This window comes from Pedobacter petrophilus (assembly GCF_009674725.1).
Classification (GTDB): Bacteria; Bacteroidota; Bacteroidia; order Sphingobacteriales; family Sphingobacteriaceae; genus Pedobacter; species Pedobacter petrophilus.
The window spans coordinates 57,672-115,342 of record NZ_WKKH01000005.1; the positions used below are offsets into that span (position 1 = coordinate 57,672).

General features: G+C 37.9%; 55 protein-coding genes (2 of these 55 cut by a window edge). 23 read left to right on the plus strand and 32 right to left on the minus strand.

Annotation, left to right across the window (positions count from 1 at the left end; genetic code table 11):
- On the plus strand, positions 1-305 hold the 3' portion of the coding sequence (locus tag GJU39_RS04500) for a DNA-3-methyladenine glycosylase I (protein WP_154279505.1). It extends 280 nt beyond the left edge of the window; 305 of the gene's 585 nt are visible here — the last part of the coding sequence; the start codon falls outside the window, past its left edge; its stop codon occupies positions 303-305.
- Between the two features lie 145 nt (positions 306-450).
- Here GJU39_RS04500 and GJU39_RS04505 read toward each other — a convergent pair whose 3' ends face one another.
- Positions 451-1,128 carry a hypothetical protein gene (locus GJU39_RS04505; RefSeq protein ID WP_154279506.1) on the minus strand — a complete coding sequence of 226 codons (678 nt, stop codon included), beginning with the start codon at positions 1,126-1,128 and terminating at the stop codon, positions 451-453.
- Positions 1,129-1,178: 50 nt separating this feature from the next.
- Between GJU39_RS04505 and GJU39_RS04510 the strand changes: the two genes are divergently transcribed.
- The 3 genes from GJU39_RS04510 to GJU39_RS04520 all read left to right on the plus strand — a co-directional run bounded on the left by GJU39_RS04510 (position 1,179) and on the right by GJU39_RS04520 (position 4,784).
- Positions 1,179-1,391 carry a hypothetical protein gene (locus GJU39_RS04510; protein WP_154279507.1) on the plus strand — a complete coding sequence of 71 codons (213 nt, stop codon included), beginning with the start codon at positions 1,179-1,181 and terminating at the stop codon, positions 1,389-1,391.
- Positions 1,392-1,486: 95 nt separating this feature from the next.
- Entirely contained in the window at positions 1,487-4,297 is a 2,811-nt protein-coding gene (polA, locus tag GJU39_RS04515; protein ID WP_154279508.1) for a DNA polymerase I, read from the plus strand.
- A gap of 148 nt (positions 4,298-4,445) precedes the next feature.
- A complete protein-coding gene (locus GJU39_RS04520; protein ID WP_154279509.1) occupies positions 4,446-4,784 on the plus strand; it encodes a hypothetical protein in 339 nt (112 codons plus the stop codon).
- A gap of 54 nt (positions 4,785-4,838) precedes the next feature.
- Here the strand turns inward: GJU39_RS04520 and GJU39_RS04525 are convergent, their stop codons facing one another.
- The 8 genes from GJU39_RS04525 to pdhA all read right to left on the minus strand — a co-directional run bounded on the left by GJU39_RS04525 (position 4,839) and on the right by pdhA (position 13,713).
- Entirely contained in the window at positions 4,839-5,516 is a 678-nt protein-coding gene (locus GJU39_RS04525; protein WP_154279510.1) for a metal-dependent hydrolase, read from the minus strand.
- A gap of 86 nt (positions 5,517-5,602) precedes the next feature.
- The gene (locus GJU39_RS04530; protein ID WP_154279511.1) at positions 5,603-5,908 is read right to left on the minus strand and encodes a YbaB/EbfC family nucleoid-associated protein; all 306 of its coding nucleotides are present in this window, start codon (positions 5,906-5,908) and stop codon (positions 5,603-5,605) included.
- A gap of 113 nt (positions 5,909-6,021) precedes the next feature.
- The gene (locus GJU39_RS04535; RefSeq protein WP_154279512.1) at positions 6,022-7,005 is read right to left on the minus strand and encodes a hypothetical protein; all 984 of its coding nucleotides are present in this window, start codon (positions 7,003-7,005) and stop codon (positions 6,022-6,024) included.
- Between the two features lie 2 nt (positions 7,006-7,007).
- Positions 7,008-8,237, minus strand: a complete 1,230-nt coding sequence (locus GJU39_RS04540; protein ID WP_154279513.1) for a serine hydrolase domain-containing protein — start codon at positions 8,235-8,237, stop codon at positions 7,008-7,010.
- 68 nt (positions 8,238-8,305) lie between these two features.
- Positions 8,306-8,857 (minus strand): cupin domain-containing protein, encoded by a 552-nt coding sequence (locus tag GJU39_RS04545; RefSeq protein ID WP_154279514.1) that lies wholly within the window; start codon positions 8,855-8,857, stop codon positions 8,306-8,308.
- A gap of 221 nt (positions 8,858-9,078) precedes the next feature.
- The gene (locus GJU39_RS04550; protein ID WP_154279515.1) at positions 9,079-10,860 is read right to left on the minus strand and encodes a DUF885 domain-containing protein; all 1,782 of its coding nucleotides are present in this window, start codon (positions 10,858-10,860) and stop codon (positions 9,079-9,081) included.
- 142 nt (positions 10,861-11,002) lie between these two features.
- Positions 11,003-12,685, minus strand: coding sequence for a pyruvate dehydrogenase complex dihydrolipoamide acetyltransferase (locus tag GJU39_RS04555; RefSeq protein ID WP_154279516.1), 1,683 nt, complete (start codon positions 12,683-12,685; stop codon positions 11,003-11,005).
- A gap of 32 nt (positions 12,686-12,717) precedes the next feature.
- Positions 12,718-13,713 (minus strand): pyruvate dehydrogenase (acetyl-transferring) E1 component subunit alpha, encoded by a 996-nt coding sequence (pdhA, locus tag GJU39_RS04560; RefSeq protein ID WP_154279517.1) that lies wholly within the window; start codon positions 13,711-13,713, stop codon positions 12,718-12,720.
- 784 nt (positions 13,714-14,497) lie between these two features.
- On the opposite strand from pdhA, the gene GJU39_RS04565 reads away from it, so the two are divergent.
- From GJU39_RS04565 to GJU39_RS04575, 3 genes are all read left to right on the plus strand, one after another.
- Positions 14,498-15,055 (plus strand): C40 family peptidase, encoded by a 558-nt coding sequence (locus GJU39_RS04565; RefSeq protein WP_132531955.1) that lies wholly within the window; start codon positions 14,498-14,500, stop codon positions 15,053-15,055.
- Between the two features lie 98 nt (positions 15,056-15,153).
- The gene (locus tag GJU39_RS04570) at positions 15,154-16,251 is read left to right on the plus strand and encodes a CapA family protein (RefSeq protein WP_154279518.1); all 1,098 of its coding nucleotides are present in this window, start codon (positions 15,154-15,156) and stop codon (positions 16,249-16,251) included.
- A gap of 64 nt (positions 16,252-16,315) precedes the next feature.
- Positions 16,316-16,498, plus strand: a complete 183-nt coding sequence (locus GJU39_RS04575; RefSeq protein ID WP_154279519.1) for a hypothetical protein — start codon at positions 16,316-16,318, stop codon at positions 16,496-16,498.
- 107 nt (positions 16,499-16,605) lie between these two features.
- On the opposite strand, the gene GJU39_RS04580 is transcribed toward GJU39_RS04575, so the two are convergent.
- Both GJU39_RS04580 and GJU39_RS04585 read right to left on the minus strand, forming a co-directional pair.
- Positions 16,606-16,791 (minus strand): hypothetical protein, encoded by a 186-nt coding sequence (locus GJU39_RS04580; RefSeq protein ID WP_154279520.1) that lies wholly within the window; start codon positions 16,789-16,791, stop codon positions 16,606-16,608.
- 106 nt (positions 16,792-16,897) lie between these two features.
- Entirely contained in the window at positions 16,898-18,940 is a 2,043-nt protein-coding gene (locus tag GJU39_RS04585; protein ID WP_154279521.1) for a M13 family metallopeptidase, read from the minus strand.
- 90 nt (positions 18,941-19,030) lie between these two features.
- Between GJU39_RS04585 and GJU39_RS04590 the strand changes: the two genes are divergently transcribed.
- Positions 19,031-19,963, plus strand: a complete 933-nt coding sequence (locus GJU39_RS04590) for an SPFH domain-containing protein (RefSeq protein WP_154279522.1) — start codon at positions 19,031-19,033, stop codon at positions 19,961-19,963.
- Between the two features lie 115 nt (positions 19,964-20,078).
- On the opposite strand, the gene GJU39_RS04595 is transcribed toward GJU39_RS04590, so the two are convergent.
- The 4 genes from GJU39_RS04595 to GJU39_RS04610 form a co-directional block, all read right to left on the minus strand.
- Positions 20,079-22,244 carry a carboxy terminal-processing peptidase gene (locus GJU39_RS04595; RefSeq protein ID WP_245227689.1) on the minus strand — a complete coding sequence of 722 codons (2,166 nt, stop codon included), beginning with the start codon at positions 22,242-22,244 and terminating at the stop codon, positions 20,079-20,081.
- A gap of 282 nt (positions 22,245-22,526) precedes the next feature.
- Positions 22,527-23,216, minus strand: a complete 690-nt coding sequence (locus tag GJU39_RS04600; protein ID WP_154279524.1) for a tetratricopeptide repeat protein — start codon at positions 23,214-23,216, stop codon at positions 22,527-22,529.
- A gap of 29 nt (positions 23,217-23,245) precedes the next feature.
- Positions 23,246-24,088 carry an isoaspartyl peptidase/L-asparaginase gene (locus tag GJU39_RS04605; RefSeq protein ID WP_154279525.1) on the minus strand — a complete coding sequence of 281 codons (843 nt, stop codon included), beginning with the start codon at positions 24,086-24,088 and terminating at the stop codon, positions 23,246-23,248.
- 171 nt (positions 24,089-24,259) lie between these two features.
- Complete coding sequence (locus GJU39_RS04610; RefSeq protein ID WP_154279526.1) at positions 24,260-25,135, minus strand: cyanophycinase; 876 nt, start codon at positions 25,133-25,135, stop codon at positions 24,260-24,262.
- Positions 25,136-25,431: 296 nt separating this feature from the next.
- Between GJU39_RS04610 and cphA the strand changes: the two genes are divergently transcribed.
- Entirely contained in the window at positions 25,432-28,047 is a 2,616-nt protein-coding gene (gene cphA / locus GJU39_RS04615; protein ID WP_154279527.1) for a cyanophycin synthetase, read from the plus strand.
- 53 nt (positions 28,048-28,100) lie between these two features.
- Here cphA and GJU39_RS04620 read toward each other — a convergent pair whose 3' ends face one another.
- Positions 28,101-28,556 carry a ferritin-like domain-containing protein gene (locus GJU39_RS04620; RefSeq protein WP_154279528.1) on the minus strand — a complete coding sequence of 152 codons (456 nt, stop codon included), beginning with the start codon at positions 28,554-28,556 and terminating at the stop codon, positions 28,101-28,103.
- A gap of 549 nt (positions 28,557-29,105) precedes the next feature.
- Between GJU39_RS04620 and GJU39_RS04625 the strand changes: the two genes are divergently transcribed.
- Complete coding sequence (locus GJU39_RS04625) at positions 29,106-29,789, plus strand: hypothetical protein (RefSeq protein ID WP_154279529.1); 684 nt, start codon at positions 29,106-29,108, stop codon at positions 29,787-29,789.
- A gap of 185 nt (positions 29,790-29,974) precedes the next feature.
- Here GJU39_RS04625 and GJU39_RS04630 read toward each other — a convergent pair whose 3' ends face one another.
- From GJU39_RS04630 to fumC, 7 genes are all read right to left on the minus strand, one after another.
- Complete coding sequence (locus tag GJU39_RS04630; protein WP_154279530.1) at positions 29,975-30,736, minus strand: ThuA domain-containing protein; 762 nt, start codon at positions 30,734-30,736, stop codon at positions 29,975-29,977.
- A 49-nt stretch (positions 30,737-30,785) separates the two neighbouring features.
- Complete coding sequence (locus GJU39_RS04635) at positions 30,786-31,220, minus strand: low molecular weight protein-tyrosine-phosphatase (RefSeq protein WP_154279531.1); 435 nt, start codon at positions 31,218-31,220, stop codon at positions 30,786-30,788.
- A gap of 2 nt (positions 31,221-31,222) precedes the next feature.
- Positions 31,223-31,642, minus strand: coding sequence for a hypothetical protein (locus GJU39_RS04640; protein ID WP_154279532.1), 420 nt, complete (start codon positions 31,640-31,642; stop codon positions 31,223-31,225).
- 108 nt (positions 31,643-31,750) lie between these two features.
- Positions 31,751-32,557 (minus strand): S1/P1 nuclease, encoded by an 807-nt coding sequence (locus GJU39_RS04645; protein WP_154279533.1) that lies wholly within the window; start codon positions 32,555-32,557, stop codon positions 31,751-31,753.
- 1 nt (position 32,558) lies between these two features.
- Positions 32,559-33,074, minus strand: a complete 516-nt coding sequence (locus GJU39_RS04650; RefSeq protein WP_154279534.1) for a fumarate hydratase — start codon at positions 33,072-33,074, stop codon at positions 32,559-32,561.
- Positions 33,075-33,123: 49 nt separating this feature from the next.
- Positions 33,124-33,462, minus strand: a complete 339-nt coding sequence (locus GJU39_RS04655; RefSeq protein WP_154279535.1) for a hypothetical protein — start codon at positions 33,460-33,462, stop codon at positions 33,124-33,126.
- Between the two features lie 176 nt (positions 33,463-33,638).
- The gene (fumC, locus tag GJU39_RS04660; RefSeq protein WP_154279536.1) at positions 33,639-35,036 is read right to left on the minus strand and encodes a class II fumarate hydratase; all 1,398 of its coding nucleotides are present in this window, start codon (positions 35,034-35,036) and stop codon (positions 33,639-33,641) included.
- 585 nt (positions 35,037-35,621) lie between these two features.
- On the opposite strand from fumC, the gene GJU39_RS04665 reads away from it, so the two are divergent.
- The 3 genes from GJU39_RS04665 (at position 35,622) to hisS (ending at position 39,645) form a co-directional block, all read left to right on the plus strand.
- Positions 35,622-37,244, plus strand: a complete 1,623-nt coding sequence (locus GJU39_RS04665; RefSeq protein ID WP_154279537.1) for a sensor histidine kinase — start codon at positions 35,622-35,624, stop codon at positions 37,242-37,244.
- Position 37,245: 1 nt separating this feature from the next.
- A complete protein-coding gene (locus GJU39_RS04670) occupies positions 37,246-37,989 on the plus strand; it encodes a LytR/AlgR family response regulator transcription factor (RefSeq protein ID WP_154279538.1) in 744 nt (247 codons plus the stop codon).
- Between the two features lie 264 nt (positions 37,990-38,253).
- Complete coding sequence (gene hisS, locus GJU39_RS04675; RefSeq protein WP_154279539.1) at positions 38,254-39,645, plus strand: histidine--tRNA ligase; 1,392 nt, start codon at positions 38,254-38,256, stop codon at positions 39,643-39,645.
- A gap of 220 nt (positions 39,646-39,865) precedes the next feature.
- On the opposite strand, the gene GJU39_RS04680 is transcribed toward hisS, so the two are convergent.
- Entirely contained in the window at positions 39,866-40,597 is a 732-nt protein-coding gene (locus tag GJU39_RS04680; protein WP_154279540.1) for a class I SAM-dependent methyltransferase, read from the minus strand.
- Positions 40,598-40,745: 148 nt separating this feature from the next.
- Between GJU39_RS04680 and GJU39_RS04685 the strand changes: the two genes are divergently transcribed.
- Positions 40,746-42,053, plus strand: coding sequence for an MFS transporter (locus GJU39_RS04685; protein ID WP_209437587.1), 1,308 nt, complete (start codon positions 40,746-40,748; stop codon positions 42,051-42,053).
- A 46-nt stretch (positions 42,054-42,099) separates the two neighbouring features.
- Here the strand turns inward: GJU39_RS04685 and GJU39_RS04690 are convergent, their stop codons facing one another.
- Positions 42,100-42,480: a VOC family protein gene (locus tag GJU39_RS04690; protein WP_154279541.1), complete on the minus strand. Its 381-nt coding sequence runs from the start codon at positions 42,478-42,480 to the stop codon at positions 42,100-42,102.
- Positions 42,481-42,615: 135 nt separating this feature from the next.
- Between GJU39_RS04690 and GJU39_RS04695 the strand changes: the two genes are divergently transcribed.
- The 4 genes from GJU39_RS04695 to GJU39_RS04710 all read left to right on the plus strand — a co-directional run bounded on the left by GJU39_RS04695 (position 42,616) and on the right by GJU39_RS04710 (position 46,980).
- The gene (locus GJU39_RS04695; protein WP_154279542.1) at positions 42,616-43,896 is read left to right on the plus strand and encodes a replication-associated recombination protein A; all 1,281 of its coding nucleotides are present in this window, start codon (positions 42,616-42,618) and stop codon (positions 43,894-43,896) included.
- A gap of 64 nt (positions 43,897-43,960) precedes the next feature.
- Entirely contained in the window at positions 43,961-45,433 is a 1,473-nt protein-coding gene (locus tag GJU39_RS04700; RefSeq protein WP_154279543.1) for a DUF5687 family protein, read from the plus strand.
- Between the two features lie 2 nt (positions 45,434-45,435).
- Entirely contained in the window at positions 45,436-46,128 is a 693-nt protein-coding gene (locus tag GJU39_RS04705; protein WP_154279544.1) for an ABC transporter ATP-binding protein, read from the plus strand.
- 174 nt (positions 46,129-46,302) lie between these two features.
- Positions 46,303-46,980 carry an OmpA family protein gene (locus GJU39_RS04710; protein ID WP_154279545.1) on the plus strand — a complete coding sequence of 226 codons (678 nt, stop codon included), beginning with the start codon at positions 46,303-46,305 and terminating at the stop codon, positions 46,978-46,980.
- Between the two features lie 99 nt (positions 46,981-47,079).
- Here the strand turns inward: GJU39_RS04710 and GJU39_RS04715 are convergent, their stop codons facing one another.
- Together GJU39_RS04715 and GJU39_RS04720 are read right to left on the minus strand one after the other, a co-directional pair.
- Positions 47,080-47,328, minus strand: a complete 249-nt coding sequence (locus GJU39_RS04715) for a DUF6814 family protein (protein ID WP_154279546.1) — start codon at positions 47,326-47,328, stop codon at positions 47,080-47,082.
- A gap of 2 nt (positions 47,329-47,330) precedes the next feature.
- On the minus strand, positions 47,331-48,851 hold the full coding sequence (locus tag GJU39_RS04720) for an MFS transporter (protein ID WP_154279547.1): 1,521 nt from the start codon (positions 48,849-48,851) through the stop codon (positions 47,331-47,333).
- Positions 48,852-48,959: 108 nt separating this feature from the next.
- Here GJU39_RS04720 and GJU39_RS04725 point away from each other — a divergent pair, with 108 nt between their 5' ends.
- Positions 48,960-49,868 (plus strand): bestrophin family protein, encoded by a 909-nt coding sequence (locus GJU39_RS04725; protein ID WP_456238477.1) that lies wholly within the window; start codon positions 48,960-48,962, stop codon positions 49,866-49,868.
- A 170-nt stretch (positions 49,869-50,038) separates the two neighbouring features.
- Here the strand turns inward: GJU39_RS04725 and GJU39_RS04730 are convergent, their stop codons facing one another.
- The 5 genes from GJU39_RS04730 to GJU39_RS04750 all read right to left on the minus strand — a co-directional run bounded on the left by GJU39_RS04730 (position 50,039) and on the right by GJU39_RS04750 (position 54,262).
- Positions 50,039-50,815, minus strand: a complete 777-nt coding sequence (locus GJU39_RS04730) for a TerC family protein (RefSeq protein WP_154279549.1) — start codon at positions 50,813-50,815, stop codon at positions 50,039-50,041.
- A 70-nt stretch (positions 50,816-50,885) separates the two neighbouring features.
- The gene (locus GJU39_RS04735) at positions 50,886-51,449 is read right to left on the minus strand and encodes a TlpA family protein disulfide reductase (RefSeq protein WP_154279550.1); all 564 of its coding nucleotides are present in this window, start codon (positions 51,447-51,449) and stop codon (positions 50,886-50,888) included.
- 307 nt (positions 51,450-51,756) lie between these two features.
- Positions 51,757-53,043, minus strand: a complete 1,287-nt coding sequence (locus tag GJU39_RS04740) for a DUF4097 family beta strand repeat-containing protein (protein ID WP_245227690.1) — start codon at positions 53,041-53,043, stop codon at positions 51,757-51,759.
- Between the two features lie 141 nt (positions 53,044-53,184).
- Positions 53,185-53,712 carry a hypothetical protein gene (locus GJU39_RS04745; protein ID WP_245227691.1) on the minus strand — a complete coding sequence of 176 codons (528 nt, stop codon included), beginning with the start codon at positions 53,710-53,712 and terminating at the stop codon, positions 53,185-53,187.
- Positions 53,705-54,262 (minus strand): RNA polymerase sigma factor, encoded by a 558-nt coding sequence (locus tag GJU39_RS04750; protein ID WP_154279551.1) that lies wholly within the window; start codon positions 54,260-54,262, stop codon positions 53,705-53,707. The genes GJU39_RS04745 and GJU39_RS04750 overlap by 8 nt, the downstream gene beginning before the upstream one ends.
- 200 nt (positions 54,263-54,462) lie before the next feature.
- Between GJU39_RS04750 and GJU39_RS04755 the strand changes: the two genes are divergently transcribed.
- The 4 genes from GJU39_RS04755 to aspS all read left to right on the plus strand — a co-directional run.
- The gene (locus GJU39_RS04755) at positions 54,463-54,864 is read left to right on the plus strand and encodes a hypothetical protein (RefSeq protein WP_154279552.1); all 402 of its coding nucleotides are present in this window, start codon (positions 54,463-54,465) and stop codon (positions 54,862-54,864) included.
- Positions 54,865-54,946: 82 nt separating this feature from the next.
- Positions 54,947-55,171: a DUF2798 domain-containing protein gene (locus GJU39_RS04760; RefSeq protein WP_154279553.1), complete on the plus strand. Its 225-nt coding sequence runs from the start codon at positions 54,947-54,949 to the stop codon at positions 55,169-55,171.
- Between the two features lie 19 nt (positions 55,172-55,190).
- Positions 55,191-55,760, plus strand: a complete 570-nt coding sequence (locus tag GJU39_RS04765; protein ID WP_154279554.1) for a Crp/Fnr family transcriptional regulator — start codon at positions 55,191-55,193, stop codon at positions 55,758-55,760.
- Between the two features lie 191 nt (positions 55,761-55,951).
- Positions 55,952-57,671: the 5' portion of an aspartate--tRNA ligase gene (gene aspS, locus GJU39_RS04770; RefSeq protein ID WP_154279555.1), read on the plus strand. It continues 26 nt past the right edge of the window; 1,720 of the gene's 1,746 nt are visible here — the first part of the coding sequence; the start codon lies at positions 55,952-55,954; its stop codon lies off the right edge, out of view.

Genomic DNA, 57,671 nt, shown 5'->3' on the forward strand with positions numbered 1-57,671 from the left:
CTGGCATTATCCGCAACAAATTAAAAGTAAACGGTGCAATTGCCAATGCTAAACACTTCATCGGGATTCAGAATGAATTTGGAAGCTTTTCAAAATACCTATGGCAATTTATGCCAGGTAAAGAACCCCTTCAAAACCAGATAAACAGAATGAGCGACATTCCTGCAAGAACTGAAATATCTGATGCAATCAGTAAAGACATGAAAAAACGTGGCTTTAAATTTTTCGGTACCACCATTTGCTATGCATTTATGCAGGCCACCGGAATGGTAAATGATCATTTACTGAACTGCTGCGCAAGATAAATAACCCGAAGTAAAATACATTTGATAGATTTTCAAGATCGGGTAATTTCAATGAAAGCTTTTAAAAGCCGACATAGGCACCAAACTGTTAAAACCCCTGAACACCGGATGTTAGACCCTAATCAATACAATGTCGGTTCTGTAATCAACGTTTCATATTATACTCCTGCACCCAACTTACTACGTCTCTGCTATTCAAATCTGTAGCCGTTTCTATCTTCGCTTTCAATCCTGGCTGATCACCTAATTTTTGCAGAAGCACCGTTTTTACACCGGCTTTTTTATCCTCATCGGTGATTGCTTTCATGGGCACTTCCTGTAATGGTCCTGTTCCAGGCTTTTCGATAAAGTAACGAACTGCAGCTGCTCCTGATCGTTCTGGCGCAGCATTTCGGCCGCCACCAATGCTGATTCCGCCGCCTACACCCATTCCGCCAAAGCCGCCTGTTCCGGTGCCAATGCCTACAGAGGGGCGAAACCGAACCTTCTTCTCTTTTACGGCAGGCATTAATGTTCCACCGCCAAACGAATATAAATTTACCGTACCAATCTCCATTACTTTCACAAACCGGTATTCAAAATTCTTTCCGTTGGCAAACCCTTTACTCAAAAAACTATTTCCATTCCAGAAGAAATTTTTAACCTCCTTTGCCGGAAGAATCACATCCTGCTGATCATTGGCGCTAATGAAAACAGAGAAATAATCAGTTCCTTTTATGGTTCCACGAATTACATCATCATTGTTTTTAACGATAAAATCCTGGGCAGAACCAGTCATCGAAATGGCGAAAAATAGTAGAGTAAATAAGCTAAAAATCTTCATAAGTGAGTATGCTATTGATATAACGAAGCTTAAGTAAAAATAATATTGATATGATTGAAACGCTCACCACATATTGGCAATTCCTAAAAAAACCTAAATACTTAAGGTTCAGCAAAGATAAGAAAATGCTGATAAAGGAGACTCAGGCATTTAGAGGTTTATCAAGGGGCTACATCCGGGTAAAACATGGATTAGTCTATTCCATTTTATTACCCGCTTCTTTTAACCTCATCGCCATTTTACTCGATTTTCTTTTCAGTTAATTGAAAGTATATCTTTTCTAAACCTTTAACTTTGGTTACTTTTATCAACAGATTAAACCTTCATATCGGTGTAATCATTAAATCGGTGAAATCACATGAATAATAAAAAACTCTTTCTTTTAGACGGGATGGCGCTAATGTATCGGGCACATTTTGCACTCAGTAAAAATCCCCGTTTTACATCAACAGGCATAAATACATCGGCAGTAATGGGATTTACCAATACCTTGCTTGATGTATTAAAAAAAGAAAGACCTACCCATATAGCAGTCGTTTTCGATACGGAAGCACCAACAGAAAGACACACATCTTTTGAAGCTTATAAAGCACATCGCCAGGCAATGCCTGAAGATCTGGCCGCAGCCATGCCTTACGTAATAAAATTAATCACAGGCTTCAACATTCCGGTGATTACTTCTGATGGTTATGAAGCTGATGACATTATTGGTACGCTGGCAAAAAAGGCGGAACAAAAGGGTTTTCAGGTTTTCTGTATGACGCCTGATAAGGATTTTGCCCAACTGGTATCGGAGAATATTTTCGTTTACAAACCCGCACGCATGGGTAACGACATGGAAATTCTTGGTGTGAAAGAGGTTTTAGCCAAATGGGAAATTGAAAATGTACTGCAGGTAATCGATATTTTAGGTTTATGGGGTGATGCAGTTGATAACATTCCTGGGATTCCGGGAATTGGCGAGAAAACGGCAAAAGCACTCATTAAAACCTATGGTTCGATGGAAAATATCATTGCCCATTCTCACGAGCTAAAAGGCAAACAACGCGAAAACGTAGAAAACTTTGCCGAGCAGGGATTAATTTCCAAAAAACTTGCCACCATTATTCTGGATGTTCCGGTGGAATTAGACGAAGCAAGCCTCGAACTTTGCGATCCTAGTCGCGATTTACTGGAACCTCTTTTTACGGAACTGGAGTTCAGAACGTTAGGCCGCCGTGTATTTGGTGATGAATTTTCGGTAACCACCGCCAGGTTTGGCGAAGGTACGCAAACCGATCTTTTTGGCAATCAAACCGGAGAAGCTGTTCAATATACCAATACCATTGAAGAAGAACCTGCGGAAAAAATACCGGCAAAAACGATAGAAAATACGGAACATGATTATCAATTGGTTGATACCGCAGAAAAACGTGCAGACTTAATTAAAACACTACTGGCAGAACCAAGAATTTCTTTCGATACTGAAACGACGGGAACTGATGCCAATACCGCAGATTTGGTTGGATTATCTTTCTGTATTAAACCTGGAACAGGTTATTATATCCCCGTTCCGGCAGTAAGAGCAGAAGCACAGGCCATTGTTGACGAGTTTCGGGTGGTGTTAGAAAACCCTGAAATTGAGAAAATTGGCCAGAATACTAAATATGATATTTTGGTTTTGAAATGGTATGATGTGCAGGTTCAGGGAAAAATTTTCGATACCATGCTGGCGCATTACCTGATTGATCCGGATACACGTCACGGTATGGATGTACTATCCGAAAATTACCTCAACTACTCTCCTATTTCCATTACAAAACTCATCGGGCCAAAAGGAAAAAACCAGGGCACCATGCGTGATGTTCCGGTGGAAGATGTTGTGGATTATGCGGCTGAAGATGCTGATGTAACTTTGCAACTGGCCCACATCTTTGAGCCAAAACTGACAGAACTTAACGCAGCTAAACTTGCCGAGGAAATTGAAAATCCACTGGTTTATGTTTTAGCTGATATTGAAAAAGAAGGTGTTCGCATTGATATGGACACGCTTAAAGCCTATTCTGCAGAGTTAGCAATAGAGATTAGAAAAGCAGAACAAAGTGTTTATGATAAGGCAGGCCTGACTTTCAATTTAGCTTCGCCTAAACAATTGGGTGAGGTTTTATTTGATAAGCTCCAGCTTGATCCTAAAGCTAAAAAAACAAAAACCGGACAATATCAAACCGGCGAAGATGTGTTGACAGCACTTGCCAATAAAAGTGATATTGTTAAAGATATCCTGGATTTCAGACAATTACAGAAATTAAAGTCGACCTATGTTGATGCCCTTCCTTTAATGGTTAATGCCAAAACCGGTCGTGTTCATACTTCATATAATCAGGCGGTAGCCGCAACCGGCCGTTTAAGCTCTAACAATCCTAACTTACAGAATATTCCTATTCGTACAGAAAGAGGGCGTGAAGTGCGTAAGGCATTTATTGCCAGAGATGAAAACCATATCTTATTATCAGCAGATTACTCGCAGATTGAGTTAAGAATCATCGCCGAAATCAGTAAAGAAGAGAACATGCTCGATGCTTTTAATCAAGGCATCGATATCCATACGGCAACCGCAGCAAAGGTATATGGAATAACGATTGAGGAAGTAGATAGTACGCAAAGAAGAAATGCGAAAGCCGTAAACTTCGGTATTATTTACGGGCAATCCGCTTTTGGTTTATCGCAGAACCTTAGCATTCCGCGCAAAGAGGCTGCTGATATTATTGAGCAGTATTTTACGCAATACCCTGGAATTAAGCGATACATGAGTGATACCATGAACTTTGCCAGGGAAAATGGCTTTGTAGAAACCATTATGGGCAGAAGAAGGTATTTACGGGATATTAACTCCGCTAATCAAACGGTACGCGGTTTTGCAGAACGAAATGCAATTAATGCACCCATTCAAGGTTCTGCGGCTGATATGATCAAAATTGCAATGATTAACATTCACAAAGAAATGAAAGCACAGCAATTACAGTCTACAATGACGATGCAGGTGCATGATGAGCTTGTGTTTGATGTGCTTCGATCTGAAAAAGAAGTGATGAAGGCCATCATTCAGGATAAAATGGCGAATGCAATTAAGTTAACTGTTCCTATTGTAGTAGAAATAGGCGAAGGGGATAATTGGCTTGCTGCACATTAAATAAAATAATTTCTTAACTTCATTAAAACTTCATTCCGAGTAATCACTTTTATATCAACAAATAACGAGTAATACAAAGGTTAAAAAGCATGAACCTCGGAGTATAACGAAGTAGCTTCAGACCATCAAAAATCAAATTTTAAAGAACATGAAAAAATTATTAAGTTTAATCGCGATCGCAGCATTTGGATTAACAACAGCATTTGCTCAAACACCTGCAACAACCCCTGCTAAAGCTAAAACTGTTGTAAAAAAAGAAGTAAAAACAACAACTGCTCCTGCAAAAGCAGCAGCGAAACAAGAGACTAAAAAAGTTGAAACGAAAACTACTGCAACAGCTACAAAATTAAAAGCCGATGGCACGCCAGACAAGCGTTTTACAGAAAATAAAACTAAAGCTGTAACTAAGATTGCTGGCCCTACTAAAAAAGATGGAACAGCTGATATGCGCTATAAAGCAAACAAACCCGTTGCTAAAAAGAATTAGGTTTAGTTTATCATTGAAAAAGGGTTCTGACGAAAGTTAGAACCCTTTTTTTATTTATAGTGAAATGGTTTCACCAATTGCAGGAAGTAATAACGTTTTATTTTCGCGTTTAAATTTGGCAACTGCTTCTTCTTTATCAATACTAATAGGAGGGAAAGTATCGTAATGTACGCCAATTACCTGTTCACAATTGATGTATTTAGCAGCAATAACTGCATCATCTACCCCCATTGTATAATGACCGCCAATGGGCAAAATAGCATAATCTAAATGATGCAAATCTGCCAGCAACTTCATTTCCAAGGTTAAAGCGGTATCACCTGCAAAGTAAATTTGCTTCCCTTCCAGTTCCAGTACAAAACCAGCCGGATTACCCCCATAACTTCCATCAGGATTAGAACTGCTGTGAACAGCCCATACCGTACGGAGTTTACCGAAAGGTAAAGTTTGGGTTCCGAAATTGATATCAATCACCTTTTCAACCCCTTGACTTTTGATCCAGCCGGCAACTTCAACCAAAGCAATCACCTGGGCATCAGTTTGTTTTGCCAATTCAACTAAATCGCCTACGTGGTCACTATGCCCGTGACTAACCAAAATGTAATCTGCTTCAATTTTTGTGGTATCCACATCTTTTGCGAGCGGATTTGATTTTATAAATGGATCGAAAAGAAATTTTTTGCCATCTGCTTCTATTGAAAAGCAAGATTGACCATAATAAGTGTATTTCATATTATTAGTATCAGGATTTGAAATCTGGTATCAACACTCAAATTATTTTTAATATCCTGTTGATAGCCAATTCGTTTAAAAAAGTCTTACTGACCAAACATGCCACCCAAACCGCCAAGCATATCTTGTGCTGATGCCTGCATTTCTGTAGCGCTTACCTGTTCTGCATTGGCAAGCGCTTTATTAATTGCCGTTAAAAGCAATTCTTCCAGTTCCTCTTTATCTGCATTTTTTAAAAATTCTTCATCAATGGCAACAGCAGTAATCGCCTTGTTAGCAGTAGCAGTAATCTTAATAGCGCCATTTTCTACTTCTCCAAATACGTAAATCGTATCTAAACGTTTTTTAATTTCTTCGGCTTTTTGCTGTGCTGCGAATAATTTATCGAACATAATTTTATTGTTTTTATAGTAAACGAAATTCAATTGAATTGGTTTTCAGATACCACTTTTATATAGCTGAATTTACATATGAACAAACCAAAAATAGTTACCCTTCTTTAGGCTTAAATTCGTCCGAGAATAGTATTGGCTTCGTCGAGGAATCGATCGATTTTTTTCGTGCCGATGAAACTTTTCATCGACAGGGTTTTCATTTTATTTTTGTCTGGCAAGTAGATTTCGGCGTTTACTTCGGTACCTGAGTAAATCAGATTGGTTGTTTTTCTTACAATCTGAAAGCGAATAAGGTCATCGAAAGCATATTCAGTCACTTTCCTGCCACCGAAGGTAGAATGAATCACCTTACCTTGGTTTTTATCAAATTTAAGACTTGAAAAGAAAGCATACACAAAAACCAAACCAATGATCAGTGGAAAGTAAGTAACAAGAATTCTTTTAAAAGCAGCCTCTTCCATCATAAAATCCGGATTAAGCAAAATGGCTACGGTAATGCCAATCATCACAAAGCCTACAATCAAGCCGCCAATTTTATTCTGCCGTAATACGTAAACGCCACCTTCCTCTTTAAAGAACTCAAAGTCGAAAATGGCTTGCTTTGATATAACAGGTGCATTAGCAAAAACCAGTTCATCGATCTTCGGTAGTACCTCATTTTGGTATTGAATAAAATTGGCATCTGTCGCCTTACTATAACCAGCAGATACCACCAAACCTTTTCCATGCCTGTTACTCTTTCTAAACAGCGAATAATTGAATCCGCTTCCCAGCGTTTCATAAAGCTCAACTGCTGCGATATCATCAAATGGAATAGATCCAACTGGTAGAAACCCAATCTTTTTATATAATCTTCTGTCTGTTCCGTTAAAGATTACTTTCGATTCGGCAACAAAAACCAAAAGCAACGGAATCATTAGCAACACCACATAATAAGTGATCGAAGTTGCCACAGAATAGCCACTCATCTCCGTAGCCAGAAAGTAAATAAATACCGCAACCAGAATAAAAAAGACAAGTCCTAATATCCTCAAACTACGTTTTGGATAAATGGTAACGGTACTGGGTTCAATAATCCATTTTGTTTTAGCCATATTTAATCTTCATCAGAACCAGGTAAACTTCCGTTTCCATGATAAGCACCTTTGCGAATAATCGGCATATTTAAATGCTTATATAATTCATCAAGGTGCATCAGGCTCCCATTGGTTAAGTTTCCCAGAAAAATAACAATAATATTTTTATCCAGATCACGTACGTAGATATGGCGGAAACCATGCCACCAACCAGTATGATAAACGACCTTATCCATCTTCTCCCCATCAAACATCCGCCATCCGTAACCATAGTTAAAGTGACCATTCACAGGTTTATTCCGACCGACATAAGAAGAGTCACTGCTTTGCTTCTTAAGTAAACGACCGTTTTTTAGATATTTATCAAATAACACCAAATCATGCAAAGTGCTGTAAATTCCTTTATCGCCAACAGGACCATCCAAAAAGTTCTGTGCTACAGAATATTTCCAGGTACGGTCGTGTCCTACCACATCCACCGGAATTTTTTCATATTCAGTGGTGCTGTAAACATGTGTATGTTTTAACCCGGCAGGCCTGAAAACATGCTCCATCATATACTGTGAATATCGCTGACCGGTTACTTTTTCGATAATTGCACCTAATACCATAAAGTTGGAGTTGTTGTAATGGAAACGGTTATCTGGTTTGGTATAAGGATTAGGCTTGCGCTCGGCTATCACATTCATTACCTCCTGGTTGGTTACGCCTTTTTTCATTGGGCGTTTTTCTTTTCGCCAGATATCATCAATGAAATAGACATAATTCATCATCCCGCTTCTGTGACTTAAAAGCAATTTCACCGTAATTCCATCATACGGGAAATTTGGAAAAAACTTCTTTACATCATCATTTAGTGATAATTTACCTGCTTCTACCAGTTGCATAATGGCAGTCCCTGTAAAAGTTTTGGTAATGGAAGCCAGCTCAAATTCCGAATTTATTTTCAGGCTATCGCGATGTAGGTAATCGGCCCATCCAATCGCTTTTTCATATAAGATTTTACCATCTTTCGCCACCAGCATATTCCCGTTAAAGCCATACTTTTTATGGAGGTTTTGAACAAAATCGGCAATCCATTTATCGCCTTTGGACGGATTATATGCAATCAAAGCACTATCCGCTTTATCGTCTTCTTTCACGCGGATTTTTGCATCAGCAGCCTTTTTCTCTTCCGATTTCTTGCTATTACAAGCGGTTAATAAAGTGATGGAGAGGGCTAATGCTGAACATATATATCTAAAATTCATTTATTGTAAAAAGTAGGGATTTAAAACCCGAAAATTAAAGAATTTTAGACATTTTATTAGAAAGAGTTTTAAACATTTGCGCATTTTTGATTATACCAGCATTCGAATAAATGCCCTTTGCTTCCATAAACCGGATCATTATCAGGATTTTTTACCTGGGCGATCTCTTCATCAGCCTGCGGTCGTTCATCGGCCTTGCCATATTTCATATTATATTCTGCGCCATTTGGATAAGCACCCACAACTGTAAAGTCTTCACTAGCACTCAATTTCATGTGCGCAACACCTGCCGGGATTACAACCACATCACCTTTATCAAGTTCGATGCATACGCCATGTTCTCCTCCAAACTGAACTTCCGCTCTACCACAAAAAACACCCATTACTTCGTGTGTATTGCTGTGATAATGTTGGTAATCAAAAATTCCGTCTACCCAGGCATTTGTATAACCGTTTTGAGCAAAGACTTTTTTGATCTCTTCCTCCGTTTCATCAGGGTGAATTAGAAACGCACCTTTATAAATCATTAATGGTAAATTCGGGTTATTCGGGAAATTTCCGTTTTCTTCTATTTTATGGGAAACCAAATAGGCTTCTTGTATTAGTTTTTCTTTATCCATGATAGTGGTATTTGTTTATTAACAATAGAAGATGGAAAGGGTTTAAATTTAGTCGAGATAAAACTAATGGAATAGAAATATTAAGTCTGGATCTGTTTCTATCGTCAATAACCCGTGCAATCAGTGGAACTTATTTTTAACAGACACAGCGCTTATAGTTCTGGTTAGTTTGTATCTGGCCACCGGTAAAAGGAAGTGCCGCTTTTTCAAGCGGCACAAAATTATTTCCGGCTTTCAGCCCAGGCATCCATTTTGGATTCAAAAACAGACAATGGGAAAGAACCATCCTTTAATACTGCAGTATGAAAGGCCGCTAACTTAAACTTCGTTCCTAATTGTTTCTCATATTTACTTCTTAATTCTCTGATCTTCATTGCACCCGTTTTATAGCCTAAAGCCTGTGCAGGAATCCCCATATAACGTTCAATTTCAGCGGTAGCACCTTCCGTACTGATCGCTTCATTATCAGTCATGTATTTAATGGCCTGTTCCCTGCTCATGTTTTTTGTGTGAATGGCTACATCAACCACCAAACGAATAGCCCGGTGCATTTCATCACCCAAGGCCCCCATATGCTGATAAGGATCTTGATAAAGCCCAAGTTCTTTACCTAAAGATTCGCAATAAAGTGCCCAACCTTCAACATAAGCATTATGACCACCAAAACGACGGAAATTTGGAAGTGATTTATTTTCCTGTGTTAAGGAAATCTGATAATGGTGACCAGGAATCGCTTCATGCAAGAACAAAGATTCCATACCAGAAGTGGTGTTGAATGTCTTCGCATCTAAAATTGGTACGTAAAAAATACCCGGACGCTTCCCATCGGCAGAGCCCTGATTATATTCGGCACTTGCAGATGCAGCTCTGAAAGCCTCAGTCTGGCGAATCTCGAATGGCGTTTTCGGCTCCACGTCGAACATTTTCTTCAGATTTGGTTTCATCCGCTGATGAATATTTTCGAAAGCAGCTAACACTTCCCTGGAATTTTGATAAGGCATAAATTTCTTATCTGTTTTCATGTATTCGAAAAACGCCTTCAAATCACTTTTAAAACCCACCATATTTTTGATACTATCCATCTGGCCCTTTATACGCGCTACTTCTCTCAAACCTGTTTGATAGATTTCTTCCGGTGTTTTATTGGTAGTGGTTTGTTGTTTAACCAGATACGTATACCATGCCAATCCGCCTGGCATAGCAGAATAACCCGAAGTTGTTCTTGCCTTAGGTAGATATTCATTTTGAAGAAAGTCGCCTAACTTTTTATAAGTCGGAACGATAACAGCAGTGATCGCATTGCGATATTCCTGTGTTAATTTTTGCTTATCTGAGGCCGAAAAGTTTGCTGGTAAAGCCTTTATGGGGTCATAAAAAAGACTCTTTTCGGGATTAGAAACCACCATGCTCTGCATCTGCGGAATCATTTTTACAACAAGTGCTTTCGGCAACACGATTCCTGCAGCAGCTCCTTTTCTAAAATTAGCAATCGCGGTATCAGCCCAAACCGAAAATGCTTTTACACGTTTTAACCAGTCTTCGTAATTTTTCACGGTTTTAAAAGGTTGTGCCCCGGTTCCGGATCCTAACTGGCCTATGGTTAGCGGCAAAGCAAACATCTGGTTAAAGGGAAGGTATTCAGCATGATATTTTAATCCCTCAAGGTTAATACTTAACTGGTCTTTTAAGTAATCATAAGACAGTTTATCATTCTCAGAAGCTAATTCTTCCTGATCGTACTTCCCCAAACTATCCAGATAACGCTGATTATACTCCTTAGATGCTTTAATAAAAGCCTGGGAACCATCGTTAGGTAAAAGATCGTTATATCGCTCATCACCGATATAAGTGGCACCAACAGGATTTAGTTTTAATCCATCCTGATAATATTGTTCACACATTGCTGCAAACTGTGGATTGTTGTCTGAGCTATTCTGCTTCTTGTTTTGTTTACATGAAAATAATGCAGTAGTGCAGGCTGCTAAAAGAAATATTTTCTTCATTCGGTTCCGGATTGGGTTTTATGTATTCAAAAATAACAAAATGCCATAATTTAAAGCATACAAATGCAAAAAGCCATCCTTTTTTGAGGATGGCTTTAATATTTTCACAGTTTTAAACTGCAATTTGCGAATCGCAAACTGATTATGCTAATAATCTAATCGGCTCTTCTAATAAACCTTTTAATGTTTGTAAGAATTGTGCTCCGGTTGCACCATCTACCACACGGTGATCACAACCTAAAGTTAATTTCATTACATTACCTGGAACAACAGCCCCGTTTTTAACTACAGGCACTTGCTGAATAGCACCAACTGATAAAATTGCGCCATCAGGAGAGTTGATGATTGATGTAAATTCATCAATACCAAACATACCTAAGTTAGATACGGTGAAAGTAGAACCTTCCCAGTCTGCTGGCTGTAATTTTTTAGCTTTTGCTTTACCACCAAAGTCTTTTACTTCTGCAGAAATGTGAGATAGAGATTTACCATCAGCGAAACGTACAACTGGTACCAATAAACCATCTTCAACAGCCATTGCTACACCAATGTTAGTGTGCTCATTGAACCGGATTTTATCACCACCCCATGAAGAATTAACAGCCGGATGTTTTTTCAAGGCAACAGCAACCGCTTTAATTACGATATCGTTGAACGAAACTTTAACTGGTGCTACCGCGTTAATTGCCGTACGGGCAGTCATTGCGTTGTCCATGTCAATACTAATGGTTAAATAGAAATGCGGAGCAGTAAATAAACTCTCTGCTAAACGTTTTGCAATTATTTTACGCATTTGCGAAACCGGAGCTTCCGTAAATTTAACTTCACCAACAAAAGTAGGAATCACTGGCGCAGCTGCAGCTGCTGCTTTTGGTTGTTCGCTGCTTTCCGCTTTCGGCTTTTCGCTTCCAGCCTGCGGCGCCTTAAAGTTTTCGATATCTTTTTTAACGATTCGTCCGCCTTCTGCACTCCCAGAAACCTGCGATAAATCAATTCCTTTATCTTTAGCAATTTTCTTCGCTAAAGGAGATGCTTTAACCCGGCTATCCGATGATGAACTTTCTGCTACAGGAGCATTTGAACTTGCATCAGCTGTTGCTTTAGGCGCCTCAGCACTTTCAGCTTCAGGCTTTTCGCTTTCTGCTTTAGCAGCAGGAGCAGAACCACCCGCTAAAATACCGCTTACATCAGTTCCTTCCGGACCAACAATAGCAATAATGCCGTTAACTTTTGCCGCAGAACCTTTTTCAACACCAATATGTAATAAAGTACCGGTTGCATAACCCATCACTTCCATAGTTGCCTTATCGGTTTCTACATCAGCTAAAACATCATCATCCTTAACTTTATCGCCCACTTTTTTATGCCATTCAGCAATTACGCCTTCAGTCATGGTATCACTCAACAAAGGCATGCGGATAACCGTAACACCTTTTTCTGCCAATTCTTCTTCACTTAAACCACCACCTTGAGCAGGAGCAGTTTCTTCTTTTTTATCATCAGCTTTTGGGGTAGTGTCATCAGACTTCGGCTTTTCCGACTCCTGACTTCCCGACTCTGCTTCCAAAGCTGCTTTGTAATCTTCACCTTCTTTACCGATAACAGCCATAACTGCATCAACCGGAACCGAAGCACCCTCTTCTACACCTATGTATAAAAGTGTACCATCCCAGTAAGATTCCATATCCATTGTTGCCTTGTCAGTTTCTACTTCTGCCAAAACATCGCCGCTTTTCACTTTATCACCCACTTTTTTATGCCACTTTGCCAAAACCCCTTCGGTCATGGTGTCGCTCATTTTGGGCATTTTAATTACATCAGCCATTATATCTAATTAATTGAAATCTTGTTAAAATATTAGTCCATTACGTAAGGATAGTTCTCCGTCTTGTATACATCTTTGTATAACTCGGATACTTCCGGCCATGGAGATTCTTCCGCAAATTTTACAGCCTGATCTACAGTTGCTTTAACTTTCGCTTCCACTTCTTCAATCCAGGCCTGATCCGCATACTTTTCTGTCAAGATGGTTTCTCTTGCAAGTTCAACCGGATCTTTCGCTTTATAATCTTCTAACTCTTCTTTAGTACGATATTTAGCAGGATCTGACATCGAATGACCACGGTAACGGTAAGTTCTCATTTCTAAGAAAGTTGGTCCTTCACCTTTACGGGCACGTTGAATGGCTTCATCCATTGCATTATGAACGGCAACCGGATCCATTCCATCAACTGGTGCACATGGCATATCAAAACCTAAACCTATTTTATAAATATCAGTCATGTTAGTGGTACGTTGTACTGAAGTACCCATTGCATAACCATTGTTTTCGCAAACAAAGATTACTGGCAATTTCCACAACATAGCCATGTTAAAAGTTTCGTTTAAAGCACCCTGACGCACCGCGCCATCGCCCATATAACAAATGTTAACATTATCAGTTCCCTTGTATTTTTCTGCAAAAGCAACACCAGCTCCTAATGGGATCTGACCTCCAACAATTGCATGGCCACCATAAAAGTTATGTTCTTTGCTAAACATGTGCATTGAACCACCTTTACCTTTAGAGCAACCGGTAGCTTTACCATACATCTCTGCCATGATGCTATCGGCACTTACACCTAAAGCTAAAGCATGAGCGTGATCGCGATAAGTTGTAATCATCGAATCACCTTTTTGCATTGCAGATATTGCACCTGCAACTACAGCTTCTTGTCCAATGTATAAATGACAAAAGCCACGTATTTTTTGTTGTCCGTATAACTGGCCAGTCTTCTCTTCGAACTTGCGCATTAGCAACATCGACTCAAACCACTTTAACCAGGTATCTTTATTTATTTCTACTGCACTCATTTTAGGGTATTTGTTTTTTTGCGACAGCAAATCTAATTTTTTTATTGTAATTTTTGGCACTTTCTAATGTAAAAACATCATAATATCAGCTATGAAATTACATTTACCACTTCTTTTGCAATCACCTGGTCATCATTAAGGTTATTTAGATCTCAGGCACAATTTTACCTACCGTTCACTTCACGATTTAACAAATTATTAATTCAAATAATGGGGAAATTTTATTCTGCGAAACCCTGTTTAACCGTAATTTACTAATTTATATGAAAGGCAATAGCAGTAGTACTTTAGGATAATCCAGACCCGCCATTCGCCTTATCTTTTTTGTAATACTGCTACAATTTAAAGCTGCGTTAAACAAAAAAGTATAATTGCTGTTGTCGGGCTTAGTTAATTGGGATTGCAGGCACGAGGTTAAGCTTGTTAAAACGATCGGTACCAAAAAAACCCATCCGCTCTTAGCCATCCTTACTTGAAAAATAAAGACAAGTAAAGGATAAGCACTTCAGCAAAAAAGAAATATCCTAGCGTAAGCCAATACACTAACCTGATAAACAGTTAATTATATTCTGATAATTAATAAATGAACGACTTTATTCTTTAGCACTTCGAAAGGACATAGCCCTTTATTAAAAGACCAAAACAGTTGAAATGTTAATAACTTTTACTTTTTAACAACAAACATTTGGATAACATTTGTAGAATTGATACTTTTGACAACCAACAATAAGCCCATGTGGTTTACGTTACTGTGTAAGTGAATACCCAAACATAACTGTATAACATGATTAAAAAATTTTTGTTTTCATCCCTAATCGCTATCTGCACGTTCTCAGCCGCATTTGCGCAAACAAAAACAAAAGAATCTGGTAAAGACTTAAATGACCCCGACAACTTAGCGTCTCAGTATTTTTCGCAGGTTATGGGTGTTGCAGTAGATGCAACTTCGAACTTAAAACTATACAAGTTTATCTACGAATGGATCGGAACACCTTACAGTTATGGTGGATCCAGCAAAAAAGGGATAGATTGTTCAGCTTTTACCAAAGCCATTTACGACAAAGTTTTTAACACAACCATCAGAAGAAATTCCCGCGATATCTTTAGCATGGTAGATCCATTATCTAAAGAAGATTTAAAAGAGGGTGATTTAGTTTTCTTTAAGATAAAAAGCAGAAGCATCTCTCACGTTGGGATTTACTTAGGCGATAACAGATTCGCGCATGCATCTAGTTCACGTGGAGTAGTAATCAGTAATTTAAACGAACCCTATTATAGCCGCTATTTTTATAAAGGTGGCCGTGTATTAGAATCGTTTAAAAAAGAATTTACAGTAGAATAAACGGCTTACAGTTAACCATTTTCGGTTAGTAATAAATCAAAATATACAATCCTCCTTGAGTTAATTCAGGAGGATTTTTTTATACCTTAAATTATCTAATGAACTTTCTAAAGACAATATTTTTATCCCTTTTTATATTCATCATCATACTTGGCTGCACCAATAACAATGCACAGGTAGTGGTTTCCACAGCGCAAACAGATACAATAGTTAGAAAAATAAAAGATACTATATCCATTACTGCTGTAGGCGATATCATGTTGGGCTCAGCCTTTCCATCCACATCAAATCTTCCTCCTGATGATGCCGTGAACAGCTTTCAGGCGGTAGACAGTCTGCTGAAAGGTGATATCGTTTTTGGGAACCTGGAAGGGTGTTTTCTAAACTCCGGGAATTCTACCAAATGCAATGGCATCAATCCGAACAACTGCTATGCATTCAGAATGCCTGATCGCTATGCCGGCGTATATAAAAAGGCAGGTTTTAATGTATTGAGCATTGCCAATAATCATGTTGGCGATTTTGATTCAAAAGGCCGAAAGAACACTGCCCGGATTTTAGATTCGCTCCAAATCCACTATGCCGGCCAATTAAATAAACCTTTTGAGGTTTTTGAAAAAGATAGCGTGAAATATGCTTTTTGTGCTTTTGCACCAAATGAAAACACAGTTTCCATCAATAAAACTGGAGAAGCAAAGGCCTTGGTCGCGCGCCTGAAAACAATGGCAGATATAGTTATTGTATCTTTTCATGGTGGTGGCGAAGGTGCCAGGTTTGAACACGTTCGGCGTAAAAATGAAATCTTTTATAATGAAAATCGTGGGAATGTTTATGCTTTTGCACATGCCGTAATCGACGCTGGTGCTGACGTAGTTTTAGGTCACGGTCCTCATGTTACCCGCGCAGTAGAAGTTTACAAAAACAAGTTCATCGCCTATAGCCTAGGCAATTTCTGCACTTATGGTATGTTTAGCCTGAAAGGGAATAATGGTATTGCACCATTGCTTCAGTTAAAAATAAATCCTAAAGGTGACTTTTTATTTGCCGATGTAACTTCCATCAAACAGGATAAAATAAACAGACTAACCGTAGATAAAAATTATGGCGCTTTTAAACGCATGAAAGAATTAACAGATATAGATTTCGTAGGTCACCAGCTGAATTTCGAAAACAACAAGATTACATTAAAAAATTAATCTCCTGTTACATCTCTTTTAATTTATTTCCGAATCTTTGCAACTGACCGGACCTTATAACAATATGAAAAAAGGATTAATTCTTCATTACATCATCGGAATCGCTGCAGCGGTTTTAGTATTAGCAGCTGCTTATTATATCAATCAGAATCCGAAAAATATATGGTCAGCAGGGATTATTATACTAGCTGGCTGTCTGGTTGCTTTTAGCCAGTTTCAAATCATCAGACATAAAAAGAAACAGTAAAGACAGCTGCTAACCTGATCAGGTTAGCAGCTGTTGAAGCTTCTTATTTATTAAGTTAGTGCAACGATTTCTTTCTGACAACCGATTGATAGGAATAGAGAGGGCAATTAGCTCTCATCCTTGGTGTTTTTAACCAATCCGATACCAGACACAAAAAATATTAATCCGATAATGCCATATACGAATAATCCTCTTGTGGCCGAACTGTGGTTTACAAATCCGTACCCGGCATAGATAAGCCCGATGATTCCAAGAATAGTTAAAATTGTTCCAAAAGTGCGTTTTACATTCATGATTCTAGATTAGTAGAATAAATACAAAAAATCAGAACTTTTGTTTTAAAGATCAAGAAAAAGCCACGATTGTTAACAATCGTGGCTTTTATGAAGTATTTACAGTCTACCAAACACCTAACCTGTTTTCGGGTGCCAGATACATTTTTGCTGTAGCTGGAATGTTAAAAGCTTTATAAAAGGCTTCCATATTGTATACCGAACCGTTTACCCGAAACATTTCCGGACTATGAGGATCAGTTTTTATACGAACCAACATCGATTCATCCCTGCTTTTCATCCTCCAGACTTGTGCAAAACCCAAGAAGAAACGCTGATCTGGCGTAAAACCATCAATTTTCTTGTCGCCTTTACCTTGGTCAGTCAATTTGAAGGCATCATAAGCGATGTTTAAACCACCAATATCTGCCAGGTTTTCACCTAAAGTTAATTCACCATTTACATGCTGATTATCTAACAATGTAAACTTGTTATATAAGGTTACCACTTTATCTGCTTTAGTTTCGAATTTTGCAGCATCTTCCTTAGTCCACCATTCTTTTAAATTTCCAACGGCATCATATTGTCTGCCCTGATCATCAAAACCATGAGTCATTTCATGCCCGATTACTGCACCAATTGCACCATAATTAATGGCATCATCAGCATTAAAAGCAAAGAACGGAAACTGTAAGATCCCTGCGGGGAATACAATTTCATTATACGCCGGGTTATAATAAGCATTTACAGTTGGTGGCGTCATAAACCATTCTGTTTTGTCTACATCCTTCCCTAACTTGGCCATCATCTCTTTGTAAGCGTGTTGCTTTGCTGACTGCAGATTAGCAAAATAAGTATTTTTCGAAACCTTAACATCATCATACTTTTTCCACTCGTCCGGATAACCGATTTTTTTAATGAAAGCATTAAGTTTTTCTAAAGCTTTCTTTTTTGTTTCAGCAGACATCCAGTCTACCTTTTTAATGCGTTCTTCATATACTTTCTGAAGGTTATTCACCAATTCAAGCATCCGCTTTTTAGCTTCCGGCTTGAAATATTGTTCAGCATACAACTGCCCGAGTAAATCGCCCAGGTAACGATCGGTATTGTTAACCATTGATTTCCACCGCTCCGTTTGCGCAGACTGCCCACTTAAAGTTTTACCAAAAAACTCAAATTTTGCAGTTCTGAAAGCATCACTCAGTGCATTGGCTGCATTATCTAAAGCATCAAATTTCAGCTTTTGCTTCCAGATTTCTATTGGCTGACTTTTCACCAATGCAGATAGTGCCTGATAATATTTCGGCTGCCTTACGATTAAAGTATCGGTTGATGCGCCAAGATTCTTCAACACTGTTTTTAAATCGATATTTGGAATCCGTTTTTGAAAATCAGCAACAGTTAATTTATTATAATTTTTCTGAGGATCGCGGAGCTCAACAGGTGTTGAATGAGATTTTGCCAGCTGCGTTTCCAATTTCAAAATATTGTCTGCGTATTTTGAACCATGAGCAGAATCGCCTGAAAGGCTAAACACTTTCGCAATGTATGTTAAATAAGCAGTTCTAATTTTCTTTGCCTTATCATCCTGGTCTAAATAATAGCTGCGATCTGGCAACTTCAAGCCCGTTTGTGTAAAGATCAGCGTATTTTTCGTGCTTATCTTATCATCAGGTTCGATACCAAAACCTAACAAATCTCCTTGTCCATTTTTAAAACCTTCAGATATAAAATTAATTAGGTCCTTGTCATTTTTGATGGCATCAATCTTTGCCAGAAGTGGTTTCACCGGTTCAACGCCAAGTTTTTCAATGGTTAAAGAATCCATTCCACTGGCATAGAAATCACCTACTTTTTGCTCGTTACTGCCTTTAGTACCACTACCTTTTGCAGCACTTTCCAGGATTATCCTTAAGTTCTTTAAGTTGTCATTATATAAGGTATAAAATGAACCCCATCCTGTTTCTGTTTTAGGAATCTGTGTATTCTTCATCCATTTGCCATTGGCATAAAGGAAAAAGTTATCACCCGGTTTTACTGTTGAGTCCATCCCGGCGACATCGAAAAAGACTGTTCTTTGGTCTGTTTCTCTGACTTCATTATTCTTACCATTTTTGCAGGCTACAAAGAGCAATAATGCAGCCGCAGGTATCAAAAAAGTTTTTTTCATGTATGTATAAATTCAGTTGCGAAGAATAAAGCTACAAAAACGATCATGCAGTTTATACGATTTTTTTTAACTTCATAAAAAAATCTAATTATGCAATACACTATTTACATTCTCGTTTTCCTGGCGATTATTATTTTGTTAAGCTCATTTGTTACTGTAAAACAAGGAACCATAGCAGTAGTAACTGTTTTTGGAAAATACCGCAGGCAACTCAGGCCAGGATTAAACTTTAAAATCCCTCTAATAGAGCAGATTTATTCCAGGATTTCGATTCAAAACCGCTCTGTTGAGTTATCATTTCAAGCGGTTACCCAGGATCAGGCCAATGTTTATTTTAAAGCAATGCTTTTATATTCTGTTGTCAATCAGGATGAGGAAACCATTAAAAACGTAGCGTTTAAATTTGTTGATGCAACAAATTTAATGCAAGCTTTAATCAGAACTATCGAAGGTTCTATTCGTGCGTACGTAGCTACCCAAAAGCAAGCTAATGTTTTAGCGCAACGCAACGAAATTGTATTACATGTAAAGGAACAAATTGACCAGGTTTTAGATGGCTGGGGTTATCATTTACAAGATCTTCAGTTAAACGACATTACTTTCGATGAAGAAATTATGCGCTCGATGAGCCGTGTGGTTGCATCAAATAACCTGAAAGCTGCCGCAGAAAACGAAGGTCAGGCTTTATTGATTACCAAAACTAAGGGTGCTGAAGCAGATGGTAATGCCATCAAAATTGCAGCTACTGCCGAACGTGAAGCTGCTCAGCTCCGCGGACAAGGTATTGCATTATTCAGGGAAGAAGTAGCAAAAGGCATGACAAACGCCGCGCACGAAATGCAACAGGCGAATTTAGATACCTCAGTAATTCTATTCACCATGTGGACTGAAGCCATTAAACAATTTGCTGAATATGGCGAGGGTAACATCATTTTCTTAGATGGCAGTACAGAAGGCATGAACAAAACCATGAAAGAAATGATGGCCATGCAGTTGAGTCAAAATAATGCTAAAACAACATAAAGCTTTCTTCTTATTAATTTATGCTATCCAAGATTGGTAGCAATTAACAAAAAAATCAAAGCGCATAAAAAAACCGATCAATTAATTGATCGGTTTTTTTATGCTATTAAGTGAATTAGAACTTCTGTACCGGTGAACCTAAATTCATTACATAGTTTCCGGATTGCTGCATGAAATCGCCCATTACTTTTAGCGATTCATCTTCAATAAAGTCAAAAGAATCTTGCTTAGTTACTTTCTCTCCCTTTTTAATTGCTGGCAAACCCCTCAATGCCCTTAACTCATTCTGTCTGGCAAGAGATTTTGCTTCCTGAGCATCACGCTCAGCTTTGAGTTTAACTTCATTCAATGGAACAGAAACTTCTGCATCACGTTTCTTCAAATCAGCTATATCCTGTTTCAAATATTTAAAATCTAACGAGTTTGAAATTCGTTGCTCGCTGTTCTTAATTAAACCAGCTTTAACAGGAGATAAATTGGCTACGGATGTAAAGTTAGAGCGGGGAATAACATCCCAGGGCAATGCAGATGGCTCTGTATCTTCACCAATTTTATCCATTGGATATACCGATGGAAAAACTACATCCGGCATTACACCTTTATGTTGCGTACTGCTGCCGGCCACTCTATAAAATTTAGCCATTGTCAGGTTGATTTGGCCCAGGTTAATATCGGCTACTGCTGTAGAAGTTGGCGAAGTACCCAAGGTCTTATCTCTGGTTACCAAACCAGCTATTTTTTGCAACATACCTGGATTTACCAATTTATTTAAGTCGATAGATGATTGAACAGTTCCTTTACCATAAGTTTGGCTACCCATGATAATTCCACGTCCATAATCCTGAATCGCGCCGGCAAAAATTTCGGATGCAGAAGCACTTAAACGATCAACCATTACCCCGAATGGACCATCCCAGGCTACACCTGCAGTTTCATCTTCATCTACTTCGATTTTACCCCGTAAATCTTTTACCTGTACAACTGGTCCTCTATCAATAAATAAACCAGTTAGGGAAATAGCTTCTACAAGAGAGCCGCCTCCGTTTCCACGTAAATCCATTACAATTGCATCAACCTTGTCGATAGTTTTTAAAGAATCTATCAGTTTCCTAACATCCCTTGTGGTGCTTTTGTAGTTCTTATCACCGGCATTTGCTGCTTTAAAATCAGCATAGAATGCAGGTAACGAAATTACCCCAACTTTATAGCTTTTGCCATTTGAATTAATGGTTTTTACTTTTTTCTTAGCAGACTGATCTTCAAGAATCACCTTTTCTCTCATCATTTCCACAATGACAGGTTTAGAAGACATTTCTTTTCCGACAGGAATTACTTTTAAACGAACTTTAGTTCCTTTGGCGCCTTTGATTTTAGTTACAGTTAAATCTAATCTCCAGCCAACAATATCAACAAAATCATCATTTCCCTGGGCCACTGCGATAATTCTATCACCTGCCGTTAGTTGTTTACTTTTGAAGGCTGGTCCGCCAGGAATAATTTCTGTAATCTTAACGACCTCATTTTCCAATTGTAAACGGGCACCAATCCCTTCGAATGATCTTGACATCTCTTCGTTAAACTCGGTTGCCCTGGTTGGAACAAAATAGTTTGTATGTGGATCAATCGATTCGGTAAACGCATCCATCAGAATCTGAAAAACATCCTGGTTATTGGTTTTAGCCGTTTGAGATTTTAAATTCTGATAACGCTTGGTTAAGGTTTCAACGTTTTTACTTTCTGCAGAACCCGCTAAATTCAGATTTACCAATTCGTACTTTACACGTTTTTTCCAGGTATCGTTTAAAATAGTACCAGATGCTGCCCAAGGCAATTTCTCCCGGTCATAAACGTAAGTATCGTTTTGATTGAAATCATATTTATTTTTAATCTGCGCTAAAGAATAGGTAAAATATTCATTTAACCGTTTGGCATAAACATTATAAATATAGAATGGACCACTTAAATCGCCGTTTTTGAAATCGTCATCAAGTGTAGTCCTATATTTTTCAAATTCTTTGATATCAGATGCCAGAAAATAATTTTTGCCCTGATCTAAAGCTTTGATGTATTTGTCTAAAATCAAAGATGAAATTGAATCGTTTACCTGAACTTTTTTGTAATTATAGCTTTCAATCAGGTTAACCACTTCTTTAATTACAAGTTGCTGCTGCTGATCGGGCATAACATTGGTAACACCATCAACGATTGGCTGAGGTTTTGGTGCGGCGTGACAAGCAATCACAGCGGCAGTAAAAATTATAAAAAATACTCTCTTCAACATCTGTTTAAATGATTTAAAATCCATTTCCAATTCTATATAGCCAATATGATACCATTTCAACGAAAAAACAAAAAAGAGACAGCATTATTACCGTCTCTTGTTAAAACTTATCAAATCTACTAAAAGCTTCTTATTTAACAATTCTTAAAATGCTAACGTTTGATATTATTATTTGTTTTAAGAGATTAAGCGCGAAGACTTTCTGAAAGAGCGGTGATGAATACATTTAAATGCTCAGGCGCCGCCTGTTGCAGGTGAGGATTAAGAAACCCAATATGAATATTATTTGGAACCTGTTTTAGAAGTGGTTTTGCTGGAGATGACTTCTCTGGCGTCGCGTATCTGACCTTTATATTGCGTAATCTTAACCGAATTAGCAAACCATTCTGCTGTTTTCAGGTCTCTCAGGGCCAAAGTAAAATCTTTCTTTTTAATTTTAACTTGTGCTATCCCTAAAATAGATTCGAGGTAGGAGTTATTACTTTTAAGCTGCTTCGCGAGCATACCCTGTTGCGTATAAAACCACATTGACTGGGTAGATTTATTATTTGCCAAATAAACTTTACCAAGTAAGCCGTAGGTATTCATCAGGCCACTTCTGTTGCCTAACTTAGAATAATTTTTGAGCGCAACATTTAGCAAAATTTGTTCGGCATCTGTAAAGCGACCAAGCATATAATGCATATTACTCATTTTTATAATTGCCTGACCGTATAAATTGTAATTTTTTACGGCATTATATTCAAATGCTGCCTTGCCAAATAATGTTAAGGCTTCATTAAAATCGCCTTTTTTCTCCAGGTCCTGAGCTTCTTCAAAGAAAGAATTGCCATCTACAAGGTCAAATTTAGAGATCGAAATTGTAATTGCATTTCCCCCGTTTGGTTCCTGAATGTCAGCTTTATCTATGTTTTGAGCTTGTAATTGAAATGAGGCAAAAAGGCAAATAAGAGCCAATACATTTTTGATCATGCAACAAAAATAATACTTTATATTCAACTTTAGCTAAATACCTCTAAATTAAGATCGAATGATGCCCAAACCATGTATGGATGTGAATTACAATGGTAAATTTCGCCTTGATGAGAAATCCCGATAACACCGGCAAAGCCATCGAATGCTTTCAGTTCTTCAAAAGATTTATCGCAGGCATCTTTCAAGGAAAATCCATCGGTAACTCGAGTAACAATTTTAGCAGCAAGTGCTCCGCCTACAATATCCTCACCCACACCTGTGCATGAAATTCCTGCATAGCGGTTGGCATAGTTTCCTGCTACGGTGGCAGAATCGCTTACACGGCAAGGAATTTCGAATCCTTTACCTCCTGTAGAAGTAGCCACAGCAATGTTGCCGTCAGCATCTAAAGCTACGCAACCCACTGTACCCTTATTGTTTTGTTGATTGCGCTTTTCCTCGTATTCTTTTTGTCGTTGAGCCGTGATGGGATTGAAATATTTAAAATTATTTTTCCTTGCGAATTGCTGCGCACCATCGCCACTAAGTACACGATCATCATATGGTAATAAACGCTTCGCAACTTCAATTGGATTTTTCACCTCTTCTATATTGATTACTCCGCTAAATCTTTCGGTTCTTCCATCCATTAATGAAGCACTTAACCTTACCTTTCCATCACTTTGAATTTGTGAGCCAATCCCGGCGTTAAATAACTCATTATCCTCAAGCAAAGCAACCGTATACACTACCGTTTCTACTGCTGAATGTGTTTCCAGATAGGCATAACCAAGCTTCACAATATCTGCCAATGCATCTTGTTTAGCTTTTTTAGTTTCCTGGTTGGTGGATGACTCACTGAAGAAGCCACCATGTATGATTATTTTCATTTTAGTATAAGGTGTTGAGATGGGAGTAGCAAGATATTAGTATTAAGTATCAAGATAGAAGTAGCAGGTATAAGGTAAGCGCATTAGGAGGTGGGATTAAGAGCTAAACCATCAATACCAAACCCTACCCTTTCTAAATAATCGAACCGACAATAGCCTGTTCTTCCCTCGCTACGCTATTGGAACAACTTTAGGATGATGGATTACTAAGCTATGATCGGTTAAATCATAAACGTCTCCATCGCACATTACATGTACCACCATATTTTTGATGGATACCGGTTGCCCCATTTCGACATCGGTTAAATTTGTATCAGCCATTTGCCGGCCATCTACCAGGATTACCATCCCTGACCCAATAGCTTCCATTATATGCCCGTCTGAAATAAACAAACCGGTATCTTCGCCCAAACCAATGCCCAGAATACCCGGGTTACTTGCCGCAGCATAAAGGAGCCTGCCTATCCGTCCACGCTGAACAAAATGCGTATCTACAATAACATCATCAATAAATCCCAGTCCGCCGGTAATTTTTACTTCGCCTTTAAGCAAAGCATCTTTACTGCTTCCCTGGTAAATCATATTTTTAGAACTTGCTGCAGCTCCTGCTGAGGTACCGGCAATAACCACTGGCTCTGTCTTATATTTTTCTATCAGAATCTGATGAATTTTCGTTCCTCCAAAGATAGACGAAAGCCTGAGCTGATCACCACCAGTGAAAATGATGACTTCGGCAGCTTTAATCCGCTCGTAATTTTCGTCTGAATTGGCCTCTTCCCGATTGGTAACATTTAATACACCAACATTATGAACATCTAACTGTGCGTAAGCCTTGATGTATTCTTCGCCAACTTTCTCAGGCATTAAAGAAGCCGTTGTAATGATTTCGAAACGCGATTCAACATCTTTTACAGATTCTGTAGTAATCCGTTTTAAAATTCCTCTTTCGAAAAAATTCATGTTTTCAGGCAATCCAAATTGCGTTTCAGCGAAGCTGCCTGTATTTATTGCGCCTCCAATAATGATGAGTTTGCCCTTCGGAACCATTTTGTGTGTATTAATATTCTGTCAAAAAACCCAAATATATCAGCTTATGATAAAAAACACGACTTTTTTTGTCAATAATTATGCAATTATTAACAATAGGTGAAATAATTGCGAACAATTTCCCGTAAAGTTATGCCTGTAAACGAAACAAATAGCACCAGAAATTCATTTAGCTATTTGAAGTGTTAGTTTTCAAAATAAATGCATATTTTACAATCATCAATTTTAGCGCTGCTAAGTTGATAAAAGGCCTTCTCAAAATGTTGGCTTTTTTATAAAAAACGATAACCCATTACATGAAGATATATAACATACAAGTATTAAGAGGACCAAATATATGGTCGATAAACCGTAAGAAACTCATCCAGATGAGATTGGATTTAGAGGAACTGGAGCAAAGGCCAACTAATGTTATAGAAGGTTTTAGCGAGAGGATAGAAAAACTACTTCCAAGTATGTTTACTCACCGCTGCTCTAAAGGCGTTGAGGGTGGTTTTTTTTCACGCGTGAAAGAAGGAACCTGGATGGGGCATGTAATAGAACACATTGCCCTGGAAATCCAAACCATCGCCGGGATGGAAACTGGTTTCGGCAGAACCCGCCAAACTAAAACTGAAGGTATCTACAATGTAGTATTTAGCTATCTGGAAGAAAAAGTGGGGGTATATGCTGCAGAAGCGGCTGTGAAAATTGCACAGGCACTGATTGATGGCGAAGAATATGACCTGGAACACGACATTCGCAGAATGAAGGAAATTCGCGAACTGGAAGCGCTTGGTCCGAGTACCGGATCAATTGTTCAGGAAGCGGTAAGTAGAAATATTCCCTGGATCAGGTTAAATAAAAGTTCATTAGTGCAATTAGGCTATGGCAAAAACCAGGTTCGCTTTAGGGCAACAATGACTGAAAAAACCAGTAGCATAGCCGTTGATATTGCCAGTAATAAGGAAGAGACCAAACGTTTATTAACAGAAGCCGCGATTCCTGTTGCATCTGGCGTAACGATTTCAAATCCCGAAGACCTGGAAGCATCGGTTAATAAAGTAGGCTTTCCTTTGGTATTTAAGCCACTGGATGGCAACCATGGTAAAGGTGCAACCATCAATGTTAAAACGATGGAGGTAGCTCGCGAAGCTTTCGAATACGCGAAAACTTATTCCCGCAAGGTAATTATTGAAAAGTTCATTACCGGCTTCGATTTCCGTGTTCTGGTTATTGACCATAAAGTGGTTGCTGCCGCGCAACGCGATCCTGCACACGTACTTGGAAACGGTATTCACACTATTCAGGAGTTAATTGATAAAGAAAATGAAGATCCGAGACGGGGTTACGGGCATGAAAACGTCTTAACCGAAATTGCGGTAGATCGTGATACACTTGATTTATTGGCTAAAAAAGAATATACTTTAGAAACCATTCCTCAAAAAGGTGAAATTGTTTACCTGAAATCTACAGCCAATCTCAGTACGGGCGGAACATCTATCGACGTTACGGATATTGTACATCCACAAAATATTTTTATCTGCGAACGGATTTCCAGGGTAATCGGCTTAGATATCTGCGGTATTGACATCATGGCACAAAATCTTACTCAACCGTTAACTGAAAATGGTGGTGTAGTGCTCGAAGTGAACGCAGCTCCAGGTTTTAGAATGCACCTGGCACCGAGCGAAGGTTTGCCAAGAAACGTTGCAGCCTCTGTGGTAGATATGCTTTATCCGCAAAACAGACTCTCTTCCATCCCGATTATCGCCGTAACAGGTACCAACGGAAAAACGACTACCACCCGGTTAATTGCCCATATTATCCGCAGTAATGGTAAACGTGTAGGTTATACCACCAGTGACGGGGTTTATGTTCACAACACCATGTTGATGAAAGGTGATACTACCGGACCAGTGAGTGCAGAATTTATTTTAAAAGATCCGACTGTTGAATTTGCTGTACTAGAAACCGCCCGAGGTGGTATTTTAAGAGCTGGTTTAGGCTTTAATGCCTGCGATATTGGGGTAATAACCAACATCCAGGAAGATCACTTAGGGATTTCGGACATTCATAACCTTGATGACCTAACGCGTGTAAAAGCTGTTGTGGTTGGTGCAGTTCGCCGTAAAGGATGGGCAGTTTTAAATGCTGACAATGGTTATTGTGTGAAGATTGCCAGAGATGCACGCTGTAATGTGGCTTATTTCAGTATGGATGAAAACAACCCTGTTATTAAAGAACATTGCAAAAAAGGTGGTATCGCAGCAATTTATGAAAATGGTTATATCACCATCAAAACAGGCGATTGGAAGTTGAGGGTTGATAAGGCTACCCATATTCCGTTAACGTTCGGAGGGGCCGTAAACTTTATGATCCAAAACGTTTTGGCTGCAACTTTGGCCACCTACCTATGGGGTTACAAACCAGAAGACATTCGTTTGGCTTTAGAAACTTTTATTCCATCGGCAGCTCACACACCAGGCAGGATGAATATATTCAGATTTAAGGATTTTAAAGTGCTGGTAGATTTTGCGCACAATCCTGATGGATTTAATGGCGTAAAGGCATATTTGCAAAGTGTAGAAGCTACAGAACATGTAGGTATTATTTCCGGAACTGGCGATAGACGTGATGAAGATATTATTGAAACGGCACGCATATCTGCTCAAATGTTCGATAAGATTTATATTTGCCAGGAGAAATATTTAAGAGGCAGACAACAAGATGAACTCATTAATCTCTTGGTTCAAGGCATAAAGGAGGTTGATCCGGATAAGGAAGTGATCATCAACAATAAAAGTACAGAATGTTTGCAAATTGCAATTGAGACCGCTAAAAAAGGATCTTACTTAACGATTTTAAGTAACACTATTGATAACACCATTCAGCGGGTTACCGAACACCTTGATCGGGAACTGGAAGCCTAAAACAAAAAAACTCCTGATGAATCATCAGGAGTTTTTTTATTGACTAAGCTATCTTACGCTTGAGAATCACGTAGCCTTTTGATTTCATCGTGTGAAGTTCTTAACGAAGCTTTTTGATCAGAAATTAACGTTCTGATGTGTGCTGGTAAATCTTCCACCTCTAAAGCCATTTTATAAGCATTTTGAGCTGCATCTTCACCAAACTCACAATTATTTAAAACTGTTTTTCTATCATGACCCGTAAATAATGCTTTCACATCCATCCAGGCTCTGTAAATTTTTCCCGAATTTGTAGTACCTGTATCAATATCATCGCCCAAGGCAGAAATTTCAGTTCCTAAAGCCATTTTATATTTCTGACTTTCTGAAATCATATCTAAAAATAAAGCTTTCAAATCTGCATCCTCATCTTTTAATTCAGTGCGTCCTTTTTCGTACCCTGTAATGCGATCGTTATTTATTTGAACCAGGTCGTTCAATACTTCTGTTGTTAATGTTGTAGTGCTCATGTTTAATAAGTTTTGATGTACTATTTTAACATGATCTACAGGAAATAGTTTGTCATAATTTTTAATTCTTCATTCCCAAAAGTGTTATTCATTAGAAGCCAAACTCTATGTCGATTATTTGCTTATCATTTTATCTCCGCCTATCACAATAAAAAATATTAAAACGTTATTTTAGTTGAACACAATCGAAAAGAGGCATGCAGATTTTAGATGTAATAAATTAAAGAAAGATATTCGCTAAAGAAATCAAGCTGTATGCATTTTATTTTATCACCGCAATGCATACACATCCCTTGATTTTATAATCTCAAATATCCTGATAATATACAATTATACGAGCCACATTCCGATGCAAAACGGATATTATCAGACCGAAGCAGGAAAACAAATGGGGACTGGAAGGCAAAGCAACAATGTAGAGACCATGGCTGAAAAAATCATCAAAACCACCAAATAAATAAGAACATATATGGTAGCTTTTAAAATACTATACTATATTTAGACCAGTCATTGCAAAGACAATAGGGCAATACTAACCGGTAAAAACAAATGATAAATTTAACAGAGACTTCCCGGTTTTTTTTTCTAATCCTGCTTTTGAGCGTTCAAAGTGTATTTTCTCAAAATAAAATTAAAAATACCGTAGGCGTGTACATCCATACTTTATCAATGAAAGGTAGAAATAATGATACTGTCCGGGAATATGCAAAAGACAGCCTGTTTGTATATGGAAGCAAAGTTTTGGAAGAGATAAATAAAACCAGCGAGGCATCTACCGGAAATATTATTCAAAGCAGCCAGGTGTTTTCCGGTTATCAGTTACTTGATCTTAAAACGGATAAATACGCACAGCTTGAAAAGCTGGATAGCAAAGCATCACTAAAGTTTAATCCGATAAAACTAAAGAAGCTTGGTCTGGATATCCATTACCAATATTATGAAAATGAAGCTTTTCAGGAGTCAAGTGATAATAGTGATGGATTAAAACTAAAAAAAATAGTGTACACGAAGAAAAATGGTGCCCAGGATATTCGTTTCACAGTGCTTTTTCGGCCATCATTAGTTCACAACGAGCCTTCATTGATGCCAAACCTGGAATCAAAATTTGGTGGAAGGGTATATAAAATAACAGCGGAAGATCCAAAGACGGGCGAGCGTATCATCCGGCAACTCATTTTTAAACCACTAAATCAAAATCCGGCGATTATATTCCTAAAATCGTTTGGCAAATAGACGGTAGTTTTGCACTCCTCGCATTCATCTTTGCACTCACTTTATAGGTACACATTTCCTATGGCATACCTTTGGTGCAGTAGCCAGCTTTTGCATGTTAAACTATATCTATCTTGTTAATGCGAAAAGGGATTCTTTGGGCATAAAAATCACTGCAAAATTGACCACAGCAACATTTAAGGGTTTCATAAAAGTTTCGTTTTTGCCTTCTGGTAATTTAGTTTTTTATTTTTTCCGATGGCATATGCTAATCCGCCATTTAGATGGTTTAGAAACTTTTCGTCTGTCCAACATTCTTTAGGATGCCCCATAGCGGTGTAAAATGCCCGGCCGCCATCAAAATCATGGTACCAACTGAATGGATGAAAGGTGCCGTTCGTACCGCCCTGATAAGAAGTTTCATCAATCGTGATCAACACTTTGATATCGGGATTAATGTTTTTGAAATTATAAAGTTCGTCTGTATGCATCCAGGCAGCATCTGTTAAAAACTTCGTTGCAGGGTGCTTTGTATCTTTGATTACAAATCTTGCTTCTTGTACTTTAGGGTGACTAACAAAGTAAGCACCGACTAATTTTCCATACCAAGGCCAATCGTATTCGGTATCTGTTGCGGCATGGATGCCAACGAAACCTCCGCCAGCTTGAATATATCGCTCAAATGCAGACTGCTGCGCATCATTCAACACATCACCTGTGGTGCTTAAAAAGATAACAGCAGCATATTTTTTCAGGTTAGCTTCTGTAAATAAATCTGCATTTTCGGTAGTATCTACAGTATAATGATGCAATTGCCCCAGTTGAATAATTGCTTTTTTGCCTTCTTCTATGGATGCATGGCGATAGCCTTTTGTTTTAGAGAAAACCAGAATACGGGGATTGCTTTTTGCAAATGCTACACTTTGCAGGATGATTAGCGCAATCACCATGATAAATATTTTTTTCATAGAAGAATTTGGTTAGACGTTTATATGCTTTTCTGTAATATCTATAAATTTAAGAAAGTTCTTTGATAATTTCTTTACATCGATCTTCGACTTGTTTACAAACGGGGGCAAACAGGGCATTGTCCCAGTAAGGGTCTGCCAATTCATCATCTTCTAAGAAAAGTTTAATCTTTTGCTGCTCTTCCTGCGTTTTTGCTAGGTTCTTCACGTCGCTTAAATTCTTCCGATCCATCACCAGAATCAAATCGTACTTTGAAAACATAGTAGCCGAGAATTGTTGCGCCCTTTGCATGCTGATATCATAGCCAGAATTTTGGGCTGCAGCAATACTTCTATGGTCTGGTGCCTGACCGATGTGCCAGTTTCCCGTTCCGGCGGAAGCAATTTCCCATTTTAAATTTTGCTCTTTTGCCAGATGACGCATTACGCCCTCTGCCAGCGGCGAACGACAAATATTTCCTAAACAAACCATTAAAATTCTCAAACTTATTTAGATTTATAAATATACACAAAGGTATAAGTTCTTCCGTCTTGTTCCGTAGTGGCAGTTTGTGTTAACTTTTTACCATCAAACGATAGCGGTGCGGCAGGAGAACCGGATAAAATGATTTTGTCTCCATCTCTTTTCCAGGTTTTTATACTGGCATCTGTCATCATGTCGCAAAGTGCTCCATTAGCGCCAGCCACGTAGGTGCCATTTTCAGCAAATGAAAGTGATAAATTGGCTACGCAACTTTGTGGCCCTGAGAGCTCGATATAATTATCGCTCGTCTTACCACCCATTTTCATAGCAGGCGTAACCGTTACCGACTCAATTACCCATTTTTTTGAAATAAGCGTTTTATAGTTATCCTTTGTACAGGCAATCGCTGTGCAGATTAAAAGCACAAATAGTAATTTTTTCATATCGTTATCATTTTTGGATTTATATAAGGTAAACGAAAGTAACAATGAATTCGCTACATAAAGAAAAATCCCCCAATTTGTGGAGGATTTGAATTCGATATAATTAAGTTACCCGTAAATGTCGTTAAGCATTTTTGCCAACCTAACGCCACCTTTTAATAACTGCTGGTTCAACGTTTCCGACCAATCAAAGTTGTAACGATAGCTGAGTCTGGAATCTGGCTTCGTTCCATCATAGATTTTGCTACACACGGTATAGGCATCGTAAACACAATCTTTTAAATTGGTGTTTTGCCAGTTGTATAGCTGAACTGCTGATGGATGATTAATTGTCCTGGCAAATTCGGTATAATTTAACTGTTGATATTCGATTAACTGCTCATCCCAAACGCGGTGCAAATTAGATTTTTCGTTAAACCACATCACCGAAACCCTGTTACCACCTAAATCTTCTTTGTGGGCAACATGCATCGGTTGGCATAAATCGCCCGCCATGTGAACCAGCATTCGCAAAGCCAGCTTCTTTTCTGATGCCGTGCTACTCGGGTTTTTCAAAACGGCTGTTAAATCGATGATCTTATTATAAAGATTTGGCGCTTTTTCAGTTTCTAAAATATGGTAAACACCTTGTTTATCCAGCCCACCGGGAAGATTTACAAAATGCCAGTTGTACATATAATTGTAGGTGGAATCTGATTTTATAAAATCTCCCCAATTGGCAGACATTGCCAAAGTTTCTGAACCTAAAATAGACTGAATTGCCTTACGGGTTTTTGATTTTAAATAGCTATCTGCAATTTCCCCTACCACGCGATGGCCAATCATGCCCCAGGCATTTGCTTCAATAGGTAGATAGGCCAGCAAGCCGATGGCTACAGCAGTTGATAATTTCTTTTTAATGGATTTGAATATCATTTTATAATTCTTTTTGAACGCAGGTGATTTTTTCTTTAAGTGATAGTTTAATTTCGCTTTGATCACTTAAGCTTTCGAGGATCAAAGTATCTGCCGATCTTTTTTTGATCAGAAAATTTTTATCATACCGGCCAATGTGATAGCAACCTGATATCTTTTGTTTATAGCTGGCATGTGTATAGGTAGCGCCCACAAACAGTGTATCACCACGAACGGCATAAACACCTTTTGCATACTCTTTCCAAACGCCATTGTTGAAACACGAATCCTCATAGAAGTTTACTTTGCTATGGGTTACCATATCGATATATATGGAATCGCAGGAAATCTTAAAATGGTGTTGGGTATAATTACTTAATTTATGGCTAAACGCGACTGAATCTTCATTCCATACGCCTTGCATAAATTCTTCGCCTTTTCCCTGAATATTTGGCAACCTGGAACAGGAAGAATACAGGAAAACGGCGATGAAAAATATCACATAAAGAAACTTTAATTCATTACTGTTTTTTGGCATTGTTCTTATGAAAAATGTAAAATGTGGTCTCAAAGGAATTCAGGATATTCTAAAATTTTCCATTGAGCAGCTTATTGGCATTTACCATATTATTGATTAGCATAAAGAGTCCGATAGCGAAACAAACTCCACCAGAAAAGCTAATCATTCCTAATACAGAATAATAAAAACTCACTTCTCCAACAGGCATCGCTCTGTCTTGAATTAAATATGGCATTACAAATTGATACATCACACTCAGCAATAAAGTAATTCCCGAACCTATGCACATTAGAACAGAATCAGCCCTTACTATTTTGTTGATATACAGGCAACAAGCAATGAACACCAAAAGTGGCGAAATTATTGAAACCAGGGTAAACAAGAACTGCCACATTGAACCATTCATATCTTTATGTTTATTAATTTGTTATTATTATTTGATCAGTATCAAGCAAGACTTAAAGATAATCTTTAGATCTTTGCCAATGCAGCAAGTTCAAATTAATTAAAGCAGCGTTTTTGAAACTAATCAATAAACCTGCTTTAATTCAGCTAAAAAATCTTTGTATTCAAGCCCGAAGTCTATTTTAAACTTCCAACCATATCTTCCGGACGAACCCATTCATCAAACTGTTCGTTGGTTAATAAGCCTGATTCTACAGCTGCTGCTTTCAAAGTTTTATTTTCTTTATGTGCTTTCTTTGCAATTTTAGCTGCATTCTCATAGCCCACATGTGGATTTAAAGCCGTTACCAACATTAATGAGTTTTGTAAATGTTTCTCAATTTCCGGTAAGTTAGCGGTAATTCCTTCCGCACATTTATCAGTAAATGACACACATGCATCGCCGATTAACCGTGCAGACTGCAATACATTAGCTGCAATCAAAGGTTTAAAAACATTCAATTCAAAATGGCCGGACATGCCGCCTATAGAAACCGCTACATCATTACCCATTACCTGAGCACATACCATTGTTAATGCTTCTGGCTGTGTTGGATTCACTTTACCAGGCATAATGGAAGAACCTGGTTCGTTATCAGGAATTACAATTTCACCAATTCCACAACGCGGGCCGGAACTTAACATCCGCACATCATTGGCAACTTTCATTAAAGCCACCGCTGTGCGTTTTAAAGCACCGGAAAGTTCAACCATAGCATCATGAGCAGCTAAAGCTTCAAATTTGTTTGGAGCAGTAACGAAAGGTAAACCTGTTAAATCTGCAATTTTTTTAGCCACTAAAACATCGTAGCCTTTCGGTGTATTTAAACCGGTACCAACCGCAGTACCTCCCAAAGCTAACTCAGCTACCATTACCAAAGCATTTTTAATTGCCCTGATGCTGTTATCAATTTGTTGTACATATCCGGAAAATTCCTGTCCTAATGTTAATGGTGTAGCATCCATAAAGTGGGTACGGCCGGTTTTAACAATAGAACTAAATTCTTCAACCTTTTTAGCCAAAGCATTTCTTAACTTCTCTAAACCTGGAATGGTATTTTCTACGGTTAATTTATAAGCTGCAATGTGCATCGCAGTTGGATAAGTATCATTAGAAGATTGTGATTTATTTACATCATCATTCGGATGAAGCACTTTTTTATCATCTGCCAATGCGCCACCGTTAATTACGTGGGCACGGTTTGCAATCACTTCATTACCGTTCATGTTACTTTGCGTACCAGAACCGGTTTGCCAGATTACCAATGGAAACTGATCGTCTAAATCGCCTGCAATAATCTCATCGCAAGCTTTTGAAATTAATTCTGCTTTTTCCGCAGAAAGTACGCCAAGCTCCGTATTCGCCAAAGCAGCAGCTTTTTTCAAATAGCCAAAAGCATGAATAATTTCTTTAGGCATAGAACCTTCGGGCCCGATTTTGAAATTATTGCGTGAGCGTTCGGTTTGTGCACCCCAGTATTTATCGGCTGGCACTTGCACCTCGCCCATCGTATCGTGTTCTATTCTGAAACTCATGATAATTTTGATTTTGTTGCCGCAAATTTAAGTTTTTTGCCTATAAAGCAAGGTATTATCTTCGATATTTAAAAGGTATCATTTGAGGCTTATTTGATTATATCTGGAAAAAACCAAAACACGCATCGGTTGCTTTTACAAGGTCAAATCAGACTGTTACCAGCATAACGCCCGGCTTACAAAAATGTAACTGCTCAGATGATGTTAGGTCATAGTTTAGACGCAGTTTCTTCGGCCGGAATTGTCACAGGTCCGAAGCAACCCCGACGCAAATGCATCTTAAAGCCGTATTAACGGTTCAGATAAAACAGGCAAGGAACAATCTAACGGTATCGCAAATTATTGTAGCCGTTATATCAAGAAAGGAGCCAATAGCTAAACCAAAAGATCTTGATTCACAGTAGTGTAGAGATATACGCTAACCAGGGCATGACTTTTTTTAGGTGGTATTTCTATTTTTTAACATTTTCGAAATAGATTAAATTCTGTTCAAAACCATTCAAATTCTAAGTTGATGGTTTCATTTACTATTTTGGCATTTTGTAAATGGGCTTTTAACTGGAGGTTTATGAAAAATTAAACCTTATGAAAAAGATAATCTTCATACTACTCAACCTAATTATTGCGTTTTCCAATGTGAAAGCCCAAAACGGAATCAACTTTAATAAGATGTACTCTGCTGGAGGAAAACTGCTCATGGCCGTAGATAGTTCAGCCAAAAACGTCTATTATTCGAATGTATTCCCTAACCAGCCTAATACATCTTTTAGTTATTTACCCAAAGTAAAAAATATAAGTTTTCAAATTAATTTCAGAAAGAATATTAATATTGAGCATTATCGATACACCATTTTAGTGGATGATAAACCGATAGCGGTAAACAAGTCTATCAATAAAGCGCAACTGATAGACACTCATGCAGGTGGAGATGAAGAAGTATTTAGCTCTACAACACTTGGAACCTTTGCTATAAAAGGCAAAGTAATTACAATATTAGGTTACAGCATTGAGACGCCGCTGGTTATTGATAAAGCCGTTTTTTATGGCAAGTCCCTTCCGAGCGCAAAAATCAAAGCCTTTGCAAAGCGTTTCAAAACCGACAAGGGCGTTGACTATAGCCATATAATCGATCCAAAAGAAGCAACAAAGCTCACTTTTACTGAAAAAGATGATGAACTAACAATTGTCAAAGACAGAACAGATATCGATTACATATATTATACCTCGATAAAAGATAAGCAAACAAATAAAATAATATTCGAATCAACTTCCTGGCAATACGGTGGCATTGTCGACGAAACAAATCAGCTTTCACCTTATTTAAAATTTGATAAAAACATTTTCAAAAAATCGGGAGACTATGAAATTATTATTCAGCCCATGATTAAATGGACTAATTGCCGTAATTGCGATATTTCGCCAAATGAAATAGAAAAATATACAGCCAGGTACACGCTTGCTATAACTTTAGATGAACCAAGAATGTTCTCCGGAAGAACGATGTTAATTTTTGGAATCATTACTCCATTACTACTTGCTGTTATTTTTGTTGCAACACTTATCTACATCAAAAGGAAGGACGCAAAAAAACTTGCTAAACAATATAAAGAGAAAGAAGTCGCCCAACTCCAGCTCAACTCTGTTCGCTCCCAACTAAACCCCCATTTTTTATTTAACGCGCTAGCAGGCATTCAAAACCTGATGAACAAAAACGAAATCGATAATGCCAACCGGTACCTCAACAAATTTGCTCGATTAACCCGTAATGTTTTAGATAATAAAGAACTCATCAGTTTAACAGAAGAAAAAATATTATTAGATGATTACCTTCAAATGGAACAATTGCGTTTTGGTCTTCAATATAAAATCAATTCGACCATAGATTTAGATGTTCAAAATATCGAAATACCTACCATGCTTTTGCAACCCTTTGTAGAAAATGCAGTTAAACATGGCATAGCCGAAAAAGGAAATAGCGGTAATATAGAAATCAATTTTAATAAGCGATCTACCAGTTTGATTCTCGAAATTAAGGATAATGGACAAGGTTTTGATGCCGATCAAACTTACAATGGGTTAGGTTTAACTTTGAGTAAAAACCGAATATCTTTACTAAATACGATTTATAAGGAAACACCTTTTGTTTTAGATATTCAATCTGATTTAAACGGAACAGTAGTTACAATTACTTTAAAACAATGGTTATAAAATGAGGGCAATTTTAGTAGATGATGAGCTGGCAAATTTAGAAAACCTACAGGTTTTACTGGCAAAGAACTGCCCTGAAGTTAAAGTCGTTGCTGTTTCAAATGGCATTGATGACGCTTTTGCAAAAGTAAATCTGCATCGCCCTGATTTGCTTTTTCTCGATATCCAGATGGGAAAAACAACGGGTTTCGATTTGCTAACCTTGCTTACTGAAAAATTTTTTGAAGTTATTTTTGTAACGGCGTATGATAACTACGGAATCCAGGCGGTAAAATTTGCCGCCTTGGATTACCTGCTTAAACCCGTTGACCCAGATGAATTAAAACAAGCTATTTCAAAAGCAGAAGAACGCATTAAAAGTAAAACTAACGGAGAACAATTAAACTTTTTGCTCAATCAAATAAAACTTACAGAACAGGGTGTGCCTAAAATTGCTTTGCCTCAGCTGCACGAAATTCGCTATGTTTCTATTGACGATATTGTACGCTGTGTGGCTGATAATACTTATACTTTTTTCTATTTATTGAGCGGAGAACAAATCTTAATCTCAAAACCGTTAAAAGAATATTCAGATTTATTGAAACCACATGGCTTTGTTCGAGCACATCAAAGTCATTTGGTCAACCCAAAATTTGTTAAAAGCTGGTTAAAAGAAGATGGCGGAACATTATTGATGAGTAATGGAGATAAGATTCCTGTATCAAAACCTAATAGAGAAATGGTTAAGGCGGTGTTGGGGAAGTAGTATTTTTTACTACTAAGACACTAAGTGCACAAAGGAATTTTGCACTATTTTGACCATTGAGGCACGAAGTAATCTTAAAACTATTATTATCCATCCAGCGAACGCATAAAGGATTGCTATGTGCCTCTCAATGACGACCGCCTTAGAAATATGCCTATTAATCACCATTCGACTTTAGTTAAAGGCCCAAAACAAACCATAATATTCTCCGCGAAAATCTCTATGCGCTCCCCGTTTAATAAACCTTTTTGTACTTTTGCGGCTATGTCAGTTATTAAACCCTCATTAGCAAAAGGTACCCGCGATTTCACACCTGTTGAAATGGTAAAACGCAATTTTATTTATGATACCATCAAAACGGTTTTCAAGAAATATGGTTACGCAGAAATTCAAACGCCAAGCTTTGAAAACCTTTCTACCTTAACCGGAAAATATGGTGATGAAGGCGATAAACTGATTTTTAAAATTTTAAATAGTGGAGAATACCTTAAAGATCCTAAAAAGAAATCTTTTGATTTTTCTGAAGAGGAAAACAGCAATAAACTTATCCCGTTGATTTCTGAAAAAGCCCTTCGTTACGATTTAACCGTTCCTTTCGCTCGTTACGTAGTGATGCACCAACACGAAATCACTTTGCCTTTCAAACGTTTTCAGGTGCAGCCGGTATGGCGTGCAGATAGACCACAAAAGGGAAGATACCGTGAATTCTATCAATGCGATGTAGACGTGGTGGGTTCGGAAAGCCTGCTTAACGAAGCTGAATTTATCTTGATATACAATGAGGCTTTAGGAAAATTAGGCCTGAAAGATTTTACCATCAAAATTAATAATAGAAAAATTCTATCCGGTATCGCTGAGATTATAGGTAAACCTGATTTGATAATAGACATGACCGTCGCCATCGATAAACTTGATAAGATTGGTTTGGATGGGGTGAGTAAAGAATTATTAGAACGCGGCTTTACTGAAGATGATTTAGAAAAACTTCGCCCTGTTATTTTATTAGAGGGAAGTAATGAAGAAAAACTAGCAAGCTTAAAAGAAGTTCTTGCCACCTCTGAAACCGGTTTAAAAGGTGTCGCTGAAATAGAAACGGTGTTCAGCTATGTAGAAAGCCTTATTTCTTACACTTTGCCATTAACTGCAAAACTTGAACTGGATATCACTTTAGCACGTGGTTTGAATTACTATACCGGCTGCATTTTCGAGGTAAAAACCAATGAAGTAGCTATGGGCAGCATTGGTGGTGGTGGCAGATATGATGATTTAACCGGCATGTTTGGCTTAAAAGGTTTAACCGGCGTGGGCGTTTCTTTTGGTGCAGATCGGATTTATGATGTGTTGGAAGAATTAAATCTTTTCCCTGCATCGGCAGAAGTAGGCACAAAAGTTCTAATCAGCAATTTCGATGCAGAAGCTGAGAAATATGCTTTACCGATTATACAACAATTCAGAAATGCGGGTATTTCGGCTGAATTATATCCATCTTCAGCTAAACTCAAAAAGCAAATGGCTTACGCTGATGCAAAGAAAATCCCATATGTGGTTTTAATTGGCGGCGATGAAATTGCAACGGGGGAGCTGACATTGAAAGATATGCAAAGCGGCGAGCAAAAAAAACTGACCGTTTTAGGTATCCTGGATTTATTGAAATAAGGTTTTCGATTTTAACCACAAAGCTCACTGAGGTTTCACAGAGGACACAGAGAAATACAGCATTTTTTTTACCACAAAGAACACTAAGTCTTTTATGGCCTCGGGATAACGAGAGCTGAACTTTGTGTTCTCTGTGCATTCTCTGTTTGCTCTGTGTTAAAACTAAGCATCCAACTTTGCGTTTCTTTGCGGAAAACTTAGTGTTCTTTGCGGTTAAACCCTATCGCCCAATCCTCAATAAAATCGGGAAGTGCACATCCTTAACCGCATCATTTCCCCATGCCTCTTTCAACTCGGTAAAAATATATTCCATCGGATTTCTATCATTAGCTTTTTTGTAATGCTGTAACGATGACCAGGTATTTAAATAACCGATTAGCTGATTAAAATTCCAGGTTGTCTTGATTTGAAAATGAGGCGCGCTCACTTCCTCAAAGGGAAAAGGAATAGTTTTATAGCCTTCTTCTATATATCGGCGTTCGCTATCCCAATATTTCCCCAAAATATCTTCATATAATTTATGAATTACCTGGTCTACCTTTTTATCAATCTGCATCAGGCCGTAACCCATCACGGCAATAACGCCAGCTGGTTTCAAAGTGCGTTTTACTTCTGAATAAAATGCTTCGAAATTAAACCAGTGAATGGCTTGTGCTACCGTGACCAAATCAAAACGCTGATCTGGAACATCGGCCCGGTCTGAAGATTCAACCTTGTATAAAATGTTTGGTAACTTAAGTGCCTCATTAAGTTGTTTTTCGCTAATATCGGTAGCATACACCTGTTGGAAGTGCTGAGCCAACACACGCGCCACCTGGCCATTTCCGGTTGCACAGTCCCATGCGGCATCTTTTTTATCTACCAATGCAAATAGAAAATCATATAACTCCTGAGGATAAGTTGGACGATAGATGGCATATTCTGCCGACTGAGTAGAAAAGTTATCTTTCATATTCGTTACAAATTTTAAATGAGTGGAATATTTGTTTATCAACATCTTCTTGCAAATCTGTTATGCTAAAACTATATTACAACTAATACTAAAATAAACAAAAGAGTTAGACTTGTGTTTAACCGTCAAATTAAATTCCCTTTCGATTATGAATAAAACTTCCAAAGAAATTCGGACAGCTGAAAGCGATGACATGAAATACAGGCTAAAGTCGATCTTTGGTGGCTCTGTCGGAAACCTGGTTGAATGGTACGACTGGTATACTTATTCGGCATTTGCCCTATATTTTTCTGATGCCTTTTTCCCGAATAGCAACCCAACAGCACAGCTTTTAAACACTGCCGGAATCTTTGCTGTTGGATTTTTGATGCGCCCTATTGGAGGCTGGCTTTTCGGAAGTATTGCCGATAAAATGGGGCGTAAAAAGTCAATGACTTTATCAGTTCTGATTATGGCCATTGGCTCTTTAATTATCGGCTTTACACCCGGATATAAACAAATAGGAATTGCAGCTCCTCTTCTATTGGTTTTCGCCAGATTAATTCAAGGCCTAAGCACAGGCGGAGAATATGGAACTTCTGCCACCTACCTTAGTGAAATGGCAACAAAGAAACGTCGCGGTTTTTTTTCCAGCTTTCAATATGTTACCCTAATTGGCGGACAATTATTAGCATTAGGCATTCAGTTAATTTTGCAGAACTGGCTCCTCACCGCTGAAGAATTACATCGCTGGGGATGGAGAATCCCATTTTTTATCGGTGCTATCCTTTCTTTTATTGCACTATACCTCAGAAGACATATCGATGAAACAGCAGCTTTCAAAACCAAAGACGCGGAAGAAAAGAAAAGCGGTATTGCTGTCTTAATGAAATATCCCAAAGAAGTTTTTACAGTTGTGGGGTTAACCCTTGGCGGTACAATTGCTTTCTATACTTTCAGCACCTATATGCAAAAGTTTTTAGTAAACACCGTGCATTTAAGCAAGGAAACTTCTACTACCCTTTCCTTTATTTCCTTGTTGGTTTTTGCTATTTTACAGCCTTTATTTGGGTTGTTATCTGATAAAATCGGAAGAAAACCCCTATTGATTGGTTTTGGTGTATTCGGAACGCTTTTTACCGTACCCATTTTAACAGGTATGGCTAGCGAAACCAATACCACTGTTATTTTCTTATTGATGATTGCTGCCCTCATTATAGTAAGTGGTTATACAAGTATCAATGCGGTGGTAAAAGCAGAACTATTTCCAGCCGAAATCAGAGCGCTTGGCGTTGGGTTACCTTATGCATTAACGGTAGCTATTTTTGGCGGAACCGCAGAATATCTGGCCCTTTGGTTTAAGAATATTGGTCATGAAAACTATTTCTACTGGTATGTTACGGGCTGCATTCTAATTTCATTGGTGCTATATACTACCATGAAGGATACTAAACATCATTCGAAGATAGAGGATTAAGCCAGGATTAAAAGGAGAGTGGGATTTTGATGTACCTATTTAAGCATTAGATATAATTGCTAATCTCAATTAAATTCAAATCCGGATCGCGGAGATAGACAGATAAAATTTGTCCATTTGCACCAGTCCTTTCTACAGGGCCATTTTCAATTTCAATGCCGCATTCCTTTAGCTCTTTGATCACTTCGTTGATAGATTGATCAGTTATAAAACATAAATCTGCAGAGCCTGGCGTTGGCTTAAAGGCCTTTGGTTCAATCTCGCACCCGTACTGATGCAAGTTAATTTTCTGGTTTCCAAATTTCAGGGCCTTCCGGTTATCACCAAACTCGATTACTTCCATGCCTAAGGCATTTTTATAAAACTTACATGTACCTTCCATGTTCACCACAGTGAGCACTAGATGATCTAAATTGCTAACTTTCATATTTGATTCTTTAATAAGAACTAAGCTTTTAGCGAATTGTTTTAACTGACCATGCCGGGTTTAAATTTCATTTCCCAAACAAAGTGTTGGCAATAATCTAATTACAAAATAATCAATTTTTATATATTTACCATTATGCAAAATCAAGCTCCACTAGCCGAAAGAATGCGTCCTCAAAACCTTGACGAATATGTAGGGCAGAAACATTTAGTAGGTACTGGTGCCGTTTTACGCAAGGCTATTGAGAGCAGTCAGTTGCCTTCGATGATTTTCTGGGGGCCTCCCGGGGTGGGAAAAACGACACTGGCATATATTATTTCACAGGCACTGGATCGCCCGTTTTTTAACTTAAGCGCCATTAATAGCGGTGTTAAAGATATCCGCGAAGTGATCGATAAAGCCGCCGCACTGAAAGATAGTTTTCTGGGTTTGCCTATATTATTTATTGATGAGATTCACCGCTTCAGCAAATCACAGCAAGATAGTTTGCTTGGCGCTGTAGAACGCGGTTTGGTTACCTTAATCGGTGCAACAACAGAAAATCCATCGTTTGAAGTCATTTCCGCTTTGCTTTCCCGCTGCCAGGTTTACATCTTAAAATCTTTAACAGAAGAAGAATTAACCGGCTTGTTACAAACAGCGATTAAAAAAGATGTAATTCTTGCTCAAAAGAAAATAGAGATCCAGGAGCACGAAGCACTTATCCGCCTTTCTGGTGGCGATGCCAGAAAACTGTTAAATGTACTGGAAATTGCCATAAACGGGATTGGTGGAGACAAAATTATCCTTACCAACGAAAGCGTGCTGGCGCATGCCCAGCAAAATTTAGCTTTATATGATAAGGCAGGGGAGCAACATTACGACATCATTTCTGCATTTATAAAATCAATCCGCGGCAGCGATCCAAATGCTGCTGTTTACTGGTTAGCCAGAATGATCGAAGGTGGAGAAGACCCGCTATTTATTGCCAGAAGGTTATTAATTTTATCCTCAGAAGATATTGGAAATGCTAATCCAAATGCGCTATTGCTTGCCAACAATTGTTTCACCGCAGTAAATGTAATCGGTTATCCGGAAGCCAGAATTATTTTATCTCAATGTGTAACCTATCTTGCCAGCTCACCGAAAAGCAATGCCTCATATGAAGCGATCAACCATGCCCAGGCCTTAGTGAAGCAAACCGGAAATCTGCCTGTACCCTTGCATATCCGAAATGCCCCTACCAAACTGATGAAAAATATAGGTTATGGAAAAGACTATAAATATTCGCATGGCTATGAAGGGAATTTCGAAGCGCAGGAATATTTTCCGGATGAGTTAAGCGGAACGAAATTATATGATCCCGGGAAAAATGCTGCCGAAGAAAAATTACGCGAAAAACTCAGACAAAACTGGAAAGATAAATACAACTATTAGTGTAACATTTTAAAGCGAAGCGTTACTAATATATACATTACCGATAACTAATACCTAAACTTATATGCTCAGTACTTTCTTAAGCCATCAAAAGAAATCTTTTTGGCGTTCGCGCAACCGTGGTGGCAGCATTGCCGCCCAGGTTGTATTAGGCTTGTTTATGCTTTATTTTTTAGTGATTGCCGCTGCCTTAGGTTTCGGAATGACGGTGCTTCTTCCTAAAGTTTTCCCTAAAGTGGATGTAATGACCAGTTTCAATGGCATTATTCTTTATTATTTTGCATTTGATTTCCTCATGCGCCTGCAACTTCAGGAGTTACCCACTTTGAGTATCATCCCTTACCTCCATCTAAAAGTATCCAAAAGTAAAATAGTAGATTTCTTAAATATCAAAGCACTCTTTTCTGCTTTTAACCTTTGGCCGTTTTTACTATTCCTTCCTTTTTGTTTCATTACCATCGCGAAGCAACATGGCATTTTAGTAGTTTTGGCTTATATTCTGAGCATTTTTTCCTTAATGCTGCTCAATAATTACCTTATCTTATTCATTAAAAGAAAATCAATATCAAATATCCTGTTTACACTTGGTGGTCTGGTGGTGGTTTCCGGTTTTGCTGCTTTAGAATATTTTAAGATAATATCCATTACAGCTGCATCCGATATAGTATTCAGGGCCATTACTAAACAACCCTTATTAGCCTTAATATTCCCGGCGCTTACCTATTTGGTGTATAAAATAAACTCGGTTTTTTTGCGCAAGAATCTCTATGTGGAGGAATTAAGCGCCAAGCAGGAGAAGAAAGTAAGTACTGATTATCCATTCTTTAACCGCTTTGGTAAAGTTGGTGTACTTGCCGCGCTCGAACTCAAACTCATCATCAGACATAAACGCCCACGAAATACAGTTTTGATGGGAACCATTATTCTGGCTTACGGTTTTCTTTTTTACAAACCACAGGTATTGCAAACAAACTCATTCGGAATGATGTTATTTGCCGCCGTATTTATGACTGGCATGTCGATTATTAGTTATGGACAGTTTATGTTTGCCTGGCAGAGTGCGCACTTCGACGGTTTATTGAGCAAGAAAATCGATTTCAAAGATTTTATCAAAGCAAAGTTTCTACTCTTCACCATCGCTTCTACCCTGCTTACCATTGCCGCAAGTTTTTACTGCTTCATCGATGCAAAATTGCTCTTGCTTCATTTGGTAGCCTACTTATATAACATCGGTTTTACTACTGTGATGGTATTATTTTTAGCTACTTATAATTATAAAAGAATTGATGTATCACGAAGCGCTAGTTTTAACTGGCAAGGGATGGGCGCAACACAATGGATTTCTATTTTTCCGTTTATTTTACTTCCAATACTAATCTACTGGGCGTTTAACCTGTTTCATCTTCCTTATGTAGGCTTAGCGGCCATAGGTTTATTTGGATTAGTGATGCTCCTGATGCGTGGATTCTGGGTAAATTTTATTGCAAAACGATTAGAACAACAACGTTATAAAATAGCCGAAGGCTTTAGAGAATAATTATGATTTTAGAAGTTAAAAATTTAAAGAAGGTTTATGGCGACAAAACTGTTGTAAACATAGAAAACATACAGATTGAACAAGGTGAAACAGTTGGATTAGTCGGAAATAATGGCGCCGGAAAAACTACCTTTTTCAGGATGTTACTGGATTTAATCAGACCAACGGAAGGCGAAATTATTTCTAAAAATGAAAACGTTTCGCAAGGCGATAACTGGAAAAGTTATACGGCTTCGTTTTTAGACGAAGGTTTTCTGATTGATTACCTTACTCCGGAAGAATACTTCACCTTTATAGGAAGTTTAAATAACCTGAGTATTGCTGATGTAAGTGCTTATTTAACCCAATATGGTGAGTTTTTCAATAATGAAATCCTGAATAGCGGAAAGTATATCCGTGATTTTAGTAAAGGTAACCAGGTGAAGGTAGGCATCGCTGCTGCGTTGATGCAAAAACCAGAAATCTTAATTTTAGATGAACCCTTTGCCAACCTCGATCCAACTACACAGATCAGATTAAAAAATTTATTGAAAGCGCAAACTGGCAGCATGACAACTTTTATCTCGAGTCATGATTTAAATCACGTAACCGATGTTTGCAATAGAATTATTCTGGTTGAAAAAGGCAAAGTGATTAAAGATTTTAAAACCGACGAAAATACCTTAAAAGAACTGGAAAGCTATTTCTCTGCGTAATTTTTGTACTAAGATTGATACAATATGAAAGGGCAGGATATTGATTCCGCAGCTATTAAGATACTTAATTATTCTTTTTGCCATTAATCAGTGGAAATGCAAATGAATTTTATCCAATTCGTTTTTTGGCATCGTGTTTGAATATGAACGACTAGAATTTAAATATAAATAATCATGAGTATCTCAAAAGTAAGAATAGCAACACTAAGCATAGGATTAGCAGTAGGTTCAATCGCGTTTCAAAGCTGTGATAGCTTAACTAAAACACAAAAAGGTGCAGGTATTGGTGCAGCAGCAGGTGGTGTAGTAGGTGCATTGATCGGAAAAAAAGCAGGTAATACTGCAGTTGGAGCATTAATTGGTGGTGCTATCGGTGGTACTGCAGGTGCTTTCATTGGTCGTAGAATGGATAGACAGGCTGCTGAAATTCAAAAAGCTATTCCTAACGCAGAGGTAATTCGCGAAGGAGAAGGGATCATTGTTAAATTTGATAGTGGTATTCTATTCGATTTCGATAAAACAGCATTGAAAGATGCAGCTAAAACTAATGTTCAGAGTTTAGCTTCCTCATTAAATCAATATCCTGATACTGATATCAAAATTATCGGTCACACGGATAGTAAAGGTACAGAAACTTACAACCAGGGTTTATCGGAAAGAAGAGCAGCAGCAGTTAAAGCTTATGCCGTTTCACAGGGTGTTCCATCATCCAGATTAGTAACTATGGGTAAAGGTTTTTCTGAGCCAATTGCAGATAATGAAACTGATACAGGTCGTGCAGCAAATCGTCGTGTTGAGATTGTAATCGTTGCAAACGATGCATTGAAAGACACCGCTAAAAAACAAGGATAATATAAGCAATTACCCTCTACCTATGAGGCCATCATATATCCACCCCGATACCAAAAGTATCGGGGTTTTTTATTTTATAAGCATATTTATATTAAACGATTATTCTGAAGAATGATCCGCTAATTGGTCATATTCACCTTTCCAGGCATAAAAGCCAAAAATCATTAAGCCAATACTAATTGGAAAGAATATAAACAGAATGATTGCCCACTGTAGAATGGTATTCGTTCTTTCGATTTCAGTATGTACTAATCCTACCTTATCAATGGCCTGCATAATTAAAAAAGCCATTGCCAGAGGGCCTAGCAACATCCAAACTATTCCTAAAAATTTCTTTAACGTATTCATAATTAATCGTTAATGTTTTCGTCTCTTTTATTCGATAAATATATCGTTCCGATAATTAAGCTTAAGGTTGCAATCCCTATTGGATACCACAATCCGGAAAGTGGTGTAGCGCCCGCAAAACTGGCAATTAATGTCGCTATAAACGGTACCAATCCTCCAAACACCCCGTTACCGATATGATAGGGCAATGACATGGAAGTATACCGGATCTTAGTTGGAAAAAGCTCTACCAAAAAGGCAGCAATCGGACCATACACCATGGTTACTAATAAAATCTGGAAGAAAATTAAGCCAACAAATTTCCAGAATAAAGGCGTAGGTAAAACTTTATCCTTTATAATTTCCTTCCCGGATAAAACACCAGATTTTTGTGAAACCGTGTCAACCTGAAATTTATTAAAAGAAGCCCCGCTTTTTAAAACAACATTTGTGGTAGATGTGTAAAGGCTATCCGAAGTACCAGACAAAGCTTCACGTTTTATAGCAGGCTTGGCATATACAGCCCCTGTCAAATCCATTTTTGTAGTGTCTGTATCATCTAAAAAAGCCTGGTAAATAGGTCGATAAAACACGATGCCTAAGAGCATCCCGGCTAACATGATCCATTTGCGTCCAACACGATCACTCCAGGCCCCAAAAATCACAAAAAAAGGCGTAGCGAAAGCAATTCCCCAAAGCAGAATATACCTCGAATCGTTAAAATCAAGTTTACAGGTATTCTCCAAAAAAGATTGTGCATAAAATTGTCCGGTGTACCAGATTACCCCCTGCCCCATTGTTGCCCCAAACAAAGCCAGCAATACCATTTTAAAATTAGCTTTATTATTGAAACTTTCCTTTAATGGATTTTTAGAGACATTCCCTTCTGCTTTCAATTTGGAAAACATGGGTGATTCATGCATTTTCATGCGGATGTAAATCGAAACCACTACCAAAAGAATAGATAATAGAAATGGGATTCGCCAACCCCAGTCTGCAAACGTATCTGCACCGAGAACATTCTTGGTAATTACAATTACCCCCAGCGAAAGAAATAACCCCAATGTTGCTGTCGTTTGGATCCAGCTGGTAAAAAACCCCCGCTTATTTTTTGGTGCATGCTCTGCAACATAAGTTGCTGCCCCTCCATATTCTCCACCAAGCGCTAACCCTTGTACCAGCCTTAAGATCAAAACTAAAATTGGTGCAGCATAGCCAATGCTGCTATAAGACGGGATTAATCCAATTAAAAAAGTAGAGCCACCCATTAACACCAGGGTGAGCAGAAAAGTATATTTTCGACCAATTAAGTCGCCCAACCGCCCAAAAACCAGTGCACCAAACGGACGAACAATAAAGCCCGCAGCAAAAATAGCAAGTGTATTAATTAATGCAGAGGCACCGGCATCTTCAGGGAAAAGCTGGTGACCAATAATCACGGCTAAACTGCCAAAGATGTAAAAATCGTACCATTCAATCAAGGTGCCTAATGAAGAGGCACCAATAACTTTGAAAATGTTATTTTTGGGTAGCGTTTCGCTCATGGATTCGGAATATTTGGTTTTCTAATATAAACATTTGAGTGCTAAATAAAATTAAATATTGATTTAAATTCCTACAATCAAACATTTTGGATTCTGTTTTGTACTTTCATACGGAAAACCAAACATATGCTTTTAATACAAAACATTAGATTAAGTAGAATTTTAAGAAATACCTGGCATGTTGATCTTATTATGATCGCTTCATGCACGGCAGCTTATTTTGTCCGCGAATATTTAATTGCACATCATTTCGAAATTCCATCTATTATTCCAACAGTTTTAGGTACTGCAATTGCATTTTTTATTGGCTTTAATAACAACCAGGCTTATGACAGATGGTGGGAAGCCCGGAAAATATGGGGCGCAATAGTAAACGATTCACGTTCTCTGGCAAGGGCATTAATTAACTATGTTGATGAGGATGAGGCAAGTGCCAAGCGGATTATATTCAGACATATCGCATTTCTTTATGCCTTGAAAGCGAGCCTGCGCGGGGCTGTAGATGAAATTTACATTAAATATCTACCGCCAGAAGATCTTCTGGAAATCAAAAAACACACCAATAAACATAATGCGATATTAAATATCCAGTCTAGAGAGTTGCAAAAACTTTCAAAAGAAAATAAAATTGATGGCTTTCGTTTTATTGAAATTAACGAGATGCTGGTTCGCTTTTCTGATTCGATGGGCATGAGCGAGAGGATTAAAAACACCATTTTCCCAACTACATATACCTATTTAACCAAAGTTTTTATCTGGCTTTTTGTTGTTACTTTCACATTAGTGATCAGCCAATCTGCTGGTCCGGCTTCTATCTTTTTGGGTTGGTTAATAGGTTTCGTTTTTGTTTCGACTCAAATAAATGGAATGAGTCTGGTAGATCCGTTCAAAAACAACTCTGCCGGTATTCCCCTAAATCAAATTACCAGAACAATTGAAATTAACCTGCTGCAAATGCTGGAAGAAACAGATATCCCAGAACCAGTTAAGCCCATTAATGAAGAATATGTGCTCTAATTTTTGCTGGATTTTACCAGTTTAAACTGCAGACCAGTGCGAATTAAACATAATGGCTAGATTGACTATATGTATCTTTGCCACTGCTGATCTCATAGAAATGCCGTTTAGATAAGTTAAAACAAAAAAATGCTCCCTTTAAAATTAAGGGGAGCATTTTTTGTTAAGATTTACTTCTTTGGCATGTTCCTCAACTCGATCGGTTTTTTTGTATTCTTTTTCATTTTCAAGTTTAGCATTTCTACTAATACCGAGAATGCCATCGCGAAATAAACGTATCCTTTCGGAATGTGCTGATCTAATCCTTCAGCCAATAAGGAAACCCCAATGAGCAATAGGAAAGAAAGTGCCAGCATTTTAACCGTAGGGTGATTGTTCACAAACTCGCTAATCTTACCTGCTGAAAACATCATGATAATTACGGCGATAACCACTGCTGCAATCATAATTTCGATATGCTCCGCCATTCCTACCGCGGTAATTACGGAGTCTAGTGAAAAGACAATATCCAGTATTAAAATCTGAACAATAGTTGCCCAGAACGAATGTACCTTTGTTTTACCTTCTTCATCTTCTTCACCCTCTAATTTATTATGAATTTCGTGTGTACTTTTATAGATTAGAAACAAGCCTCCAATTATTAAAATCAAATCACGCCCTGAAATTGCCAGTTTCTCATGCCATTCGCCACCTGTTATGCCAATCCAGCTTCCCATATTAAATAACGGCGAAGTAAGCGTCATGATCCAGCTAAGAGAAAGCAATAACATCACCCGGGTAATCATCGCTAAACCCAGGCCTAGCTGGCGGGCTTTTTTCTGCTGATCTTTTGGCAATTTACCGGAAAGGATGGAAATAAAAACAATGTTATCAATGCCCAAAACAATTTCCAGTAGTGTTAGGGTTAGGAGTGAAATCCAGGCTTCTGGAGTACTTAAGAAATCCATATAATAATTTTATCTGATAAGGCGAAGATAAATAAAATCGTTACCGTTTATGGAACATATTTTCTGACATTTAGTTTTGTCCGGCTACCCCAACATCTTGAATTTCGGCTACTAGTTTTGATTCAAAAACTAAAGACTTTTCGCTAAACTCATGATTAGAAAAAGAAATATTAGCCATTGCAGAAAGTATTCTACCATCTTTTCCAATCAGGATATTTGATGGAAAGCCGTGGTTGATATTGAGCATTGCAATTTCTTGCCTACTGAGTGAAACTACCTGGTAACGATAGGGCACCTGTTTTTGAAAACGTTTTGCTCTTCCCGGAAGATCATGTGTAATCCCGATGAATCGGACGCCATCTTTCCCGTATTTTTCAACAAGTTTATTTAACTCCGGCATCTCTGCTAGGCAAGGCGGGCAGTTTTCAAACCAAAAGTTAATGACAACAACCTGAGCTTTCAACTGCCTGCTTGAAAATTTTTCCCCATCTATCGTCTTCCCCTCGAAGGCTGGCAATGGTTTACCAACCAGATCTTCAAAAAAGGTTTCCTGGGTGGCCCATTTTACTGGTACATCTTGCGCATTAACACTTAAGCTGAATATGATGAATAAAATGAGGGAACTGATTTTCATATGGATTAATAAATATAAAAAAAATCAGGTTATTTATTGAAGCGATATGTCAGATTGAACTTGCTGAATGTTTTAAAAATGATTAAAACATCTTTTAACAAACTCTGTATAAATAACATATATGAAATTAGAGCCTGTTTAAATTTTATTCAATTATATTACAGACGTTACTTTTTCTGTCACACTGAGCTTGACGAAGTGCTTTTTCTACATTAAAAATAAGGTCTTCGACAGGCTCAGACTGACATACTAATTATTTTCATTTAAATTTAAACAGGCTCTTAGTCTAATAAATGTATAATCACATTTATTTAAAGGTGACCGAACCGTAGCTTGTTTTTATATTAACGTTTCCTGCGCCACCATTACCAATTTTACCAGAGTATTTCTTGTCTTCATCATCTTTACTGCTGAGTGAAGATGATACATTTGTACCAAATTTAAAACCGGCATAAGAAGTAGATACGTTAAAATTACCATTATATCGCTCTGCGAAGCCTAGTCCTACGCTTACATATTCCCCGCCAAAAGTGAAGTTTTTGCAAGCTGGTGTAATCTCACTGATATTTAAACGGTTATAATCCATCGTAATATTTGCATCACCATTTAGGGTACCCAGCGTAACATTAGAATATTCGGCATTAACAGCTATCTTACCGGAACTGGCAATATTTAAATCCCCGTAGGCCTGCCTGGCAACAAGGTTTCCTTTAACCGTGTTAATATTCACTTTCGCATATTCTGCGTTAAGCAGTAAATTTCCGCCAATTGTACCCACCGTTAATCCTTTACCATATTGTATTTTAAGATCAGCTGATCTGCGAATGGTATTGATATTGACGCCTACATATTCGGCATCCAGTTCTATAGTACCTACACTGCCAATATTTACAGGACCATTGTAACTGTGCTTCACTACACCTGCATTTAATTCCTGAATATCACATTTGCCATACTGAACGTTCACATAGTTATTACCATTGTTTAAATTTCCGGCAACTAAATTGCCGTACTGTACCTTTAACGAAGTTGGACCACTGAAATTACCTACTTCTACATTTCCATATTGTTGAGAAACTGTAAGCGAATTTACGGCAGGCATATACACTACGTAGTTAATTTTCACCTCTCTCCTCCAGGTGGTTACTCCATTTTTAACCCCATGACCATAGCGGCCGTTTCTTTCAGACATGTTTGTTCTAACAGAAATCAGATCTCCACTTTTGCTGGCATCTATGGAAACTGCATCCATCATTTTCTGTGCTTCATTATCAGAATTGCTATAAGCTTTAATGTCTATATCAATCTTCACCTCCTTCTTATCCCAGGTTTTGATCGTAACAGCACCATATTTATTATTCAGGTTTACTTTATCATTTACATCAACGCTGAAGCTTTTACTAAACGTCTTAGATTTTTCGGCAGCATTGTTATCATGTTTCAAAGAAACGGTGGTGGCTAAATTTATGTTGTCTGAAACTTTCGTATTTACCGCATAAGATTCGGCTGGCATATCCACAACTATATTCTGTTGGGCATAACTTTTTACGGCAATAAATGCCATAAAGGCCATAAATAGTTTTGTTATTTTCATTTTCTTGTTGATTAATATTTAATAGCAGAACCTGCCGACCGGCCTGCTTTAAACATAGTGAGCGTATAGTAAGTTGTATCAGATTTTTGGTATCGGGTATTTAGTAATAAGTATCAAATTTCTAGTATTTAACGACCTCTATTAAATCTGATTTACTTTTTTATAATCGTCTACCTGATTTATAATTGATAGTTGTTGCTTTAATAATTGAAGTTGAATTTCACGATTTTTTACCATTGCCTTTACTACAAACGTTTGATTAGGCGATGCGGGTAATTCGCTTTTTAAACGTTCATATTCCTCATCAAGCTTCTCTAAATCTGCAGTGAATTTTTTATATAATTCCGGGTTTGCAGAAGCAAAAATGGCCAGGCTATCTCTTTTCTCTATAATCAGGCCGGCAAACTGCACTTCCTTTTTAGCGTAAACAGCATTAACATCAGCGATTTCCATTTCGCCTTTTTGCATTCTTCCTGCGTATAACCAGCCTAAACCAAAAACAACTAAAATAGCTGCTGCCACGCTCATCCACAGATAAAGCTTTAATGGCTTTTTTTCTTTTTTATGATCTAATTCTTGTTCAATTTTTGCCCAAAGCCCCGCTGATGGTTCCATCACATCAAACGATCTTCGGTTATCTTTAACAAATGTTTCTAATCTATTATTCATCTCTCACCCCTTTCAAATCTAATATACTTTTCAATTTCTTTTTCGCCCTCATGTACTGGGTGCGGCTTGTGTTTTCACTGATTTTTAAAATATGAGATATTTCCTCATGATCATATCCCTCCAATAAGTACAAACTCAATACCACTCTGTAACCATCTGGCAATTGAGTAATTGCTTGTCTAACTTCGTCTGCTTTTAACTGGTTATCGTAATGATCAAAACTTACATCGTCGGGCACCTCCGTAATTTCATCCGTGCTAACGAATTCCATTTTACGTTTTCGCAGATAATTAATTGATTTGTTAATCACAATCTGTTTTAGCCATAGTCCGAATGTAGTTTCCTGTCTAAAATCGACAATCCTCGTAAAGGCATCCAGAAAAGATTCCTGCAAAACATCTTCAGCTTCTTCTTCGTAATTTAAGATCCGCAAGGATACATTATACATGGCCTTGGCGTACAATTTGTATAATTCAAACTGCGCCGCCCTGCTGCCTTGCATGCATGCTTTAACTAACTCCAGGTTCTTATCGATGTATACCGTTTCCAAATTTTCGAAGATTCTGATTATAAGACAGGAGGGTTTTTAAAAAGTTGCATCAATGTATAAAAAAGTTGAAATAAACTTACAGCATTATAAGCTATTTAATTACATCATCTAAATCTTTTACTGGCCTCATCTGTTATTTTGGAATAATGACCGATTGATTATTATTTTTAAAGCCTGATGGAAACCTTTAACTTCATACCATGGAAACTGATTTAATTACCGCAGAGATAGATACAATACATCAAAAAGCAAATTTAGCTTTTGAAAGAAAAGACATTGGCATTTACATGAGTCAGTTCGATAACAGTATTCAATATACGAATGCAGATGCAACAGTGTACGATCGAAAAGAGATCGTTTACCAAACTGAGAAATATTTTAAAAAGACTAAGGAAATTTCTACTACTTATTACCGCATCAAATCATCGTTTAAAAACGAAGTTTTCACAGAAAAGATTGCACGCAAATCAATTGTATTTGAAAAAGGGTTGGTATTTGCAAAAAAACAAACGGTGCAAACAGAAGAAATTTTCAATTGGAAAAGAATAGAAGGAACCTGGAAAGTTATTAATGTTCAGGTAGTATTGGAAGAAAAGTATTAGCGAATAAAACTCAATATTTATTGACCTACATCAAAGTTTAGCTTTTTTTATCCTTGCACCTTTGTTTTAAAACAAAGAAAAAATGAAGAAAGTATATTTTAAGTACCTCAATACCCTGCTGGTTGTTATACCAATGACTTTAATTATGGCTTTTGTAGGCTTGATGCGTAATTACGGTTTCGGTGAAGATTGGTTTATCAAATTTCTTAAAGCCTGGAGTATTATGGTACCTGTATCATACCTGTCAGCCTTTATCATTATTCCCAATGCCCGTAAACTAGCAGAAAAAATTGCATCAAAAGCCTAAATACGCTATTTTGCAGGCCATGCACAAACAGTTTTCAAATTATATCAAAGATCGCATTGAGATTAGTGATGAACATTTGAAAACTGTTTTTTCATTCTTCAGGCCGCTAAAGGTGAAGAAAAATGAATTTTTGGTAAGCCCCGGGGAAATCAACAGCAAAATCTATTTTGTAACCAGTGGTTGTCTGAGAATCTTTTTTCTTACGGAAAACGGAACTGAAGCGACCAGGCTTTTTGCATTTGAGAACCAGTTTGCTACGGCTTTAGTTAGTTTTGTAACCGCATCCGAATCATTTGAATTTGTTCAGGCAGTAGAAGAAACGGCAGTTCTAAGCATCAATAAAGCAGATTTCTATCATCTCCTAGAAATTATTCCACAATGGGAAAAACTTTATCGCCATTATCTTGAATATGCATATGTAACCAATACCAATCGGCTAATGTCCTTTATTACTGAAGACGCCTTGGAACGTTATCAGGAATTATTAAGCAAAAATCCAATTGTTGTAAAGCGATTGTCCAATAAAATGATTGCTTCATATTTAAATATCTCACCAGAAACCCTGAGCAGATTAAAGTCTAAGGGTTAATGCCATGTTAGGTATGACAGCGTTTTGAATGTTGGATTGTTGAATGAGAGAATGGTGTTTTGGTGCTGATATTTCCTTTCAAAAGAACATGCGCAATTTAAACTGCTTAAGGAGCAAAAAAACCTCAAATCTTCTCTTCCAAAGTTTAAAACAAATTCGGTATTTTTGCCGCTCAATTTAGATTACAATATATGTTAAGAACAGTAACTTGTGGTGCGCTAACCCTTAATAACTTAGGTGAAAGTGTAACCCTGTGTGGTTGGGTACAAAAATCAAGAGATTTAGGTGGAATGACTTTTATAGACATCCGCGACCGTTATGGTATTACACAACTGGTTTTTAACATGGATGATAACCGCGAACTTTGCGAAGCTGCACGATCATTAGGTCGCGAATTTGTGATTAAAGCAACCGGAACCGTAGTAGAACGAAGCAATAAAAACCCAAAAATGCCAACTGGCGATGTGGAGATAAAGATTGCGGCTTTAGAAATCTTAAATGCAGCGAAATTGCCTCCCTTTATGATTGAAGACGAAACGGATGGTGGTGATGAATTGCGCATGAAGTATCGTTACCTGGATTTACGCCGGAACCCTGTTCGTAATAACCTGGTTTTACGCCATAAAATAGCACAGTCCGTTCGCCGTTATTTAGATGCTTTGGATTTTATCGAAGTGGAAACTCCGGTATTAATCAAATCTACTCCGGAAGGAGCCAGGGATTTCGTGGTGCCTAGCCGCATGAACGAAGGCGAATTTTACGCCTTGCCACAGTCGCCCCAAACTTTTAAGCAATTGCTGATGGTGTCTGGCTTTGACCGTTATTTCCAAATCGTAAAGTGCTTTAGAGATGAAGATTTAAGGGCAGACCGTCAGCCTGAGTTTACTCAGATTGACTGTGAGATGTCTTTTATTGAACAGGAAGATATTTTAAATACTTTTGAAGGCTTAATTCGCACCCTATTTAAAGAAGTACGCAATTATGATCTGCCAGAAGTACCGCGCATGCAATATGCTGATGCGATGCGTTTGTACGGTTCTGATAAACCAGATACACGCTTTGAAATGAAATTCGTGGAACTTAATGACATTGCAAAAGGTAAAGGATTCCCTGTTTTTGATCAAGCAGAATTGATTGTTGGGATTAACGCAAAAGGTGCTGCCGGTTATACCCGTAAGCAACTGGATGAACTAACTGATTTTATCAAACGTCCTCAAATTGGTGCAACTGGTTTAATATATGCACGTCATAATGAAGATGGAACGATTAAATCTTCAGTTGATAAATTCTTCAATGAAGAAGATTTAAAACAATGGAGCGAAGCTTTTGAAACTGAAAAAGGTGATTTACTTTTAATTTTAGCTGGTTCTACAGATAAAGTTCGTAAACAACTGAATGAACTTCGTTTGGAAATGGGGAACCGTTTAGGCCTTCGCGATAAAAATACTTTTTCAGCACTTTGGGTATTGGATTTCCCGCTTTTAGAATGGGATGAAGAAACCGAGCGCTACCATGCTATGCACCACCCTTTTACTTCACCTAAACCAGAAGATATTGCGCTGCTGGACACCGACCCTAAAAATGTTCGTGCCAATGCATACGATATGGTGATCAATGGAACAGAAGTAGGTGGCGGGTCTATTCGTATTCACGACCGGACGCTTCAGGCGCTAATGTTTAAACATTTGGGTTTCAGCGCAGAAGAAGCACAAAAGCAATTCGGCTTCCTGATGGATGCTTTCGAATTCGGTGCACCTCCACATGGTGGTATCGCCTTTGGTTTCGATCGTTTAACTTCAATTTTTGCAGGGCTGGATTCGATTCGCGATGTAATTGCTTTCCCTAAAAATAACTCAGGCAGAGACGTGATGATCGATAGTCCAAGTACAATTGATGATAAACAGTTAAAAG

Bases quoted from the DNA above. Each gene is read 5' to 3' on its own strand.
- GJU39_RS04705 (WP_154279544.1), top strand. From the start codon at position 45,436: ATGATTTTAGAAGTTAAAAATTTAAAGAAGGTTTATGGCGACAAAACT.
- GJU39_RS04765 (WP_154279554.1), top strand. From the start codon at position 55,191: ATGCACAAACAGTTTTCAAATTATATCAAAGATCGCATTGAGATTAGT.
- GJU39_RS04720 (WP_154279547.1), bottom strand. From the start codon at position 48,851: ATGAGCGAAACGCTACCCAAAAATAACATTTTCAAAGTTATTGGTGCC.
- polA (WP_154279508.1), top strand. From the start codon at position 1,487: ATGAATAATAAAAAACTCTTTCTTTTAGACGGGATGGCGCTAATGTAT.
- GJU39_RS04760 (WP_154279553.1), top strand. From the start codon at position 54,947: ATGAAGAAAGTATATTTTAAGTACCTCAATACCCTGCTGGTTGTTATA.
- GJU39_RS04555 (WP_154279516.1), bottom strand. From the start codon at position 12,685: ATGGCTGATGTAATTAAAATGCCCAAAATGAGCGACACCATGACCGAA.
- GJU39_RS04565 (WP_132531955.1), top strand. From the start codon at position 14,498: ATGATTAAAAAATTTTTGTTTTCATCCCTAATCGCTATCTGCACGTTC.
- GJU39_RS04685 (WP_209437587.1), top strand. From the start codon at position 40,746: ATGAATAAAACTTCCAAAGAAATTCGGACAGCTGAAAGCGATGACATG.
- GJU39_RS04630 (WP_154279530.1), bottom strand. From the start codon at position 30,736: ATGAAAAAAATATTTATCATGGTGATTGCGCTAATCATCCTGCAAAGT.
- GJU39_RS04695 (WP_154279542.1), top strand. From the start codon at position 42,616: ATGCAAAATCAAGCTCCACTAGCCGAAAGAATGCGTCCTCAAAACCTT.
- GJU39_RS04540 (WP_154279513.1), bottom strand. From the start codon at position 8,237: ATGAATTTTAGATATATATGTTCAGCATTAGCCCTCTCCATCACTTTA.
- GJU39_RS04620 (WP_154279528.1), bottom strand. From the start codon at position 28,556: ATGAGCACTACAACATTAACAACAGAAGTATTGAACGACCTGGTTCAA.
- GJU39_RS04530 (WP_154279511.1), bottom strand. From the start codon at position 5,908: ATGTTCGATAAATTATTCGCAGCACAGCAAAAAGCCGAAGAAATTAAA.
- pdhA (WP_154279517.1), bottom strand. From the start codon at position 13,713: ATGAGTGCAGTAGAAATAAATAAAGATACCTGGTTAAAGTGGTTTGAG.
- GJU39_RS04745 (WP_245227691.1), bottom strand. From the start codon at position 53,712: ATGAATAATAGATTAGAAACATTTGTTAAAGATAACCGAAGATCGTTT.
- GJU39_RS04595 (WP_245227689.1), bottom strand. From the start codon at position 22,244: ATGTTGAAGAGAGTATTTTTTATAATTTTTACTGCCGCTGTGATTGCT.
- GJU39_RS04520 (WP_154279509.1), top strand. From the start codon at position 4,446: ATGAAAAAATTATTAAGTTTAATCGCGATCGCAGCATTTGGATTAACA.
- GJU39_RS04625 (WP_154279529.1), top strand. From the start codon at position 29,106: ATGATAAATTTAACAGAGACTTCCCGGTTTTTTTTTCTAATCCTGCTT.
- GJU39_RS04710 (WP_154279545.1), top strand. From the start codon at position 46,303: ATGAGTATCTCAAAAGTAAGAATAGCAACACTAAGCATAGGATTAGCA.
- GJU39_RS04580 (WP_154279520.1), bottom strand. From the start codon at position 16,791: ATGAATGTAAAACGCACTTTTGGAACAATTTTAACTATTCTTGGAATC.
- GJU39_RS04600 (WP_154279524.1), bottom strand. From the start codon at position 23,216: ATGATCAAAAATGTATTGGCTCTTATTTGCCTTTTTGCCTCATTTCAA.
- GJU39_RS04670 (WP_154279538.1), top strand. From the start codon at position 37,246: ATGAGGGCAATTTTAGTAGATGATGAGCTGGCAAATTTAGAAAACCTA.
- GJU39_RS04715 (WP_154279546.1), bottom strand. From the start codon at position 47,328: ATGAATACGTTAAAGAAATTTTTAGGAATAGTTTGGATGTTGCTAGGC.
- GJU39_RS04550 (WP_154279515.1), bottom strand. From the start codon at position 10,860: ATGAAGAAAATATTTCTTTTAGCAGCCTGCACTACTGCATTATTTTCA.
- GJU39_RS04690 (WP_154279541.1), bottom strand. From the start codon at position 42,480: ATGAAAGTTAGCAATTTAGATCATCTAGTGCTCACTGTGGTGAACATG.
- GJU39_RS04510 (WP_154279507.1), top strand. From the start codon at position 1,179: ATGATTGAAACGCTCACCACATATTGGCAATTCCTAAAAAAACCTAAA.
- GJU39_RS04605 (WP_154279525.1), bottom strand. From the start codon at position 24,088: ATGAAAATAATCATACATGGTGGCTTCTTCAGTGAGTCATCCACCAAC.
- GJU39_RS04650 (WP_154279534.1), bottom strand. From the start codon at position 33,074: ATGCCAAAAAACAGTAATGAATTAAAGTTTCTTTATGTGATATTTTTC.
- GJU39_RS04755 (WP_154279552.1), top strand. From the start codon at position 54,463: ATGGAAACTGATTTAATTACCGCAGAGATAGATACAATACATCAAAAA.
- GJU39_RS04735 (WP_154279550.1), bottom strand. From the start codon at position 51,449: ATGAAAATCAGTTCCCTCATTTTATTCATCATATTCAGCTTAAGTGTT.
- GJU39_RS04610 (WP_154279526.1), bottom strand. From the start codon at position 25,135: ATGGTTCCGAAGGGCAAACTCATCATTATTGGAGGCGCAATAAATACA.
- GJU39_RS04730 (WP_154279549.1), bottom strand. From the start codon at position 50,815: ATGGATTTCTTAAGTACTCCAGAAGCCTGGATTTCACTCCTAACCCTA.
- GJU39_RS04570 (WP_154279518.1), top strand. From the start codon at position 15,154: ATGAACTTTCTAAAGACAATATTTTTATCCCTTTTTATATTCATCATC.
- GJU39_RS04700 (WP_154279543.1), top strand. From the start codon at position 43,961: ATGCTCAGTACTTTCTTAAGCCATCAAAAGAAATCTTTTTGGCGTTCG.
- cphA (WP_154279527.1), top strand. From the start codon at position 25,432: ATGAAGATATATAACATACAAGTATTAAGAGGACCAAATATATGGTCG.
- GJU39_RS04505 (WP_154279506.1), bottom strand. From the start codon at position 1,128: ATGAAGATTTTTAGCTTATTTACTCTACTATTTTTCGCCATTTCGATG.
- GJU39_RS04680 (WP_154279540.1), bottom strand. From the start codon at position 40,597: ATGAAAGATAACTTTTCTACTCAGTCGGCAGAATATGCCATCTATCGT.
- GJU39_RS04665 (WP_154279537.1), top strand. From the start codon at position 35,622: ATGAAAAAGATAATCTTCATACTACTCAACCTAATTATTGCGTTTTCC.
- GJU39_RS04535 (WP_154279512.1), bottom strand. From the start codon at position 7,005: ATGGCTAAAACAAAATGGATTATTGAACCCAGTACCGTTACCATTTAT.
- GJU39_RS04585 (WP_154279521.1), bottom strand. From the start codon at position 18,940: ATGAAAAAAACTTTTTTGATACCTGCGGCTGCATTATTGCTCTTTGTA.
- fumC (WP_154279536.1), bottom strand. From the start codon at position 35,036: ATGAGTTTCAGAATAGAACACGATACGATGGGCGAGGTGCAAGTGCCA.
- GJU39_RS04525 (WP_154279510.1), bottom strand. From the start codon at position 5,516: ATGAAATACACTTATTATGGTCAATCTTGCTTTTCAATAGAAGCAGAT.
- hisS (WP_154279539.1), top strand. From the start codon at position 38,254: ATGTCAGTTATTAAACCCTCATTAGCAAAAGGTACCCGCGATTTCACA.
- GJU39_RS04640 (WP_154279532.1), bottom strand. From the start codon at position 31,642: ATGAAAAAATTACTATTTGTGCTTTTAATCTGCACAGCGATTGCCTGT.
- GJU39_RS04590 (WP_154279522.1), top strand. From the start codon at position 19,031: ATGCAATACACTATTTACATTCTCGTTTTCCTGGCGATTATTATTTTG.
- GJU39_RS04645 (WP_154279533.1), bottom strand. From the start codon at position 32,557: ATGATATTCAAATCCATTAAAAAGAAATTATCAACTGCTGTAGCCATC.
- GJU39_RS04575 (WP_154279519.1), top strand. From the start codon at position 16,316: ATGAAAAAAGGATTAATTCTTCATTACATCATCGGAATCGCTGCAGCG.
- GJU39_RS04740 (WP_245227690.1), bottom strand. From the start codon at position 53,043: ATGAAAATAACAAAACTATTTATGGCCTTTATGGCATTTATTGCCGTA.
- GJU39_RS04655 (WP_154279535.1), bottom strand. From the start codon at position 33,462: ATGAATGGTTCAATGTGGCAGTTCTTGTTTACCCTGGTTTCAATAATT.
- GJU39_RS04545 (WP_154279514.1), bottom strand. From the start codon at position 8,857: ATGGATAAAGAAAAACTAATACAAGAAGCCTATTTGGTTTCCCATAAA.